General features: G+C 58.6%; 64 protein-coding genes (2 of these 64 running past the window's edge). 15 read left to right on the top strand and 49 right to left on the bottom strand.

Annotation, left to right across the window (positions count from 1 at the left end):
• The 6 genes in view from ACZZ0Q_RS20775 to ACZZ0Q_RS20800 are tightly spaced (each overlapping or abutting the next) and all read left to right on the top strand, a layout consistent with a single transcriptional unit that may run on beyond the window.
• Positions 1-30 carry the end of a beta-hydroxyacyl-ACP dehydratase gene (locus ACZZ0Q_RS20775; RefSeq protein ID WP_463540939.1) on the top strand. Its footprint begins 378 nt before the window's first position, so the window shows 30 of its 408 coding nt (coding positions 379-408); its start codon lies off the left edge, out of view; its stop codon occupies positions 28-30.
• On the top strand, positions 23-907 hold the full coding sequence (locus tag ACZZ0Q_RS20780) for an ABC transporter ATP-binding protein (RefSeq protein ID WP_463540938.1): 885 nt from the start codon (positions 23-25) through the stop codon (positions 905-907). The genes ACZZ0Q_RS20775 and ACZZ0Q_RS20780 overlap by 8 nt, the downstream gene beginning before the upstream one ends.
• Entirely contained in the window at positions 904-2,091 is a 1,188-nt protein-coding gene (locus ACZZ0Q_RS20785) for an ABC transporter permease (protein ID WP_463540937.1), read from the top strand. The genes ACZZ0Q_RS20780 and ACZZ0Q_RS20785 overlap by 4 nt, the downstream gene beginning before the upstream one ends.
• On the top strand, positions 2,073-2,339 hold the full coding sequence (locus ACZZ0Q_RS20790) for an acyl carrier protein (RefSeq protein ID WP_122453878.1): 267 nt from the start codon (positions 2,073-2,075) through the stop codon (positions 2,337-2,339). Before ACZZ0Q_RS20785 ends, ACZZ0Q_RS20790 begins: the two co-directional genes overlap by 19 nt.
• Entirely contained in the window at positions 2,336-3,454 is a 1,119-nt protein-coding gene (locus ACZZ0Q_RS20795; protein ID WP_463540936.1) for a beta-ketoacyl synthase N-terminal-like domain-containing protein, read from the top strand. The genes ACZZ0Q_RS20790 and ACZZ0Q_RS20795 overlap by 4 nt, the downstream gene beginning before the upstream one ends.
• Positions 3,451-4,014 carry a hypothetical protein gene (locus tag ACZZ0Q_RS20800; protein WP_463540935.1) on the top strand — a complete coding sequence of 188 codons (564 nt, stop codon included), beginning with the start codon at positions 3,451-3,453 and terminating at the stop codon, positions 4,012-4,014. Before ACZZ0Q_RS20795 ends, ACZZ0Q_RS20800 begins: the two co-directional genes overlap by 4 nt.
• Before the next feature lie 70 nt (positions 4,015-4,084).
• Here the strand turns inward: ACZZ0Q_RS20800 and darH are convergent, their stop codons facing one another.
• From darH to ACZZ0Q_RS20820, 4 genes are all read right to left on the bottom strand, one after another.
• Entirely contained in the window at positions 4,085-5,083 is a 999-nt protein-coding gene (gene darH / locus ACZZ0Q_RS20805; RefSeq protein WP_463560897.1) for a BtrH-related acyltransferase DarH, read from the bottom strand.
• Positions 5,080-5,523 carry a DarG family dialkylresorcinol biosynthesis protein gene (locus tag ACZZ0Q_RS20810; RefSeq protein WP_463540933.1) on the bottom strand — a complete coding sequence of 148 codons (444 nt, stop codon included), beginning with the start codon at positions 5,521-5,523 and terminating at the stop codon, positions 5,080-5,082. The genes darH and ACZZ0Q_RS20810 overlap by 4 nt, the downstream gene beginning before the upstream one ends.
• Positions 5,513-6,670 (bottom strand): beta-ketoacyl-ACP synthase III, encoded by a 1,158-nt coding sequence (locus ACZZ0Q_RS20815; RefSeq protein WP_463540932.1) that lies wholly within the window; start codon positions 6,668-6,670, stop codon positions 5,513-5,515. Before ACZZ0Q_RS20815 ends, ACZZ0Q_RS20810 begins: the two co-directional genes overlap by 11 nt.
• 63 nt (positions 6,671-6,733) lie before the next feature.
• Complete coding sequence (locus tag ACZZ0Q_RS20820) at positions 6,734-7,651, bottom strand: dialkylrecorsinol condensing enzyme (protein ID WP_463560899.1); 918 nt, start codon at positions 7,649-7,651, stop codon at positions 6,734-6,736.
• A gap of 86 nt (positions 7,652-7,737) precedes the next feature.
• On the opposite strand from ACZZ0Q_RS20820, the gene ACZZ0Q_RS20825 reads away from it, so the two are divergent.
• Positions 7,738-8,133: a DUF2141 domain-containing protein gene (locus tag ACZZ0Q_RS20825; RefSeq protein ID WP_463540930.1), complete on the top strand. Its 396-nt coding sequence runs from the start codon at positions 7,738-7,740 to the stop codon at positions 8,131-8,133.
• Positions 8,134-8,218: 85 nt separating this feature from the next.
• Here the strand turns inward: ACZZ0Q_RS20825 and ACZZ0Q_RS20830 are convergent, their stop codons facing one another.
• The 7 genes from ACZZ0Q_RS20830 to ACZZ0Q_RS20860 form a co-directional block, all read right to left on the bottom strand.
• A complete protein-coding gene (locus ACZZ0Q_RS20830; protein WP_122493519.1) occupies positions 8,219-8,776 on the bottom strand; it encodes a lipocalin family protein in 558 nt (185 codons plus the stop codon).
• Positions 8,777-8,787: 11 nt separating this feature from the next.
• Entirely contained in the window at positions 8,788-9,042 is a 255-nt protein-coding gene (bamE, locus tag ACZZ0Q_RS20835) for an outer membrane protein assembly factor BamE domain-containing protein (RefSeq protein WP_122493520.1), read from the bottom strand.
• 59 nt (positions 9,043-9,101) lie between these two features.
• Complete coding sequence (locus ACZZ0Q_RS20840; RefSeq protein ID WP_463540929.1) at positions 9,102-9,704, bottom strand: DUF924 family protein; 603 nt, start codon at positions 9,702-9,704, stop codon at positions 9,102-9,104.
• A 3-nt stretch (positions 9,705-9,707) separates the two neighbouring features.
• Positions 9,708-10,718, bottom strand: coding sequence for a class 1 fructose-bisphosphatase (locus ACZZ0Q_RS20845; protein WP_122453869.1), 1,011 nt, complete (start codon positions 10,716-10,718; stop codon positions 9,708-9,710).
• Positions 10,719-10,831: 113 nt separating this feature from the next.
• The gene (locus tag ACZZ0Q_RS20850) at positions 10,832-12,487 is read right to left on the bottom strand and encodes a histidine kinase N-terminal 7TM domain-containing diguanylate cyclase (protein WP_463540928.1); all 1,656 of its coding nucleotides are present in this window, start codon (positions 12,485-12,487) and stop codon (positions 10,832-10,834) included.
• Positions 12,488-12,670: 183 nt separating this feature from the next.
• Positions 12,671-14,059, bottom strand: a complete 1,389-nt coding sequence (locus ACZZ0Q_RS20855; RefSeq protein WP_463540927.1) for a DUF3999 domain-containing protein — start codon at positions 14,057-14,059, stop codon at positions 12,671-12,673.
• Complete coding sequence (locus tag ACZZ0Q_RS20860; RefSeq protein ID WP_463542278.1) at positions 14,056-17,712, bottom strand: DUF2339 domain-containing protein; 3,657 nt, start codon at positions 17,710-17,712, stop codon at positions 14,056-14,058. The genes ACZZ0Q_RS20855 and ACZZ0Q_RS20860 overlap by 4 nt, the downstream gene beginning before the upstream one ends.
• A 298-nt stretch (positions 17,713-18,010) precedes the next feature.
• Here ACZZ0Q_RS20860 and ACZZ0Q_RS20865 point away from each other — a divergent pair, with 298 nt between their 5' ends.
• A complete protein-coding gene (locus ACZZ0Q_RS20865) occupies positions 18,011-18,418 on the top strand; it encodes a YkgJ family cysteine cluster protein (RefSeq protein WP_463540926.1) in 408 nt (135 codons plus the stop codon).
• Positions 18,419-18,609: 191 nt separating this feature from the next.
• Here the strand turns inward: ACZZ0Q_RS20865 and typA are convergent, their stop codons facing one another.
• Together typA and thiI are read right to left on the bottom strand one after the other, a co-directional pair.
• Positions 18,610-20,430, bottom strand: coding sequence for a translational GTPase TypA (gene typA / locus ACZZ0Q_RS20870; protein WP_463540925.1), 1,821 nt, complete (start codon positions 20,428-20,430; stop codon positions 18,610-18,612).
• Positions 20,431-20,559: 129 nt separating this feature from the next.
• A complete protein-coding gene (thiI, locus tag ACZZ0Q_RS20875) occupies positions 20,560-22,014 on the bottom strand; it encodes a tRNA uracil 4-sulfurtransferase ThiI (RefSeq protein WP_463540924.1) in 1,455 nt (484 codons plus the stop codon).
• Positions 22,015-22,345: 331 nt separating this feature from the next.
• Here thiI and glnA point away from each other — a divergent pair, with 331 nt between their 5' ends.
• From glnA to ntrC, 6 genes are all read left to right on the top strand, one after another.
• Entirely contained in the window at positions 22,346-23,752 is a 1,407-nt protein-coding gene (gene glnA / locus ACZZ0Q_RS20880) for a glutamate--ammonia ligase (RefSeq protein ID WP_122493526.1), read from the top strand.
• A gap of 194 nt (positions 23,753-23,946) precedes the next feature.
• A complete protein-coding gene (locus ACZZ0Q_RS20885; protein ID WP_463540923.1) occupies positions 23,947-24,372 on the top strand; it encodes a cupin domain-containing protein in 426 nt (141 codons plus the stop codon).
• Between the two features lie 176 nt (positions 24,373-24,548).
• Entirely contained in the window at positions 24,549-25,106 is a 558-nt protein-coding gene (locus tag ACZZ0Q_RS20890; protein ID WP_463540922.1) for a DUF4124 domain-containing protein, read from the top strand.
• 3 nt (positions 25,107-25,109) lie between these two features.
• Positions 25,110-25,730: a DUF4124 domain-containing protein gene (locus ACZZ0Q_RS20895; RefSeq protein ID WP_463540921.1), complete on the top strand. Its 621-nt coding sequence runs from the start codon at positions 25,110-25,112 to the stop codon at positions 25,728-25,730.
• Between the two features lie 191 nt (positions 25,731-25,921).
• Positions 25,922-27,007 (top strand): nitrogen regulation protein NR(II), encoded by a 1,086-nt coding sequence (gene glnL / locus ACZZ0Q_RS20900; RefSeq protein WP_463540920.1) that lies wholly within the window; start codon positions 25,922-25,924, stop codon positions 27,005-27,007.
• Entirely contained in the window at positions 27,004-28,437 is a 1,434-nt protein-coding gene (ntrC, locus tag ACZZ0Q_RS20905) for a nitrogen regulation protein NR(I) (RefSeq protein WP_463540919.1), read from the top strand. Before glnL ends, ntrC begins: the two co-directional genes overlap by 4 nt.
• Before the next feature lie 195 nt (positions 28,438-28,632).
• Here the strand turns inward: ntrC and ACZZ0Q_RS20910 are convergent, their stop codons facing one another.
• Positions 28,633-29,082, bottom strand: coding sequence for a hypothetical protein (locus tag ACZZ0Q_RS20910; RefSeq protein ID WP_463542277.1), 450 nt, complete (start codon positions 29,080-29,082; stop codon positions 28,633-28,635).
• On the opposite strand from ACZZ0Q_RS20910, the gene ACZZ0Q_RS20915 reads away from it, so the two are divergent.
• Entirely contained in the window at positions 29,074-29,535 is a 462-nt protein-coding gene (locus tag ACZZ0Q_RS20915) for a tRNA (cytidine(34)-2'-O)-methyltransferase (RefSeq protein ID WP_463560902.1), read from the top strand. The genes ACZZ0Q_RS20910 and ACZZ0Q_RS20915 overlap by 9 nt on opposite strands.
• 57 nt (positions 29,536-29,592) lie before the next feature.
• Here the strand turns inward: ACZZ0Q_RS20915 and ACZZ0Q_RS20920 are convergent, their stop codons facing one another.
• From ACZZ0Q_RS20920 to rpoB, 35 genes are all read right to left on the bottom strand, one after another.
• On the bottom strand, positions 29,593-31,041 hold the full coding sequence (locus tag ACZZ0Q_RS20920; RefSeq protein WP_463540918.1) for a catalase: 1,449 nt from the start codon (positions 31,039-31,041) through the stop codon (positions 29,593-29,595).
• 192 nt (positions 31,042-31,233) lie between these two features.
• Positions 31,234-31,620 (bottom strand): 50S ribosomal protein L17, encoded by a 387-nt coding sequence (gene rplQ, locus ACZZ0Q_RS20925; protein ID WP_108096517.1) that lies wholly within the window; start codon positions 31,618-31,620, stop codon positions 31,234-31,236.
• A gap of 42 nt (positions 31,621-31,662) precedes the next feature.
• Entirely contained in the window at positions 31,663-32,664 is a 1,002-nt protein-coding gene (locus ACZZ0Q_RS20930; protein WP_108096518.1) for a DNA-directed RNA polymerase subunit alpha, read from the bottom strand.
• 22 nt (positions 32,665-32,686) lie between these two features.
• Complete coding sequence (gene rpsD, locus ACZZ0Q_RS20935; protein ID WP_110618216.1) at positions 32,687-33,307, bottom strand: 30S ribosomal protein S4; 621 nt, start codon at positions 33,305-33,307, stop codon at positions 32,687-32,689.
• Between the two features lie 17 nt (positions 33,308-33,324).
• Positions 33,325-33,714 (bottom strand): 30S ribosomal protein S11, encoded by a 390-nt coding sequence (gene rpsK / locus ACZZ0Q_RS20940; RefSeq protein ID WP_002555466.1) that lies wholly within the window; start codon positions 33,712-33,714, stop codon positions 33,325-33,327.
• A 30-nt stretch (positions 33,715-33,744) separates the two neighbouring features.
• The gene (gene rpsM, locus ACZZ0Q_RS20945) at positions 33,745-34,101 is read right to left on the bottom strand and encodes a 30S ribosomal protein S13 (RefSeq protein WP_108096520.1); all 357 of its coding nucleotides are present in this window, start codon (positions 34,099-34,101) and stop codon (positions 33,745-33,747) included.
• Between the two features lie 131 nt (positions 34,102-34,232).
• The gene (rpmJ, locus tag ACZZ0Q_RS20950) at positions 34,233-34,349 is read right to left on the bottom strand and encodes a 50S ribosomal protein L36 (RefSeq protein ID WP_002555468.1); all 117 of its coding nucleotides are present in this window, start codon (positions 34,347-34,349) and stop codon (positions 34,233-34,235) included.
• A gap of 28 nt (positions 34,350-34,377) precedes the next feature.
• On the bottom strand, positions 34,378-35,706 hold the full coding sequence (gene secY, locus ACZZ0Q_RS20955) for a preprotein translocase subunit SecY (RefSeq protein WP_463540917.1): 1,329 nt from the start codon (positions 35,704-35,706) through the stop codon (positions 34,378-34,380).
• Positions 35,707-36,141 (bottom strand): 50S ribosomal protein L15, encoded by a 435-nt coding sequence (gene rplO, locus ACZZ0Q_RS20960; protein WP_108096522.1) that lies wholly within the window; start codon positions 36,139-36,141, stop codon positions 35,707-35,709.
• Between the two features lie 3 nt (positions 36,142-36,144).
• Positions 36,145-36,321, bottom strand: coding sequence for a 50S ribosomal protein L30 (gene rpmD / locus ACZZ0Q_RS20965; RefSeq protein ID WP_108096523.1), 177 nt, complete (start codon positions 36,319-36,321; stop codon positions 36,145-36,147).
• A 2-nt stretch (positions 36,322-36,323) separates the two neighbouring features.
• Positions 36,324-36,845, bottom strand: a complete 522-nt coding sequence (gene rpsE / locus ACZZ0Q_RS20970; RefSeq protein ID WP_108096524.1) for a 30S ribosomal protein S5 — start codon at positions 36,843-36,845, stop codon at positions 36,324-36,326.
• 3 nt (positions 36,846-36,848) lie between these two features.
• Positions 36,849-37,199 (bottom strand): 50S ribosomal protein L18, encoded by a 351-nt coding sequence (gene rplR, locus ACZZ0Q_RS20975; protein WP_110618212.1) that lies wholly within the window; start codon positions 37,197-37,199, stop codon positions 36,849-36,851.
• 10 nt (positions 37,200-37,209) lie between these two features.
• Positions 37,210-37,743 carry a 50S ribosomal protein L6 gene (gene rplF / locus ACZZ0Q_RS20980; RefSeq protein WP_108096526.1) on the bottom strand — a complete coding sequence of 178 codons (534 nt, stop codon included), beginning with the start codon at positions 37,741-37,743 and terminating at the stop codon, positions 37,210-37,212.
• 12 nt (positions 37,744-37,755) lie between these two features.
• On the bottom strand, positions 37,756-38,148 hold the full coding sequence (rpsH, locus tag ACZZ0Q_RS20985; protein ID WP_108096527.1) for a 30S ribosomal protein S8: 393 nt from the start codon (positions 38,146-38,148) through the stop codon (positions 37,756-37,758).
• 214 nt (positions 38,149-38,362) lie between these two features.
• Positions 38,363-38,668 carry a 30S ribosomal protein S14 gene (gene rpsN / locus ACZZ0Q_RS20990; RefSeq protein ID WP_122453853.1) on the bottom strand — a complete coding sequence of 102 codons (306 nt, stop codon included), beginning with the start codon at positions 38,666-38,668 and terminating at the stop codon, positions 38,363-38,365.
• A 13-nt stretch (positions 38,669-38,681) separates the two neighbouring features.
• Positions 38,682-39,221 (bottom strand): 50S ribosomal protein L5, encoded by a 540-nt coding sequence (gene rplE, locus ACZZ0Q_RS20995; protein WP_271196081.1) that lies wholly within the window; start codon positions 39,219-39,221, stop codon positions 38,682-38,684.
• 20 nt (positions 39,222-39,241) lie between these two features.
• Positions 39,242-39,556 carry a 50S ribosomal protein L24 gene (rplX, locus tag ACZZ0Q_RS21000; protein WP_056836274.1) on the bottom strand — a complete coding sequence of 105 codons (315 nt, stop codon included), beginning with the start codon at positions 39,554-39,556 and terminating at the stop codon, positions 39,242-39,244.
• Between the two features lie 11 nt (positions 39,557-39,567).
• Positions 39,568-39,936 (bottom strand): 50S ribosomal protein L14, encoded by a 369-nt coding sequence (gene rplN / locus ACZZ0Q_RS21005; protein ID WP_003289207.1) that lies wholly within the window; start codon positions 39,934-39,936, stop codon positions 39,568-39,570.
• Positions 39,937-39,959: 23 nt separating this feature from the next.
• Complete coding sequence (gene rpsQ, locus ACZZ0Q_RS21010) at positions 39,960-40,226, bottom strand: 30S ribosomal protein S17 (RefSeq protein WP_108096530.1); 267 nt, start codon at positions 40,224-40,226, stop codon at positions 39,960-39,962.
• A gap of 2 nt (positions 40,227-40,228) precedes the next feature.
• Positions 40,229-40,420 carry a 50S ribosomal protein L29 gene (gene rpmC, locus ACZZ0Q_RS21015; RefSeq protein WP_002555481.1) on the bottom strand — a complete coding sequence of 64 codons (192 nt, stop codon included), beginning with the start codon at positions 40,418-40,420 and terminating at the stop codon, positions 40,229-40,231.
• Positions 40,420-40,833 (bottom strand): 50S ribosomal protein L16, encoded by a 414-nt coding sequence (gene rplP / locus ACZZ0Q_RS21020; protein WP_110618209.1) that lies wholly within the window; start codon positions 40,831-40,833, stop codon positions 40,420-40,422. Before rplP ends, rpmC begins: the two co-directional genes overlap by 1 nt.
• Before the next feature lie 12 nt (positions 40,834-40,845).
• The gene (rpsC, locus tag ACZZ0Q_RS21025; protein ID WP_027982006.1) at positions 40,846-41,532 is read right to left on the bottom strand and encodes a 30S ribosomal protein S3; all 687 of its coding nucleotides are present in this window, start codon (positions 41,530-41,532) and stop codon (positions 40,846-40,848) included.
• A gap of 13 nt (positions 41,533-41,545) precedes the next feature.
• A complete protein-coding gene (rplV, locus tag ACZZ0Q_RS21030) occupies positions 41,546-41,878 on the bottom strand; it encodes a 50S ribosomal protein L22 (protein WP_003103908.1) in 333 nt (110 codons plus the stop codon).
• A gap of 11 nt (positions 41,879-41,889) precedes the next feature.
• On the bottom strand, positions 41,890-42,165 hold the full coding sequence (gene rpsS / locus ACZZ0Q_RS21035) for a 30S ribosomal protein S19 (RefSeq protein WP_003255482.1): 276 nt from the start codon (positions 42,163-42,165) through the stop codon (positions 41,890-41,892).
• Positions 42,166-42,181: 16 nt separating this feature from the next.
• Positions 42,182-43,006: a 50S ribosomal protein L2 gene (rplB, locus tag ACZZ0Q_RS21040; RefSeq protein ID WP_463540916.1), complete on the bottom strand. Its 825-nt coding sequence runs from the start codon at positions 43,004-43,006 to the stop codon at positions 42,182-42,184.
• A gap of 14 nt (positions 43,007-43,020) precedes the next feature.
• Positions 43,021-43,320, bottom strand: a complete 300-nt coding sequence (gene rplW / locus ACZZ0Q_RS21045) for a 50S ribosomal protein L23 (RefSeq protein WP_002555488.1) — start codon at positions 43,318-43,320, stop codon at positions 43,021-43,023.
• Positions 43,317-43,919, bottom strand: a complete 603-nt coding sequence (gene rplD / locus ACZZ0Q_RS21050) for a 50S ribosomal protein L4 (protein WP_110618208.1) — start codon at positions 43,917-43,919, stop codon at positions 43,317-43,319. The genes rplW and rplD overlap by 4 nt, the downstream gene beginning before the upstream one ends.
• 12 nt (positions 43,920-43,931) lie before the next feature.
• Positions 43,932-44,567 carry a 50S ribosomal protein L3 gene (gene rplC, locus ACZZ0Q_RS21055; protein WP_122453851.1) on the bottom strand — a complete coding sequence of 212 codons (636 nt, stop codon included), beginning with the start codon at positions 44,565-44,567 and terminating at the stop codon, positions 43,932-43,934.
• Positions 44,568-44,650: 83 nt separating this feature from the next.
• Positions 44,651-44,962 carry a 30S ribosomal protein S10 gene (rpsJ, locus tag ACZZ0Q_RS21060; protein ID WP_003186070.1) on the bottom strand — a complete coding sequence of 104 codons (312 nt, stop codon included), beginning with the start codon at positions 44,960-44,962 and terminating at the stop codon, positions 44,651-44,653.
• A gap of 141 nt (positions 44,963-45,103) precedes the next feature.
• On the bottom strand, positions 45,104-46,297 hold the full coding sequence (gene tuf, locus ACZZ0Q_RS21065; RefSeq protein WP_463540911.1) for an elongation factor Tu: 1,194 nt from the start codon (positions 46,295-46,297) through the stop codon (positions 45,104-45,106).
• Between the two features lie 32 nt (positions 46,298-46,329).
• On the bottom strand, positions 46,330-48,435 hold the full coding sequence (gene fusA / locus ACZZ0Q_RS21070) for an elongation factor G (protein ID WP_463540915.1): 2,106 nt from the start codon (positions 48,433-48,435) through the stop codon (positions 46,330-46,332).
• A gap of 30 nt (positions 48,436-48,465) precedes the next feature.
• On the bottom strand, positions 48,466-48,936 hold the full coding sequence (gene rpsG / locus ACZZ0Q_RS21075; protein ID WP_002555493.1) for a 30S ribosomal protein S7: 471 nt from the start codon (positions 48,934-48,936) through the stop codon (positions 48,466-48,468).
• 150 nt (positions 48,937-49,086) lie between these two features.
• A complete protein-coding gene (gene rpsL / locus ACZZ0Q_RS21080) occupies positions 49,087-49,458 on the bottom strand; it encodes a 30S ribosomal protein S12 (RefSeq protein ID WP_003186084.1) in 372 nt (123 codons plus the stop codon).
• 182 nt (positions 49,459-49,640) lie between these two features.
• A complete protein-coding gene (gene rpoC, locus ACZZ0Q_RS21085) occupies positions 49,641-53,834 on the bottom strand; it encodes a DNA-directed RNA polymerase subunit beta' (protein WP_463540914.1) in 4,194 nt (1,397 codons plus the stop codon).
• A 62-nt stretch (positions 53,835-53,896) separates the two neighbouring features.
• A protein-coding gene (gene rpoB, locus ACZZ0Q_RS21090; protein ID WP_463560905.1) for a DNA-directed RNA polymerase subunit beta crosses the window boundary here: on the bottom strand, positions 53,897-55,331 show its 3' portion. 2,639 nt of this gene lie beyond the right edge of the window; the window shows 1,435 of its 4,074 coding nt (coding positions 2,640-4,074); the start codon falls outside the window, past its right edge — the gene reads right to left on this strand; the stop codon is at positions 53,897-53,899.

Consider the following 55,331-nt stretch of genomic DNA (forward strand, 5'->3'; position numbering starts at 1 on the left):
AAGCTGCTGCTGGTGCTCGTTCGTGCTTGAACTGCGCTCCCTCAGTTATAGCTACCCCGGCGCCAGCCGTGCGGCATTGTCGGACATCGACCTGCAACTGGCGGCAGGCCAATGCCTGGGCCTGCTGGGCAGCAACGGCGCGGGCAAAACCACCCTGCTCTCGCTGCTCAGTAACGTGCTCGCCACGCAGCAGGGCGAGATCATTTGGGAAGGCCCGCGCAGCCTGGCGCTGGTGCCGCAACAACTGGCTTTTTATGCGGGGCTGAAAGTCGGCGAAAACCTCAACCTGTTTGCCGACCTGTACCGCCTACGCGGCAGCGAGCGCCGTGAGCGATTGGCCTGGTGCGTCGAGTGCACGGGCCTTGCGGACAAGCTTAACCGCCGCGCCGACAGCCTCTCCGGCGGCGAACAACGGCGCCTGAATTTCGCCATCGGCTTGCTGCAACCGGCCCAGGTGTATCTGTTCGACGAAGCCACGGTGGGCGTCGATGCCCAGAGCCGGCAGCTGCTGTTGGCCGCCGTGGAGCAACTGACCGCCAGCGGCAAAGCGGTGATTTACACCAGCCACTACCTCGAAGAAGTCGAGCGCGTGGCGCAGCGTATTTTGCTGCTGCACGAAGGCGAAGTTCGCCTGGACCTCGACACCTCCACGCTGCTCGGCGCGGACCACGGCCTGCTCGTCGAATGGCCGCAGCACATTCCCGACGGCTTCGAAGCACTGCTGATCGCGCTGCACCTGCGCGCTGAAATGCTGCCCCATGGCGTGCGCATCGCGGCATTGAATGCCGAGCAGTTTGCTGCCATCAGCCAGTTCGTCAGCGGCCAGGTTCCGCTGCCGACCGTGATGCGTTTCGGTCGGCCCTCGCTGGAGCAGCTGTACCTTCGGCTGAACGGGGGCCAGCTATGAGACTGCTCGCGCTGATCCGCAAAGAAGCCCTGTTGCTGGCTCGCGACCCTCACGCACTGGCCGTGCTGTTCATCATGCCGGCGCTGTTTCTGCTGCTGATGGCCGGCGCCATGTCGAGCTATATGCAAGACCGCCTGCCGCCGCTGCACCTGAGCCTGGACGCCCCGCAAGCCAGCGAGGCCAGCGCCTTCTTTCGCACTGCCTTGCAGGCGCAATTGCCTGATAGCCAGATCGAATCCGGCGCGGCGGTGGGCGTTGCGACCGTGCGCCTGGCGGGCGACTTTTCCGACACGCTGCTGACCGCGCCGCATCACGGCCCGAGCCTGACCTTCCCGGCGCAGTTCGATCGCCTCTCGCGCCAGCGTTTGCACAGCGCCGTGAGCATCGCGCTCGCGCAAACCCGCCTGCTCGCTTACCTGCAAGACAGCGGCGCCATCGACCCGCAACTGAGCGCCGCCGAACGCCTGGCGTTGGTGCAACAGCGCACGCAAAGCCAGATCAACGAGCAGCAGCAGTTAGCCAACGGCGACCTCAGCGCCCAGGCCAACGCCACCCAGATGAGCGTGCCGGCCTGGCTGATCTTCGGCATGTTCTTCGTCGTGCTGCCGATGGCTGGAGGCTTTCAGCGCGAACAACAAAGCGGCACGCTGCTGCGCTTGCGCTGTCTAGGGTTAAGCCTGAGCACGTTGGTGCTGAGCAAAGTGCTGCCGTATATGGCGCTGAACCTGCTGCAATTCGCGGCGCTGTTGGCGCTGGGCGTGTACGGCTTGCCGCTGCTAGGCCTGGAGCCGCTGAGTTTGCCGGGCAACGGCGTGGCGTACGGCGTGCTCGCGCTAAGCATTGCGCTGACCACCAGTTGCCTCGGCCTGCTGCTGGCGGCGTTGGCCCGCAGTGCCGAACAAGCGCTGTTGCTGGGCGGCGGGATCAATATTTTGTTAGCGGCCGTCGGCGGCATCATGGTGCCCAAAAGCGTGATGCCGGCGGCCATGGCCCAAGTGGCCAACGTTTCACCCATGAGCTGGGCGCTGGACGCCTTTCTCACGTTGCTGGTGGGCCACGGCTCACTGGCCGACATCGCGCCTTACTGCCTTCGCCTGCTGCTGCTTGCTGCAGTGCTGGGAACGGTGGGGCTGTATCTGTTCAAGCAGCGAGTGCAGCACACGCAATGGACCACACACTACTAGAACAACAGCTCAAGCAATTGCTGATCCGTGAATGCGACAAGGAAGACGATATCGACTGGCAAAGCATTGCCGACGATGAACCCCTGTTCGGCCCCAAGAGCCGCATTCAGATGGACAGCCTCGATGCGCTGCAAGTGTCGCTTGCCCTGCAACAGCACTACGGCGTGCGCATTGAAGGGGCCAAAGACGGCCGGCGCATTCTCAACACCATCGCCACCATTGCCGCCTACATCAGGCAAGCACAGTGACGCCGGTTTACCTGCAACGCGGTGCGCTGCACTGCGCGCTCGGCGACAACTTGGCCGGCGCCAGCCAGGCCCTGAGCCAAGGCGTGCACCCGCAAGGCCAGGCGTTTTTGCTGCATGAGTTGCAGCAACCGCGCACCTACCTGCACGTAGCCGGCACTGCTGAAGATTTCGACGCCCGCATGGATCGCCTGCTGAGCGAAACCCTTGGCCACGGCCACGGCGCGCTGCACGATTGCTTGCTGATCGTCGCCAGCACCAGCCTCGACATCACCGAGCTCGAAGCGCAAGCCAGCGCCCAAGGGCACTTCCTGCCAGATAACTCCACCTCGCTCGACCGCGTCGCCGAGCAGCTGCGTGAGCGCTGGGGTTTTGCCGACGCCTTCACCCTCAACACCGCCTGCACCAGCGCCGCCAATGGCATGCTGTACGGCGCACGGTTGTTGGCAGGCGGGCAGTTCTCCCGCGCAGTCGTTATCGCCTTCGAAACTCCCAGCGCCCTGGCTATGCAAGGTTTTGGCGCCCTCGATTTGCTCAGCCCGAGCGGCGACTACCGCCCGTTTCATCCGCAACGCGATGGCCTGGTACTCGGCGAAACCTACGCCGCCGCCCTGCTCGCCTTGCAGCCGGGTGATGCCCCGCTGGCTCGCCTGCTCGGGGGCTTCAGCGCCTGCGACACCACCAGCCTGACCACCACCCGCGAAGATGGCAGCCACATCGACTGGGTGATGCAGCAAGCCTTGCGCAGCGCCCACCGCCGCGCCAGCGAGGTGGCCCTGGTGAAACTGCACGGCACCGCCACCCAAGCCAACGACCACGCCGAAGGCAACGGCATGCTCAGCCTGTATGGCGAAAACATGCCGGCGCTGTGCGTGCTCAAACCGTGGCTCGGCCACACCCTCGGCGCCTGCGGCGTGAGCGAAACCCTGCTGCTGATGCACGCATTGCAACACGCGGCATTGCCCGGCCTGGACTACGCCGACGCGGCGAGCCTGCCCCTGAGCGGCGAGCCGATTGCCTTGGCAAAAGACGCCATTGTGCTGGCCAATTTCTTTGGCTTCGGCGGCAACAACGCCACCCTCGTTATGCAGTGCTGCGCCGCTGGAGAACCGCAATGAACGTAATTGCAGCCAGTGAAATTCGAGGCTCGTCGGGCGTCACTGACAAAGACCTGAAAGCCGCGCTAAGCCAATGGCTAAGCACCCCACCGCGACGCATCGACCGCCTGATCTTCCAGGCCCTGCTCGCCGCCGCCGCGATCAAGCAACACGTGCGCCGCGATTGCGGCCTGTACCTGGCCTCTCGCCACCCGGCGCGCCCGACCATGATCGCGTTGCTGGAAGCGGTGTGCGCCCATCACAAACAACCCAAACCCTTCGAGTTCGTTAACAGCGTGAGCAACGCCGCCGGTTTTCACGTAGCGCAGCAACTGGGGCTGGACGGCCCCAACCTGTTTATCGGCGCCGGGCCGCGGGTGTGGTCACAACTGCTTGGGCTCGCCCGCACCGATCTGGCCGACGGCGTGGTGAGCCAGGCGCTGTTGATTGTGGTGGACGAACAAGGGGAGTTTTGTGTGCAAGGGGTGTTGATGGAAGGGGATGGCACGGCGGCTGGCGGGTTTGATGAGCTGGTGAGTGGGGTTGCGGTGGAGCGGCTGGACCTGGGCGTAACGCCGTAAAGCGCTGCCCTCTCCCCAACCCTCTCCCGCAGGCGGGAGAGGGGCCGGGGGAGAGGGCCAGGACAGACGCCTATTTACGATTGGCCCAAGCCCCCAACTCCTTCATCAACCCCCTTTCCTGCACCGCAATCGCCCGCAACGAATCGGCAATCGGCGCGAAGTTCGGTGCCTCGGTTTTGCTCCGGCAGGCGCGCACACAGGCCGAGGCAAATTGCCGCCAGTTGTCGCCAATGGCAGTCAGTTGCACAGAGGCTTCCTGCAAGCTGGCATCGCCCAACTTCTCCCCCGCTTCCTGCAAAAAGCTCGCGTACATAAAGCGAAAACCCGCGCCGCCGGTGCCGATTTCTTCTTGCATACGCACGATATGGGTGAGGTACAGCCGGTTGTATTTCACCTGCGCCGGGTCGAGCTGTTCGACTTTGCTGGCCAGGTGCTGAATGCCGCGCACGCCAATCCAGGGCAGCGGCATGCCGTCGAGAATGCGCGTAGTCGACAGAACGCTCTGGCGAATCAGGCGGTTCCAGTCTTGCTCCAGCGGCACGTCATCCAGCCAGTACATCAGCCCTTTGGCAGCCAGTGCACCTTTGGCGAAGCGGGCTTTTTGCAGGTCTTCGGCGGCGCAGCGCACTGGCTCTTCGAACACCGGGTCGCTGATCAGGTACTCGTTGCCTTCACGCCCATAGGCCAGCAGGTTGTGGGCGTTGAAGTGAAAGCGCATTTCTGGCGGAAAGTACGGCAGCCAGAACACCGAGCTTTGCAGACCGGCCAGGCGGCCGCCGTCCAACGCAGCGTCGAGGGCCAGGCGGCCCTGTTCAGGCTTGCTGAAGGTTTGCGTATGCAGCTTGGCGCCGAGGCGTTTGCTCAAGGTTTTGATCAGGTACTTGGGCGGCATCCGATAGGCAATCAGCGGCATACCGCTGAGCTTGACGATGGGCAGGTAGGCGAACGCCAGGCCCGAGGCCAAGCCAAAGGCCATCGGCTCGCTCATGGGTAGGCCGGCATGGGTGAGCAAGCTGGCCATTACGCCGCTTTCACAGTGGGCGCTCTGGCGGTGTTGGAAGCTGCTCATACCGGGTCCTTGGTGTGCTGATTGTTGGGGTGCTGACTCTTGGATTGCTGATAGTGGGTCAAGTCGGCCAGCGGCAAACCGAACGCTTCGGCGTAACGGGCCAGAACGGCGGCAGACAGCCCTTTGTAAACAGCCGGGCGAAAGTGCCGGCGAATGCGCCATTGCCACAGCCCGGTAATTTGCGCGAGCGCCGGCTCATCAAGGCGGTAGCGGTACATCAGAAATTTCAGAGCCGACAACTCTCCGCGTTGCCAGGCGGCGTGGGCCTCGGCTTCCAGACCTTCAAGCTCCTCCACGGCCAATTGCGTGGCGAAGGCTTCGGGCTCCCAGCCATCGCTCTGCAAGCCTTGGTAATGGCCGTCGGCATCCACGGCATAAACCAACTTGCTGTGCCCGCCGTAGGTGGAGCTGTGGTCTTGCGGCACTTCATCAAGCTTCATGGCCAACCACCGTCAGGTGCATAAATGCACTGGAGAAACGGCCGCTTTCCGGCACGTAGCAGAGCAAGCGCTGGCCGCTGTGCAGGCGGCCGCCGTTAAAGAGTTCTTCGAGCATGATGAAAATCGACGCGGCGCCGGTGTTGCCCTTGGTGGTGAGATTGGTGAACCAACGCTCTTGGGGAATCGGCAGGTCGGCGTTGGCCAGGCCAACCGCCAGGCGGTCACGGAAGAAGGCCGAGGAATAGTGCGGCAGGAACAGGTCGATGTCGTCGGCATGCAAGGCGCGCTTGGACATGATTCGCTGCAGCGCCTGCTCCACCGTGTATTTGACGATGTTGTCGTTGAGCAGTTTGACGTTCTGCTTGATCGCCATTACCGAGCGGCGGCCACGCTCGTCGGCGTCGTAGCGGCTCCAGCCTGTAAGTTGGCCGTCTTGCATGTCGGCGCCGGCGTACATGCAGGCCGGCATCTGGTCGGCGAACGAGTAGATGTCCAACCAATCGATGCGCAGGCTCAAGCCTTTGGCATTGGGCTGTTGCTGCACCAGCACGGCGCCGGCGCCATCGGAGAGCATCCAGCGCAGAAAGTCTTTTTCGAAGGCGATTTCCGGGTGGCTTTCCAGCTCTTCAACGCGGCTCTCGTATTCCGCGTTGAAGTTTTTCGCCTGCATCAATACCGAGGCCACTTCCGAGCCACAGGCCACCGCGTTGCGGCTTTCACCGCTGGCGACGCTCAGCCAGGCGTATTTCAGGGCCGTCATGCCGCACAGGCAGATGCCGGCGGTAGAGACCACTTCGCACGGCGGATTGCCCAGCTCGCCATGCACCATGACGGCATGGTTGGGCATCACTTGGTCCGGCGATGAGCTGCTTGCCACCAGGCAGTCGAGCTGGTCGAGCTCAAAGCCATTGCCGGCCAAACCGCGAATGGCGGCGGCGCTGACTTGGGCGTTGGTCATGCTCGGCTCGCCGGTGGCGGGGTCGATCACGTAGTGGCGCTGCTGAATACCGTTGCTGCGCAGCACCAGCTTGCGCGCTCGCGAGGGGCGCGGACCGACCATGCCCAGGCGCGCTTCCATGGTGTCGTTGTCGACAGCGTCATGGGGCAGGTAGGCGCTGATGCGGTTGATGAATACGGGTTGAACCACGGGACGTCCTCGAGTCACTTCAGGGCGCGCGGCACGGTGCAATAAACACCAGCGATGCGCTCTTCACTCACCGGATGGGCCGGCAAAATAAGCTTTCTGTCGTTGGGTGCGGGTTTTGAATACCGGCGCCAGGAGTTTTTTCAGCACGGCGCCCAAGGGCACCACGGTCACGATCAGGCACAGCAAAAACACCACGTACACCACCAAGCCCAGGCCGCGACGCAGGCTTTGCTGCGGGCCGATGGCGGCGAGCAGGCGGCTCCACAGTTGGAAGCTGCGGTTGCCCACGGTTTCGCTGCCGATCAGTTTTTCGTCCACGCGCACCGCGCCCAGCCCTTGCAGCATCGGTTCGCGCAGGGGCTGGTCATCGGCGGCCAAGCGACGGGCAATGGCATCGCCAAAGCGGCTGGAGGCGGCAATTTCTGCCTCATCGATACCGGCGCGCGGCACCCAGCTGTAGGGCTTCTGCCGGCCGGTGAACATCCACAACGGCGTCGATAGAAAGCTCGCGGCAGTGCCGCAGGCGTCGGTCAGCGCCACGTTGTCGAGCAGGCGGGCGCCCAGTTCGGTAAGTCGCGCTTTGAGTTTTTCCTGCGCCATCAGCCACATGTTGCGGCAGCCAATTACCGTGACCACCGGCGTGTCGCGCAGCAACTGCGCCGCTTGCGGCGTGGCGAGAAAACTGGTGATGGGCAGCGAGGGCGTGAGGAACCACACCTGATAGGCGAGGATGACTAAGTCGTAACGTTTTGCGGCATCGACGGTCAGTGGTTTTAAGGGCTGGGCGCGCATCAGCACGGTTTCCGGGAAGATTCGGAAAAAGCTGAGAAAGGGCCAGGGAAACGGGTAAGGTTGCGCCGGCTCGATGGCCAGAAAGTCCACCTGAACGTCGTCGCGCTGCAACAGAGGTCCGCACACGGCATTAACCAGCCGGCTCAACTGCCCTGTTTGCGAATAGTGAACCACCAACACCTGACGCATAGCGCGCGCAATCCTTGCAACAAAGTGTCGGAATTATGCCACAGAGAATTCATACGCCCGTAGCCACGCTCGCCAGAACTGCCTGCTTGTTCCTGTTACTCGTCGGGGCGCAGGCCTGGGCTGGCGACATTGTGGTCAGCATTGACGGCGTTAAGGCCGATGGCGAACTGGGTGTCGCCCTGGTATTCGCCGATCAGAAAGAGTGGCCGCAAACGGTGCTGCGCGAAGTGCACAGCCACGACTCGACGGTACGACTGCGCAAATTGCCGCCGGGACGTTATGCGCTGCAGGTGTTTCAGGACACCAACGGCAACGGCCAGCTCGACCTCAGCCCACGCGGTATTCCGCTGGAGCCGGTGGGCTTTTCTACCAACCCCTCGTTACTGCTCGGCAAGCCGACGCCGCTCAAGTGCGGGTTTGAACATGGGGCTGGGGATACGCAGGTACAGATCACGCTTAAGGCGAAAGAGCCCAAGCACTAAGGTGGCTCCCTGTAGGAGAGGCTTTAGCCTCGAGCTTTTAGGATCAAAAGCATCGCGGCTAAAGCCGCTCCTACAGGTTCCCTTGCTACTTCTTGATCGACCCATCCGGCGTGCGCCAGATCAGTTTGCCAGTTTCATAGCCTTGGCCTTTAGCGACTTCGAGCAGCTTGTCGCGCATGCCGGGTTTCAGCTCCGGTGTGCGCGACAGCAGCCACAGGTATTCATGGTCCGGGCTACCGACCATGGCGGTCTCGTAGTCGTCGTCCAGGTAAAGCACCCAATACTGGCCTTTGGTCACGCCGGGCAGCACATCACTTACCCAGTTATCGAACGTCACCCAGAGCTTGTCGGTTTTGCCTTCAACCTGCGGCACCGCCTCGCCTTTGGCTTCCTGCCACTCGCCTTCCAGCGTGCGGCAGCGGTTGAGCACGCCGACTTTGCCGTCGGCTTGCAGGGTGTAGTGGGCTTCGGATTGGGCGCAGTCACGCTGGAAGAACATCGGCAAACGCGCCGCTTCATACCAGGTGCCTTGGTAGCGTTCGAGGTCTACCTTTTCCACGGTTTTCGGCGGCACCGGGCCGGTGCCGGAGTTGGCGCAGCCGCTGAGCAGCAGCGCGGCCAGTAATGTCAGACGCAAACGCATAAGCGAGCTCCTTATTTCAGACCATGGCCTGCGAACACCACCACTTTTTCGCCGGCGTATTGAATGCTGATGTAGCGTTTTTCATCGCCCCAGGTGCAGCTGGTAAGGCCCAGCGCGCCAGAGCAGTCGGCCGGCGAACCGAGTAGGCTTTCAACCTCGGCTTTGCTCATGCCGACCTGAATTTTTGAGTAGTTGTCTTGGTTGATCTTGCTGCACGCGGTGATCAGCACGCAGGCTGACAAGAGCAAGAAACGACGCAGGGTCATGGAAGAACTCCAAGGCAGGAAAAGTAGGGGCAGGCGACAAGCAACTGCCTGCTTGGACGTCAGAAGCCGGAACCCGGTTCCTTGAGATAGGAAATTTCCTCGGCCGTACTGTCACGACCAAGTGCCTGATTTCGATGAGGAAAACGACCGAACCGAGCGATCACCTGTTGATGCCGGCGGGCGTGATCAAGGGTGTTCTCGAAGTACGCACGCTCATCCGCGTCCACTTGCTCAAGCAAGGCAGCGAAGCATTCGACAGACAAGTCTTGGGCGGCGGGGTTTTCGGTGTGCTCGAGCACCAAGAACACGAAGAGTTGTTCCACGGGCGCCAGCGCTTGATCCCAACCAGCGGCCAAACCACGGGCCACCAATTGCTGAGCACGCGCATCGCCTGAATAGGCGAATGGGCTATCGCGGTAAATCATACGGGGCAGCTGATCGAGCAGCAGAATCAGCGCAAGCCAGCCCTCGGCGGTTTCCGTCCAGTCTTCCAATTCACCCGCCAGTGCTTGGCGCACCAGCGGGGAAAACTGTTCGCGGGCGTATTCGTCTTGGGCGGTGTGCTTGCCGAACCACAGACCATTCTGCAACTCGGCGACCTCGGCCGCCGTTTCACCGGAACCAAACCACCAGTCCAGCAACGGCTGCCAAGGGGCGCTCACGGCTTAACCCTGATGGTAAGCAGTGACGCGCTCGACTTCTTCTTTCGAGCCCAGGTACACCGCGACGCGCTGGTGCAGGGAAGTCGGCTGAATGTCGAGGATGCGTTCCAGGCCGTTAGTCGAAACGCCACCGGCCTGCTCCACGATAAAGGACATCGGGTTGGCTTCGTACATCAGGCGCAGCTTGCCGGGCTTGCTCGGCTCGCGCGAATCACGCGGGTACATGAACAGACCGCCGCGCGTGAGGATGCGGTGGACATCGGCAACCATCGCCGCGACCCAGCGCATGTTGTAGTTCTTGCCCAGCGGGCCTTCTTCACCGGCCAACAGTTCGCCCACGTAGCGGCTGACTGGCGCTTCCCAGTGACGGGAGTTGGACATGTTGATGGCGAATTCAGCGGTGGTTTCCGGAATGCGGATGTCGTCGTGGGTGAGCACGAAGCTGCCCAGTTCGCGGTCCAGGGTGAAGCCTTTTACGCCGTTGCCCAGAGTCAGCACCAGCATGGTTTGCGGGCCGTAAATGGCGTACCCGGCGCACACTTGTTTGGTGCCGGGTTGCAGGAAGGCCTGCTCGTCGAGGCTGTCGTTCTGGCTCAGGTATTGGTCCGGGCAACGCAGTACCGAGAAGATGGTGCCAACCGAGACGTTGACGTCGATGTTGGAGGAGCCATCCAACGGGTCGAACACCAACAGGTAGGCGCCTTTGGGGTATTTGCCGGGGATCTGGTAGGCGTTGTCCATTTCTTCGGACGCCATGCCGGCCAGGTGACCGCCCCATTCGTTGGCTTCGAGCAGAATCTCGTTGGAGATGACGTCGAGTTTCTTCTGCACTTCACCCTGCACGTTTTCGGTGCCCATGCTGCCCAGTACGCCACCCAGGGCGCCTTTGGATACCGCGTGGCTGATCTCTTTGCAGGCACGCGCGACCACTTCGATCAGGAAGCGCAGATCGGCGGGAGTGTTGTTACTTCGGGTCTGCTCGATCAAGTAGCGGCTGAGGGTAACGCGGGACATGGAAGGCTCCAGAGGGTTTGAAATCCCGCGCAGTTTAGCGCGAGTCTGTCAGCAATTCCTCCTGTCAGACCCAGGGGCTGTCAGGAGAGTTCAGTACATGCCTAGGACAACGCCTAGAGCGACGCACTATCCATGCCACAAACTCTGTTACGACCGCTACGTTTGGCTTGGTAGAGCGCTTTGTCAGCGATTTGCAGCAGGTCATCGAGGAACTCGCCCTGGGCTGGCCAGAACGCCATACCGGCGGACAACGTAACGGCCTGCGGACCATTGCGCGTAGCCACTTGGGTGGTCGCCAACTGCATGCAAATGGCCTCGACGCGCTGGCGCGCTTCTTCCGGCGCGACGCCCGGCAGAATCAGCAAGAACTCCTCGCCGCCGATGCGAAATACCGCATCGGTACTGCGCAAGGCATCGGTGAGCAGTTGCGACACCAGCACCAGCACGTCATCGCCAACCAGGTGGCCATGGGCGTCGTTGAGCGCTTTGAAATGGTCGAGGTCGATCAGCGCCAGCGCCAACGGTCTCTGCTCGCGCTGGGCGCGGGCCAGTTCACGGTCGAAGAATTCTTCGAGGTAGCGGCGGTTATACAGGCCGGTCAGCGGATCGCGCAGGGCCTGTTCCTGCAAGCGTTCGTGCAGGCTGGAAATGGTGCGCAAGCGGTCTTCGCTCACGGCCAGCGCTTCGGCCAACTTTCGCTCGCTGATGTGCCGCTGGGTGACGTCGCGCAGGTAGAGCATTTGCCCCAGCACCGAGGAACTGCTGCGCGTGGCACGCTCGATGGCGCGGCACGATACTTCGAAATAGCGAGCAGGATTGTCCAGCGTCAGCAGCCGGTCACCATTGGCGCTCAGCGGTTGGCTCAGTACGGCTTCCAGCGCGGCGCCATAAACCGGCCACTCGGCCAGGGGCACGCCCTGCCAGGTGTCGCTTTGGTCGGCCAGGCGGCACGCCGCCGGGTTGGCTTCGAGCACGCGCTGTTGGGTGTCGACCACCAGGACCGGATCGAGCAATTCCTCCAGCAACAAATGCCGCGCCACAGGCAGCAGATCAAACAGCCGAACGCCGACAATCAGCCAGGAAAACGCCAGCAAGGTGAAGGCAAAACAGAACGGCGTCGGGTCGAAGCCAAACAGCTGAACGTCCCAAAAAACATAGGAGAGGTTGGCGCCCCACGGCAGCAGCGTGACCAGCCCGAACGCCAGGTAATGACGGCGATGCACACCGGTGCTGAGCACAGCCGCTTTGATCACCACGGCCAGGCAGAACAGCACAAAGGCGTATTCGTAGATGGCCGTGGCGTAGAACAAGGGACCGTGCCGGTACAGAATCGGCGCGCCGGGCAGTTCGGAGGCAGGGCCGGTGTCCGGCGTATAGAACAAGCCATGCCACGGGTTGCTCAACGCTAACGCCCAAACCACCAAGGGCACCACGGCGAACACCGCGACCTGACTCAACGGCAGCGGCTGCCGCTCGCTGTTGACGTATTGCCAGAGAAACACCGCCCAGAAGGTGGGCAAACCGACGATGCCCGGCCACGCCATGCTGGCCCAGAACTGCTTGCATTCACCGCCCTGCGCGGCCAGCTCCAGGCTGGCGGCGAGCAACCACCAGAGGCTGGCCATATGCAGGAGAAAGAAACTATCCCGACCGGGAAAGCTGCGTTGGCGGGTAACCCAATGGGCAAGCATGACCACGCCCAGGCATACCACAAGGGTAAACACCACCGGCATGCTCAACGCCCAACCTGAATTACTGCAAAGGCTCATGACCCTACACCTACAGCCAAACGGCCCGTCGCCCGGAACCGGGGAGCCATCTGCGGGTAAATGGTAGAAAGGTGCACCGGCCCAGCCAGAAGGCTCAATGCCAGTATCGAAGCGAACGCGCAACGATACGCCATCTAGGCGGAAAAACGTAGGTGGGCCAGGTAGGGTTGAGCGAGTCCCACCCTACTCCTGAGGCTTTTGCGCCTTTAACAAGCTCAGCGCCATGCCTACCAGCAGCGCCACACCCACGAGCAACACGGCCCACAAGCCGTAACGCTGCCAATCCACACTGGCGGCCGGGCTTGCCGTCTGCGTTGCTGGCGATGCGGCCACGGGTGTGCCGGCCTTGGCGATGCCGAGGGAGGCCAAGCGTTTATCGTCGTAGCCTGGAATCAATGTGGTCAGCGGCAGGTTGTTGGCCGTACCGGTCGCGTTACCCAGCGCCAGCACATACGGCGCGCTGCCCCGGGCGAGGAACACCAGTTGCGTTGAGCGCAGACCGATGCGCACCGTCGGCGCGGCCTGGCCCAGCCCGCCGCCGCGCGGGTCGACCTGCAAGCGCAGGTGTTGCACCCACTGGCCGGGGAGTTGCAGCTCATCGTGGATCACGTCCTTGCCATTTTCCGGCAGGCGATACAGCAGGCCGCGCGTAAGCGACTGCCAACTGTCCTTGCTGTCACGCCGGGTGCTGACAGTAACCGGGGCCAGCGTGTTGGCTTGCGTCAGCTCCACGCGCAGCAGCTCAAGGGGCAACGGCACGGGCAAGTCGAGGGTGTATTCGCCGTCTTTCACCTGGGTGGTTGGCAAAGCGTCAGACCACGACACCGGCGCCGCCACACTGCTGTGGGTGGTGCTGCTCAGCTCGGCACTGACCAGCACCGGCGCTTTTTGCGGCGCCAGCCAGAGCAAGCGCAAGTACCGGGCGCGTTGGCCGGGCAAGGTGGTGTCGCGCTGTTCGATGCGTTCATCGGCGAAGGCCAGGCGGGCGATCTGGCCGTCTTCCCACGGGGTCCAGGTTTGCAGGTCGTCACTGGCTTCGATGGAGAAGCGCTGGAAGCCGTCCTGCTCGGAGGTCCAGTCCAGGCTCAGTTTGTTCAGCGGCGCGTCAATGGCGCTGGCATCAAGCAGCCAGCCGCGCAGCACCTGATTGGGTTTGTCGGTGGACGTCACCGCTTCCGGGCCAACTTCAACAATGGTGCCCGTGGTGGTGCGCTGTACCCGCACGCTCGGTGCGCCGGCCGGGGCGTCGGCGGAGGCGTACAGCGGGAACCATTTCACCGCGGTGGCGGTGTTGGTTTCGCTGCGTTCGGCGCTGCCGGCGGTCAAGGCATAGGCCTGCGCCTGGCCTTCGGCGTTGAATACGCGCACGTCACGCAAGTCGCCAAAGCGCGCGGCCAGGCGCAAGGCCATAGGCACTTCGAGCCGATACCACGGCCCCTCGCCACTCAGGGTCAAGGGAACCTGGGTTGTGTAGTCCGCTGGCTGCTCGGCAAACGCGCCGGCGCAGGCCAGCGTGATCGCACCACCCACTATCACGCGGCGCATGGCCGCCAAAGAAAACAACGCACTCATGAACTGACCTGCTCTTCTTCAGTTTCAGTCGCCGCATGCCGGGGCGGCAGCGGCGCGAAATAGCCGACCACCAGCAACAGCACGCCGACACCAATAAACGACACGATGCGCTCCAGCCCGCCGCGGTTGCCCAGCTCGACAAAGAACAGCTTGGCGACCACCACGGCAATTAACGCGGCGCCCACCAGCCACACTTCGCGACGGCTGCGCAGATGGCCGAAAATCATCAGCGCCAGGGCGATCAGCGTCCACACAATCGACAAGCCCGCCTGCACCAGCATCGATTCCAGCAGCAAATCCAACTGGTACGGCACGCCGCCCCAGTGGTGCGCCGCGCGGAAAACCAAAGCGGTGAACAAGGCAAACAACGAGGCGCCCGCCACCACCTGCGGCAGCCAGCCCAGGCGTTCGCCGTTGGGCAGGTGCGGCAAGGCGGTATGCAGCCAACGGCACACGCCGAACAGGGCGAACAACAAGCCCAGCTCCAGCGGGTTGATCAGCGGCACGTACGGCAGCGGGTCAGCATTGCCGTCGCTGGCGATATTGGCCAGCCAGAACCAGCCGAGCATCAGCACCGCCAACGGCAGCGCGGCCAAGTGACGGTACTCGCGTTCGTAAGCGCGCACCGGCCACGGCCAATTACGCGGCGAGGCCATGGCCAGCAGGTAGATGCTCGGCAGCACCGCCCAACCCAACCAGCGCCAGGCGTTGTAATGGTCGGACAGCACGTACAGCAAATAACGCAGCTCCAGCGCCAGCACGCCGAGAATCAGCCAGCAGCCGAGCACATGCGCAGCGCTCAACGCGTTCGCGGGCAACAAGCCGGTGAGGCGGCGCAACGACGACAGGTGCACGGCAACTACCAAGCCCCACGCCAGCCAACCGAAGTGGGCGGCCGGGTGATATTCGTCGTGCCAGATGTACAACAGCACAACGCCGGCAGCCGGCACCAGCATCGGACACAGCAAGGCCAGCGCCTGCCATTTTTCCCGCCCAGCCAGCCAACTCCATAGCGCCACACTGGCGGCCGCGACCACCAGCAACAGCGGCGCCTGCAACGCCGGCTCGGCAAAACGCAGCACTTCGCTGACGGTCGCCAGCACCCACCAACCGGCGCCCCACACCAGCAACAATTGCGACAGCCGCTCCAGGCTCAGCGAGCCCATCACATCGGCATCGTTGCGGGCGGCGCGCATCAGGCGCCACGCGCCGACCATGGCAGCCAGCGCCAGGGTCGCTGGCGTCCAGAAGCCGGCATGGGCCAATGGTCGCAAGCCTTCGCTGCTCAGCGGCCCCAGCAACAGCGGACTGGCTGCCAGAAATGCCACACCGCCCACTGCTTGCAGCAGCAACCCGAACACAAAACTCGCGCGCTGTTGCAAATGCAGGCTCAGCCACACGATCAGCAAACCACTTCCGGCCCACACCGCGCTCGCGGTTTGCCAAGGCAGCACGAACAACACAGCCAGGTTGATAAACACCAGGCCCACCAGCAACACCAGCGACAGCCCGCGCATCAGGCCGGCGTCGTTGCGCACTTCTTTATCCCGCGCGGCCACCAGCATGCCACCGACCAGCGCCAAGCCAATCAACGAGGCCACCACCAAGCCACGCCAGCCGGCGCTGAACACGCCGCTGTCGTCCCCGGTTGCGCCCCGCAGTTGCAGCAGGAACAAGGCACCGCCCACCAACTGCACGGCGAACGAGGAAAACAGGAAGCTACGCGCCCGGATGCGCAAGCCGACAAACAATGTCGCCAAGCCCGCCAACGCCCAGACGATGGCCGTGGCTTCGGCACGCAGGTTCAGCGGCGCCAACAGATAAAGGAACGTCAGGCCCAGCACTGCCAGCATCGGCAGAAAGCGGCGCTCCAGCTCGGTGGTGTGATCATCCGGGGCTTTGCGCAACTGGTAATGACTGAACAGCAGCGCCAGGCCGAGCATCAAGGCGCCCAGCCACGAGCCGTAGAGCAGCGAGGTGACGCCGATGTGCAGGTCCACCAGAAACGCCAGCGCCGCGCCCACTTGCAACAGCAGGGCAAAGGCGCGCGCCAATGGCCGCTGCTGACGCAGGCCGAGCCAATAAATGCCGGCGCCTTCGACGGCCCAGGCGGCGGAGGTCCAGCTGGCGTCCAGCCCCAACGGAATGGCCAGCGAGCCGAAAATCACGCCCAGCGCCATGCAGGTTTCCACCAGCAGCAACGCACGGCCCGGTGCGCGACCGACCAGAACGCGGGCGATGAGCATGTATAACAAGCCCATGGCCAATGCGCTGAACGCGGCGGCGAACTCAATGTGGTGCACCAGTGCGAACTGCAAGCCAAAGCCCACCAGCGGCGGGCCGAACAGCAGGGTGCCGTCGACGTAATCGCCCTGGCGGCGCGACCAATTCAACAGCGCGTCACGGCTGTCGTCCGCCGGCCCGATGCTGTGCTCGCGCAGTTTGCGGCGGGCGAACAGCAGGCCGATGGCGACGTACATCAGGAAGAACACAATCAGGAACGGCTCGGTGCTCCACAGCAGTTCCGGCGTGTAGGAGCGCATACCCCAGGCGAAGCCGATGCCGAAGGTGCCGACAAAACCGATCAGGTTGAGCATGCGCCACGCCTTGAACCAGGCGATGGCGAAGATGCCGCTGTTGAGCAGGATGAAGTACGAGAACAGGGCGACGTGATTGCCGCTGCCGGTGGAGGTCAGAATCGGCGCCGCAAAACCGCCCAAGGCGGCGACGGCGGCCAGCGCCATGGCGTTCTGGGTAACGGCGAGAATGGCCGAGCAAATGGTGACGATCACCAGCAGGCCCAAGGCCATTTTCGGGTCGAGCAGCGGATGCAGACGGAACGCCGCAAACACCGTCAGGTACAGCACGGCGATGCCCGTGCCCTGCAACATCAGGGCGTAGTTCGGATTGCGTAGACGCAGCCACCAACCCAGCGCCAGCAACGCCACCGCACTCGCGGCCACGCCGGCATAACGCACCTGCACCGGCACCACCATGCCTTCGGTGGCGTAACGCAGCAAAAAGGCCAGGCCGAGAAACAGCAGCACTACGCCGATGCGCAGTACGGTGTTGCCCCCGAACAGCCAATTCTTCGCCGCGCTGAAACCGCGCTCGAACAGATTCGGTTCGCGAGGAGTCGGCGGGGCCGGCGGTTGGCGAGGCGGCGCGGCAGGCGCCACGGGCTCGCGGGCCCAACCGCTGACGGGCATTTGGTCGACAACGCCGGTCACCGGCTTGGGCGGTGCGGCCAGCAATTCCGGCGGCAGCTCGAACACCAAACCCGGCTCGCTGGTGGGAACGGCAATCGGCTCGGGCTGCGGGTCGAATTCGAAGGTGAAATCCAGGTCGTCGACAGCGCCGCTGGAGGTGGGCGCTTCGGCTGCGGTGGCCGGCGCGGGTGGCGGCTCGGCGATGGGAGCGCTGCCGCCGGTGGCGAGGCGCTCTTCAAGATGCGTTAGGCGTGTGGTGACGGCGAGGGTGCCGCGCTCGAAGCGCTCGGCGAAACCGCTCAGCTTGGTCTGCAACTCGTCGTTGCGCTGCTGCAGGTTGCGCAGTTGCAACCAGAGACCGATGGCAAAACCCAGCGAAGCGCCGAGTAACCCTTCCGTGATCGACTCATCCAGCGAAACGCCGATGAGCAGACCGACCAGCATGAAAATCCATTGCATGCAGCGCTTCCTAGTCAGGCGAGGTGCCAGCCAGAGACTGCCGCCGTTATAGCGGCGTCACATCCCGCCACCGGGCATCCCTGTCCAGCACGCGCAGGCCGTGGCCCGCAACGGCGGCAGTATATCCGCCCTACCCCACCGCACCGCTACTACCAGCGCACGCTTTGCGCGTGATTCGGCGGATGGTTGTTCACAATTTCACCAATATCGCTATGATGCCGCCCCCACCGCTTCGCGCCCTGCCCACTAGCCGGGCGCAGCGTTTTCCACAGGTATGCACGTCATGACAAAGTTATTGGTAGTTGGCGCTGAGCTGGATCGCACCGACACCTGGATCAAATACGAACGCACCATGTGCAGCAGCTGCGTATCGAGCTGCTGCACCATGCCGGTGGAAGTGAAGTTCAACGACCTGCTGCGCATCGGCCTGGTGCAAGAGTTTGAGCGCAGCGAACCGGCCAAGCAGATCGCCAAACGCCTGATGAAAGAAGGTGTGGTTGAACGCTACAACCAGAAGTACGGCATCTACACGCTGACGCGCATGGGCAATAACGATTGCCTGTACCTGGACCGCAAAAGCCGGCTGTGCACGATTTACGAACAACGCCCGGATACCTGCCGCAACCACCCCAAGATTGGGCCTCGGCCGGGGTATTGCGCGTATAAACCGAAGGCGGTTGGGAAGGTTTGATCGAGTAACAGCCCCTCTCCCCCGGCCCCTCTCCCGCAAGCGGGCGAGGGGAGAGACGCAGGACCGCGATAAAACTCCCTCTCCCGCCTGCGGGAGAGGGCTGGGGAGAGGGGCCTTGATCTTGCTGGCGCACAAAAAAAACGCCCCCGGTCTCGCGACCGGGGGCGTTTTTATTTAGCCGAAGCTAAACCTTACTTGGCAGCCTTTTTAGCAGCGCGGGTGCGCTCGCCTTCGTCCAGGATCTTCTTACGAAGACGGATGGATTTCGGCGTCACTTCGCACAGCTCGTCGTCCTGGATGAATTCCAGAGCTTGTTCCAGGGTGAAACGAACCGGCGGAACCAGAGCGATGGTTTCGTCTTTGCCCGAAGCACGCATGTTGTCGAGCTTCTTGCCTTTGGTTGGGTTCACGCCCAGGTCGTTGTCGCGGCTGTTAAGACCAACGATTTGACCGTTGTAGATGTCCTGACCGTGCTCAACGAACAGCTTGCCGCGCGCTTGCAGGGTTTCCAGGGAGTAGGTCAGTGCCTTGCCGGTTTCAACCGAAACCAGTACGCCGTTCTGACGGCCAGACATGTGGCCCGACTTCATCACGTCGTAACGGTCGAAGATTGAGGTCAGGATGCCGGCGCCGTTGGTGAGGGTCAGGAACTGGTTACGGAAACCGATCAGACCACGGGCTGGAATGTTGTATTCCAGACGTACACGGCCTTTGCCATCCGGGGACATGTTGGTCAGGTCGCCTTTACGCAGACCCATCTCTTCCATGACCTTGCCCTGCGATTCTTCAGGGATGTCGATGGTGACGTTTTCGAACGGTTCGTTCTTCACGCCATCAACCACACGGATGATTACTTCTGGACGGCCTACGCCCATTTCAAAACCTTCGCGACGCATGGTTTCGATCAGTACGGACAAGTGCAGCTCGCCACGGCCCGATACTTTGAAACGGTCAGCCGAGTCGCCTTCTTCAACGCGCAGTGCCACGTTGTACAGCAGCTCTTTGTCCAGACGCTCTTTGATGTTGCGGCTCGTCACGAACTTGCCTTCTTTACCGCAGAACGGCGAGTCGTTTACCTGAAAGGTCATCGAAACGGTCGGCTCGTCAACGGTCAGCGGCTTCATGGCTTCGACGTTGTTGATGTCGCACAGGGTGTCGGAGATGAACAGCTGGTCCATACCGCTGATGCAGACGATGTCGCCAGCGGCGGCTTCTTCTACGTCTACGCGGTGCAGGCCGTGGTGACCCATCAGCTTGAGGATACGACCGTTGCGGCGCTTGCCGTCAGCGTCGATGGCCACAACCGGGGTGTTCGGCTTGACGCGACCACGGGCGATACGGCCAACGCCGATAATGCCGAGGAAGCTGTTGTAGTCCAGGGCCGAGATTTGCATCTGGAACGGACCGTCGCGGTCAACGGCCGGAGCCGGAACGTTGTCGACGATGGACTGGTACAGCGGGGTCATGTCTTCAGCCATGTCGGTGTGGTCAAGACCAGCAATACCGTTCAGGGCGGAGGCGTAAACCACTTTGAAGTCGAGCTGTTCTTCGGTAGCACCGAGGTTGTCGAACAGGTCGAAGATCTGGTCCAGAACCCAATCCGGACGCGCGCCTGGACGGTCAACTTTGTTGATCACAACAATAGGACGCAGGCCGGCTTCGAAGGCTTTCTTGGTGACGAAGCGGGTTTGTGGCATCGGGCCGTCTTGGGCGTCGACCAGCAGCAGAACCGAGTCAACCATCGACATTACGCGCTCAACTTCGCCGCCGAAGTCGGCGTGGCCGGGAGTGTCGACGATGTTGATGTGGTAGCCGTTCCAGTTGATCGCGGTGTTCTTGGCAAGAATGGTAATGCCGCGCTCTTTTTCCTGGTCGTTGGAGTCCATCACGCGCTCGTCGTTGAGCTCGTTGCGCTCCAGGGTGCCGGACTGACGCAGGAGTTTATCAACCAGGGTGGTCTTACCATGGTCAACGTGGGCGATGATGGCGATGTTGCGTAGATTTTCGATCACTTTTGCATCTCGATCAGAGGATTCGGTTCGCCGCTAAGTCTAGGCGGCCAGTATGAAGAATGAGTGGCTCAACTGCCCCGTCGGTCGGGGGGGCGGTGGCGGATACTGCCGCCATTCAGACCCGGCGTTTTATGCCGGACGATAAACGCGCACATTGGCATGCCCCTCGCTAAGCAAGTGGTGGGCATGCAGGCGGCTCATCACGCCTTTGTCGCAATACAACAGGTACTGACGGGTAGGGTCCAGTTCCTTGTAGCGACTGTTGAGCGCGAAGAACGGCACCGCTCTTACTTCGATGCCGTCCAACTCCAGCGGCAAATCTTCCTGGGCGTCCGGGTGACGGATGTCCAGCACGATTTGCCCAGGCAAGGCTTCACTCAATTCCTCGACCTGGATGTCTTGCCCCAACTCCTCGATTACCCGATCAATCGTCACCGAACGGGCGCGCTCCAAGGCACGCTCGAATACGGTCATGTCGATCTGGGCTTCTTCGTAAACAACGCGGTCGGGTTTGGCGCGGGTGGTCGGGTTTACCGAAATCACGCCGCAGTATTCAGGCATGTGCTTGGCGAATTCGGCGGTGCCGATGGCCTCTGCCATGTTGATGATGTCTTGCTTGTGGCTGGCAATCAGCGGGCGAATCACCAGCTTGTCGGTGGCGCGGTCGATTACCGAGAGGTTCGGCAGCGTCTGGCTGGAAACCTGGGAAATGGCCTCGCCGGTGACCAGCGCGTCGATATCCAGGCCGGCGGCAATGCGGGTTGCGGCGCGCAGCATCATGCGCTTGAGCACCACACCCATGTGCGCGTTGTCGACCTTGCCGAGAATTTCACCGAGCACTTCTTCAAACGGCACGCTAATAAACAGCACGCGGTGCGAACTGGCGTATTGGCTCCACAGATAGTGGGCCACTTCCATCACGCCCAGCTCGTGGGCACGACCGCCGAGGTTAAAGAAGCAAAAGTGGCTGATCATGCCGCGACGAATCATTTGATACGCGGCCACGGTGGAGTCGAAGCCCCCGGACATCAGCACCAGCGTCTGCTCGATGGCGCCGAGCGGGTAGCCGCCCAGACCTTCGTGCTGGCTGTGGATGATATAGAGAAGCTGATTGCGGATTTCCATACGCACCAGCAGCTCGGGATCTTTCAGCGAGATACCGGCAGCGCCGCACTGGCGACGCAATTGGCTGCCGACATAACGCTCGACGTCCATCGAACTGAAGCTGTGCTTGCCGGCGCGCTTGCAGCGCACGGCGAATACTTTGCCGGCCAGCTGATCGCCGAAGTGGGCTTTGCATTTTTCGACCATGTCGTCGAAATCGCCCAGCGGGTATTCGTTCACTTCCAGAAACTGACCGATGCCGGAGATGCGCCCGAGGCGCTGTTTCAGCTCGGACAGCACTTTGGGCTCGGTGAGCGTGGTCTCGACGTCAATGTTGTCCCACACGCCGTCCACCACGAGATTCGGATCCAGGTCACGCATCACCGCACGAATATTCTTCGTGAGCTGGCGGATGAAGCGCGTACGCACCGGCCGGCTTTTAATGGTGATCTCGGGGAAGACTTTGACGATAAGTTTCATGAAAACAGTGCGCGCGAGCCTGGCCTAAATTAGGGGGCGCGGATTATAGCGGAAATTGCTCAAGGTTTAACCAGGCAATGCGTAGAAAGATCCGGCGCGCACCAAAATGCATCACCGCATTTAGCGAGAGATTCATTTTGGTGCGCAGCGCCTCGTTCTTTTAACGCGCAGCCCCCGCAGCGCCTGACTTTCGGGCAGCAAACCCACTTCGGGGCACTGGCATGCAATTTGCTCCCTTGTGAGGCAGGTTGCCCTGGCGGACTATGCCGCCCGGCTTCACCGTTTTATTTGGGGCTAAAAAATCACAACGCCCCACCATCTGGAGGACACCATGTCGAAGGCGCTTCAACTAATCAAAGATCACGACGTGAAGTGGGTTGACCTGCGCTTCACCGATACCAAAGGCAAGCAGCACCACGTGACCATGCCGGCCCGTGACGCCCTTGACGACGAATTCTTCGAAGTCGGCAAAATGTTCGACGGTTCCTCGATCCATGGCTGGAAAGGTATTGAAGCCTCCGACATGATCCTGCTGCCAGTAGACAGCACTGCCGTTCTCGACCCGTTCACCGAAGAGCCGACCCTGATTCTGGTCTGCAACATCATCGAACCGTCGACCATGCAAGGCTACGACCGTGACCCGCGCTCCATCGCTGCTCGCGCTGAGGAATACCTCAAGTCGACCGGCATCGGTGACACCGTATTCGTAGGCCCGGAGCCTGAGTTCTTCGTATTCGACGAAGTTAAATTCAAGTCCGACATTTCCGGCTCGATGTTCAAAATCATCTCTGAACAAGCGTCCTGGAACACCGACAGCGACTTCGAAACCGGCAACAAAGGCCACCGCCCAGGCGTCAAAGGGGGCTACTTCCCGGTTCCTCCAGTCGACCACGACCACGAAATCCGTACTGCCATGTGTAATGCCATGGAAGAAATGGGCCTGGTCATCGAAGTTCACCACCACGAAGTGGCGACTGCCGGCCAGAACGAAATCGGCGTGAAGTTCAACACCCTGGTTGCCAAGGCTGACGAAGTTCAAACCCTGAAGTACTGCGTACACAACGTGGCCGATGCCTACGGCAAAACCGCGACCTTCATGCCTAAGCCTCTGTACGGCGACAACGGCTCGGGTATGCACGTACACATGTCCATCTCCAAAGATGGCAAGAACACCTTCTCCGGCGAAGGCTATGCCGGCCTGTCCGATACCGCTCTGTACTTCATCGGCGGCATCATCAAGCACGGTAAGGCACTGAACGGCTTCACCAACCCGTCGACCAACTCCTACAAGCGTCTGGTCCCAGGTTTCGAAGCACCGGTAATGCTGGCCTACTCGGCTCGCAACCGCTCCGCCTCTATCCGTATTCCTTACGTGTCGAGCCCGAAAGCCCGCCGTATCGAAGCACGTTTCCCGGACCCGGCTGCTAACCCGTACCTGGCATTCGCTGCCCTGTTGATGGCTGGCCTGGACGGCATCCAGAACAAGATCCACCCCGGCGATGCTGCTGACAAAAACCTGTACGACCTGCCACCAGAAGAAGGCAAGCTGATCCCACAAGTGTGCGGCAGCCTGAAAGAAGCCCTAGAAGAACTGGACAAGGGCCGTGCGTTCTTGACCAAAGGCGGCGTGTTCAGCGACGACTTCATCGATGCCTACATCGAGCTGAAGAGCGAAGAAGAAATCAAAGTGCGCACCTTCGTGCACCCTCTGGAATACGACCTCTACTACAGCGTTTAAGCAGCAGCGTCCAAGCCAGACATGCCGCTTGCTTAGCGGCGTGATTGAGAAGGCCTCCCTCGGGAGGCCTTTTTTATGGGCGTTTTCCGAGGCTGCGCAAGCGTTAAGCCAGGCCCGATAGAGCACGAGCTGACAGTCATGGATATCGCGCGCTGGCAATGCTCCTACTGCAATCCATCAGTCGGAGCGTCACCATGAAAACGCTATGCCTTGCTGCATTAGCCCTCACCTGCCTGTGGCTCGCAGGCTGCAGCCATACGGTCACCAAGAGCACCATCGAGTCCGAGATCCTGCTGAAAACCACCAACTCCTGGGACGGTACGCCATACACGTCTTACCCGCGCGGGCAACCGGAACTCACCCTCGTGAAAATACACATTCCCGCCCACACCGTATTGAACTGGCACACCCATCCAGTCCCCAACGCTGCCTACATGCTCAGCGGCGAGCTCACCATAGAAACCAGAAAACCTGACCAGAAGCGCCTGCTCAAACAGGGCGATACCGTGGCTGAAACGGTTGGCATTATTCACCGGGGCACAACAGGGGCAAAGGCGGCCGACCTGCTGGTTTTCTACGCGGGTGTGCCCATGCTGCCGCTATCGGAGACCGCCAAATAAGCCAAGCCCGCCATGGGGCTCTACTGTGGGCCCCATCATTAGACGCCTCTGCTTCATCCACAGCAGAGACGTTTAATTCGCCAAATCCTTGTTCCCGTGCACAGCGATAACCGTACAAACTTGCCAGCGCAGCGTTGCAGTGCAAGGCTTAGCACACACCCCACGAGACCCCAGCCATGCGCCTGATCGTGACTTGCCTGCTAGCCGCCCTCGCCCTGCCAGCCAGCGCCGAGATTTACAAATACACCGACGCCAACGGCAACACCGTATTCACCAATCAGCCGCCGCAAGGCACAAAAGCGGAGGAAGTTTCTCTGCCGCCCGTGAACACGGTTCAATCGCCCCCACCGCCCACCATGCCGGGCAACACCCAGGGCAGTGCCGCCGCCGAGCAGGTGTATAGCGTGGTGGAAATTACTAACTTGCCAACCGAAGAAGCGCTGCGCAGCAACAACGGTAGCTTCACCGTTGGTGTTCGTCTGGAACCCCAACTGCGCATCGGCGACAGTGTCCAACTGGTGCTCGACGGTCAGCCCTATGGCGGCCTGACCAATAGCCTGCAATTCCCACTGAACAATATTGAGCGCGGCGACCATACCCTGGCAGCGCTAGTGTTCAGCGGCGACCGGCTGATTCAGCAGAGCGCCGTCGTTCCCTTCACGGTGCAGCGCACCAGCACCAACAGCCCAACACGCGTAACGCCGCCCAAACCGACTCCAAGGCCAGCCAACTAAACCATGCGATTCGCTCTGTTCTGCCTGCTGTTGCTGGGCTTGCCAGCCATGGCCGATGTGTACACCTACATCGACAGCGAAGGTAACCGGGTATTTACCGACCAACCGCGCGCCAACGCCAAGAAGCTGGACATCGCGCCCACCAACGGCATGAACCAAACCAACCCACCGAGCGTGCGCACGGTCACTCCGGTGGAGCCTGTCGCCGAACTGCCGGCGTACCAGTTGTTGCGCATTCTGGTGCCGGAACCGGACGCCACCATTCGCGAGGGCTCGTCCGGCGATTTGATCGTGACCCTTACAAGCGATCCAGGCCTGATGGGCGATCACAGCTACCGTCTTTTAGTGGACGGCAACGTCGTAGCGGCGCCGAGCCGCAGCCCGGTGTTTCCCCTGACCAATCTGGACCGAGGCACCCATCAACTGGCGGCCGAAATCATCGATGGCCAAGGGCGCATCATCGAGCGCACGCCCAGCCAACCCGTGCACATTGTGCGCACCTCGCTGGACAGCAAACGCCGGGCAAACCCGTGTAAAAAAGATGACTACGGCGTGCGTCCGGAATGCCCGATTGGCGACAAGCCCGAAGAAGACGACGACGTCTCCATCCTGCCGTTTTTCTAACGGCTGCAGCAAAGCACCAATATGGTGCTTTGTCGCGCACCAAATTCTATGCTCTCCCTGTTTTGGTTCGTACATGACAGCGGCTGGTGCAGCAAAACGACCCAATTTCCCTGTTCGGGCGCCTATCGCGCGTCTTTTCGGGGCTTTGGTTTGCTTTTTGCATTTTCAGTCCCATTCTCGGGATCCCATAGATGACCATAAACGACGCCCTGCACCGCCTGCTGCTGGACAACCTGACCACTGCGACTTTATTGCTCAATGCGGAACTGCGCCTTGAGTACATGAACCCCGCAGCGGAAATGCTGCTGGCCGTCAGCGGCCAACGCAGCCACGGCCAATTCATCAGCGAATTGTTCACCGAGTCGCCCGAAGCGCTGGCCTCTCTGCGCCAGGCCGTCGAAGAAGCCCACCCCTTCAATAAACGCGAAGCCGTGCTAATTGCCCTCACCGGTCAAACATTGACCGTGGACTACGCGGTGACGCCGATCCTCAACCGGGGTGCGACGCTGTTGTTGCTCGAAGTGCACCCGCGTGATCGGCTGCTGCGCATCACCAAGGAAGAGGCCCAGCTGTCCAAGCAAGAAACCACCAAGATGCTGGTGCGCGGCCTGGCCCACGAAATAAAGAACCCGCTAGGCGGCATTCGCGGCGCCGCGCAACTGCTGGCCCGTGAGCTGCCGGACGAGAACCTCAAGGATTACACCAACGTCATCATCGAAGAGGCCGACCGCCTGCGTAACCTGGTCGACCGCATGTTGGGCTCGAACAAGTTGCCATCGTTGGCGCTGACCAACGTGCACGAAGTGCTGGAACGTGTCAGCAGTCTGGTCGAAGCGGAAAGCCAAGGCGGCATCACCTTGGTGCGCGATTACGACCCGAGCATCCCCGACGTGTTGATCGACCGCGAGCAGATGATTCAGGCGGTGCTCAATATTGTGCGCAACGCCATGCAAGCCATCGGCGGCCAGAACGAATTCCGCCAAGGCCGCATCCTGTTGCGCACACGCACCTTGCGGCAGTTCACCATCGCCCACACCCGACATCGTCTGGTGGCCAAAGTGGAAATCATCGACAACGGCCCCGGCATTCCCGCTGAACTACAAGAAACCATCTTCTATCCCATGGTCAGTGGTCGTCCGGACGGTACCGGACTGGGCTTGGCTATTACCCAGAACATCATCAGTCAGCATCAGGGACTGATCGAATGCGAGAGCCACCCTGGCCATACCGTGTTTTCGATCTTTCTGCCGCTGGAACAAGGAGCTACTTCGTCATGAGCCGCAGCGAAACCGTCTGGATTGTCGACGACGACCGTTCCATCCGTTGGGTACTGGAAAAAGCCCTGCAGCAAGAAGGCATGACCACCACCAGCTTTGACAGCGCCGACGGTGTGCTCACCCGCCTGACCCGCCAACAGCCGGACGTGATCATCTCGGACATTCGCATGCCCGGCGCCAGCGGTTTGGATTTGCTCGCCCGCATACGCGAGCTGTACCCGCGCCTGCCCGTGATCATCATGACCGCCCACTCCGACCTGGAGAGCGCGGTTGCCTCTTATCAGGGCGGCGCCTTCGAATACCTGCCCAAGCCGTTTGACGTGGACGAGGCTGTTTCGCTGGTCAAGCGCGCGTTCCAGCATGCTCAGGAGCAGCAAGGCCTGCACGTGCCAGTGGAGCAAACCCGCACGCCGGAAATCATCGGCGAAGCGCCGGCGATGCAAGAAGTGTTTCGCGCCATCGGCCGCCTGAGCCACTCCAATATCACCGTACTTATTAATGGTGAGTCCGGCACCGGTAAGGAATTGGTAGCGCACGCGCTACACCGCCACAGTCCGCGTGCGGCCTCGCCATTTATTGCGCTGAACATGGCCGCGATTCCGAAAGATTTAATGGAATCCGAACTGTTCGGCCATGAAAAAGGCGCGTTCACCGGCGCCGCGAACCAGCGTCGGGGCCGCTTCGAACAAGCCGATGGCGGCACCCTGTTTCTCGACGAAATTGGCGACATGCCGGCCGATACGCAAACCCGCTTATTGCGCGTGCTGGCTGATGGCGAGTTCTATCGCGTTGGCGGACACACGCCAGTGAAAGTGGACGTGCGCATCATCGCCGCCACGCACCAGAACCTGGAAAACTTGGTGCAGGCCGGCAAGTTTCGCGAAGACTTGTTCCACCGCCTGAACGTCATCCGCATTCACATTCCGCGTATGTCGGATCGTCGCGAAGACATCCCGACCTTGGCGCGCCACTTCCTCGCACGGGCAGCGCAAGAGTTGGCTGTTGAGCCGAAGCTGCTGAAAAGCGAAACCGAGGATTACCTGAAAAACCTGCCGTGGCCCGGCAACGTGCGTCAGCTGGAAAACACCTGCCGCTGGATTACGGTGATGGCGTCGGGTCGCGAAGTGCACATCGACGACCTGCCCCCAGAATTGCTCACGCAGCCCCAAGACAGTGCTCCGGCGACCAATTGGGAGCAGGCATTGCGCCAATGGGCCGATCAGGCGCTCGCGCGCGGGCAGTCCAGCTTACTTGATACAGCCGTTCCGACATTCGAGCGGATCATGATCGAGACCGCGTTGAAACACACCGCAGGGCGCCGCCGCGACGCTGCGGTTCTGCTGGGCTGGGGCCGTAACACCTTGACTCGTAAGATAAAAGAGCTGGGCATGAAGATCGACGGCGGCGACGATGAGGAAGATGAAGGCTAGCCCTTCACGTTAACCGCCCACAAAAAAAGCGAGCCCTGAGCTCGCTTTTTTGTGGGAAAGATCCGGCCTGCAATAAAACTGGCACACGCCCTGCATAGTGTAAGTACGCAACAAGAAACACCCCAGTTTTCGGGGACCTTGGTACAGGCAGGCCGGGGATTCCCCTTTTTTATTCTGCGGCTCACCCCGCAACAGCTACTGCGCAACCAGGCTGATTACCAGCCGCCACCGTCCACCCTCCGCTGCACCGTGCCATTGAGCATGCAGCGGGCGGGCAGCGACCAGATTCAGCAACAACCCTCCATTACTCCGCAAAAGCCGCCAGTTAACGTTCTTACCGTCGAGCTGCAGCTGTCCTTGGCGTGAACTGCCTTCAGCATCAAAGCGCATCACCAGCGCACCATGCACGTGCTCGGCGGTCACTTTTGGTTCGGAATCGAACTCCAACTGCAAACCGCCCTCCAGGACTTCAACGCTTTCCAGCATCACCGGCTGCGGGTCGCCAAGCCGGCCAATCATCATTCCTACAAGAAAACCGAACAGCGCGAGCGAGGCGATTACCCGGGGCAATAATTTCGGCCGCGGATCGGGCTCGACAGGGGTAAAATCCTCGACGCCCTCAAGTCGGAGTCGTGCATGTTTCACGTGATTTTGTTTCAACCGGAAATCCCCCCCAATACCGGCAACATTATCAGGCTCTGCGCCAATAGCGGATGCAGTCTGCACCTGATCGAACCGATTGGTTTCGAGCTGGACGACAAGCGTCTGCGTCGTGCGGGCTTGGACTATCACGAATACGCGACGCTCACGCGCCACGCCGATCTGAACAGCTGCCTGGAAAGCTTGGGCAACCCGAGGCTGTTCGCGTACACCACCAAAGCATCGCGACCTTTCCACGAGGCCACCTATGCCAAGGGCGACGCGCTGTTGTTTGGCCCGGAAAGTCGCGGCTTGCCCGCTGATGTACTGGAAGCGCTGCCCGCCGAGCAACGACTGCGCCTGCCGATGCGACCGGGCTGCCGAAGTCTGAATCTCTCGAACACGGTGGCGGTGGCTGTTTATGAAGGTTGGCGTCAGCTGGGGTTCGGTCTGGACTGACAGACTCTTTTAAGCGAAAAAAAGGCGCCCTAGAGGCGCCTTTTTAGTCCGTTGCGGTTATTCCAGATTTAAGCCAAGGGCCGTCGCCACACCGCGCCCATAGGCTGGGTCCGCCTTGCTGAAGTGCTGGAGCTGGCGCACTTGCACGTCTCGGGTAACGCTTTGCATGGCACCTGCGATATTGCTGATAAGCAACGCTTGTTGATCGCTAGTCATCAAGCGGAACAACGCCCCTGCCTGGCTGTAGTAATCACTATCGGTGCGGTGGTCGTAACGGTCAGCGGCACCTTCCAACGCCAACGCCGGCTCACGATACTGCGGGGCTTGTTTCGGCGCGCTGGCGTAGCTGTTCGGCTCGTAGTGCGTAGCAGCCCCACCATTGCCATCGAAACGCATGGCGCCGTCACGCTGGTAGTTATTCACCGGCGATTTAGGCGCGTTCACTGGCAGCTGCTGGTGGTTGGTGCCGATGCGATAGCGATGCGCGTCGGCGTAAGCGAATACGCGGCCTTGCAGCATGCGGTCGGGCGATAACCCCAAACCTGGCACCACGTTGCTTGGCGCAAACGCTGCCTGCTCAACCTCGGCAAAATAGTTCTGCGGGTTACGGTTCAGCTCGATCACGCCAACCTCGATCAGCGGAAACTCCTTCTGCGACCAGGTTTTGGTCACGTCGAACGGATTCTCGCGATGGGCAGCTGCTTGCGTCTCGGACATCACCTGAATGCATACGGTCCACTTCGGAAACTCGCCGCGCTCGATGGCGCCGAACAGGTCGCGCTGGGCGTAGTCGGGGTCGGTGCCGGCCAAGCGAGCAGCATCAGCGGGCATCAGATTCTTGATGCCTTGCTGACTTTTGTAGTGCCATTTCACCCAGTGACGCTCGCCGTTAGCGTTGATCAGGCTGAACGTGTGGCTGCCAAAGCCGTGCATAAACCGATAACCGTCGGGGATGCCGCGGTCTGAGAAGAGAATAGTGACCTGGTGCAGCGATTCGGGCGAGTGCGACCAGAAGTCCCACATCATCTGCGGGCTTTTCAGGTTGCTTTGCGGCAGGCGTTTTTGCGTGTGGATGAAGTCAGGAAACTTCAGCGGATCCCGAATAAAGAACACCGGGGTATTGTTGCCGACGATGTCCCAATTGCCCTCTTCAGTATAAAACTTCAAGGCAAAACCGCGCGGATCGCGTTCGGTGTCAGCAGAGCCGCGCTCGCCGCCCACCGTCGAAAAACGCAGGAAAATGGGAGTTTGCTTGCCGACCGCATTGAAGAGGTTGGCGTAGCTGTACTGCGTAATGTCGCGGGTGACGGTAAAGGTGCCGTATGCACCGGAGCCCTTGGCGTGCACGCGACGCTCAGGAATGACCTCACGGTTGAAGTGGGCGAGTTTCTCGACGAGATGGAAATCGTCCAACAACAGCGGGCCGCGTGCGCCAGCGCTACGAGAATTCTGGTTATCAGCAACCGGCGCGCCGCTTGCGGTTGTAAGGATAGGGGACTCGCTCATTGTGCTCTCCTGGTCATTCATCCGGTGTCGCCCGGCGTCGATGCAAAGATTAAAGAGCACTATCAAAACGAGCCAATTCATTAACCAAAGGCTATCGATAGGAAAATACTTTCGGAGCGAGCCGTTATAGAACCAATTTTTCGAGGCACAAAAAAACCGGGCTAGGCCCGGTTTTTTCTTACAACCTACGACTTACTCAGCGTCTACAGCTGCGCCGCCGACCGGACGGTCAACCAGCTCAACATAAGCCATTGGAGCATTGTCGCCAGCGCGGAAACCGCACTTGAGGATACGCAGGTAACCGCCCTGACGGGTGGCGTAGCGCTTGCCCAGATCGTTGAACAGCTTACCAACGATGGCTTTCGAACGAGTACGGTCGAAGGCCAAACGGCGGTTTGCCAAACTATCTTCTTTAGCCAGGGTAATCAGCGGCTCGGCTACCCGACGCAGTTCCTTGGCCTTAGGCAGGGTCGTTTTGATCAGCTCGTGCTCAAACAGCGACACCGCCATGTTTTGAAACATGGCCTTGCGGTGAGCGCTAGTGCGGCTCAGGTGACGACCACTCTTACGATGACGCATGGTTCTATTCCTTACCAAACTTACGTTCGGTGATTACGACGATCAGGCAGTCGCCTTGTCGTCCTTCTTAAGACTTGCCGGTGGCCAGTTGTCCAGGCGCATACCGAGAGAAAGACCACGAGAGGCCAGCACGTCCTTGATTTCAGTCAGGGACTTTTTGCCCAAGTTCGGAGTTTTCAACAACTCTACTTCGGTGCGCTGAATCAGGTCGCCGATGTAGTAGATGTTCTCCGCCTTGAGGCAGTTGGCCGAACGAACGGTCAATTCCAGGTCATCAACCGGACGCAGCAGGATCGGATCGATCTCGTCTTCCTGCTCGATTACCACTGGCTCACTGTCACCTTTGAGGTCGACGAACGCAGCCAACTGCTGTTGCAGAATGGTTGCAGCGCGGCGGATAGCCTCTTCAGGATCCAAAGTACCGTTGGTCTCCAGGTCAATAACCAGCTTGTCAAGGTTAGTACGCTGCTCAACACGGGCGTTTTCAACTACGTACGCAACGCGGCGTACGGGGCTGAAAGAGGAGTCCAACTGCAAGCGACCGATGCTGCGGCTTTCGTCTTCGTCACTCTGACGCGAATCAGCTGGCTCATAGCCGCGACCACGAGCCACAGTGAGCTTCATGTTCAGTGCGCCGTTAGAAGCCAAGTTGGCAATAACGTGATCACCGTTGACGATCTCGACATCATGATCCAGCTGAATATCGGCAGCGGTAACAACGCCCGAGCCCTTCTTCGCCAGTGTCAGAGTCACTTCGTCACGACCGTGCAACTTAATAGCCAGACCTTTCAGGTTGAGCAGGATTTCAATTACGTCTTCCTGTACACCTTCGATGGCGCTGTACTCGTGGAGCACACCGTCAATCTCGGCCTCGACTACTGCACAGCCAGGCATTGAGGACAACAAAATACGACGCAGCGCGTTGCCCAAAGTGTGGCCAAAACCACGCTCGAGAGGCTCGAGAGTAATTTTAGCGCGGGTCGGACTGACCACCTGCACATCAATATGGCGGGGGGTCAGGAACTCATTTACCGAAATCTGCATGGATGCACCTATTTTCTAGCCCTTACTTGGAGTAGAGCTCGACAATCAGGCTTTCGTTGATGTCAGCCGAGAGATCACTGCGAGCTGGAACGCTTTTGAAAACGCCCGATTTCTTCTCAGTGTCAACATCGACCCACTCAACGCGGCCACGCTGGGCACACAGCTCAAGAGCTTGAACAATGCGCAGCTGATTCTTCGATTTCTCGCGAACTGCAACCACGTCACCAGCACGAACCTGGTAGGACGGGATGTTTACAGTCTTACCGTTGATGCTGATCGCTTTATGCGAAACCAGCTGACGGGATTCGGCACGGGTAGCGCCAAAGCCCATACGGTATACAACGTTATCCAGACGACATTCGAGCAGCTGCAGCAGGTTCTCACCAGTAGCGCCTTTCTTGCCGGCAGCTTCTTTGTAGTAACCGCTGAATTGACGCTCGAGCACGCCATAGATACGACGGACCTTCTGCTTTTCACGCAGTTGGGTGCCGTAGTCGGATTGGCGACCGCGGCGCTGACCGTGGATACCAGGGGCAGCTTCAATGTTGCACTTCGATTCCAGGGCGCGAACGCCGCTTTTCAGGAACAGGTCAGTGCCTTCACGACGCGCCAGTTTGCATTTCGGACCAATGTAACGAGCCATTATCTATCGTCTCCTGATTACACGCGGCGCTTCTTCGGCGGACGGCACCCGTTATGCGGGATTGGCGTCACGTCGGTGATGCTGGCGATCTTGTAACCGCAGCCGTTCAAAGCACGGACAGCGGACTCACGACCTGGACCTGGGCCCTTGACGTTAACGTCGAGGTTTTTCAGGCCATATTCCAGCGCAGCTTGACCAGCACGTTCAGCAGCTACTTGAGCAGCGAACGGGGTGGACTTGCGTGAACCGCGGAAACCCGAACCACCAGAGGTAGCCCAGGATAGGGCGTTACCTTGACGATCGGTAATGGTCACAATGGTGTTGTTGAAAGACGCATGGATGTGGGCGATGCCATCAACCACTGTCTTTTTGACTTTTTTACGAGGACGAGCAGCAGGTTTTGCCATGACTAGATTCCTGTCGATTCGCGGGCGCGATTACTTGCGGATCGGCTTACGCGGACCCTTACGGGTACGTGCGTTGGTCTTGGTACGCTGGCCACGGACCGGAAGGCCGCGACGGTGACGCAGGCCGCGGTAGCAACCCAGGTCCATCAAGCGCTTGATTTTCATGTTGACTTCACGGCGCAGGTCACCCTCGGTGTTTACCTTCGCCACTTCGCCACGCAGAAGCTCAATCTGCTCATCGCTCAGATCTTTGATCTTTGCCGCCGGGTTAACCCCGGTGGTTGCGCAAATTTTCTGCGCAGTTGTGCGACCAACACCGAAGATGTAGGTCAGCGAGATAACAGTATGCTTGTTATCTGGAATGTTGACGCCTGCAATACGGGCCATTCAATGAAACTCCAATTGACAGCTACCTACGCCCCGGAAGCCAAGAAAAGGGCGCAAGATATTAACGCTGTAATAACAAATAAGCAACCCGACAGCGCACTAGCTGCCGGGCTTATAGCTTTTGATCACACTCAGCCTTGGCGCTGCTTGTGACGCGGTTCTGCACTGCAGATAACTCGCACGACACCTTCACGGCGAATAATCTTGCAGTTGCGGCACAGCTTTTTCACCGATGCACGAACTTTCATCACCAACTCCTCGAACCTTATGGACACATTAACGGAGCATGCCGTTGCCGTAGCCCTTCAGGTTGGCTTTCTTCATCAGGGATTCGTACTGGTGCGAAACGAGGTGCGATTGTACTTGGGACATAAAGTCCATCACAACCACTACCACAATCAGCAACGAGGTCCCGCCAAGGTAGAACGGCACATTTGCGGCAACCACCAGGAACTGGGGCAACAAGCAAACAGCCATCATGTACAAAGCACCGAACATGGTTAAGCGAGTCAACACGCCATCGATATAGCGAGCCGATTGCTCACCTGGACGGATGCCAGGAATAAAGGCACCAGACTTCTTCAGGTTTTCCGCTACGTCTTTCGGGTTGAACATCAACGCTGTATAGAAGAAGCAGAAAAAAACAATCCCTGCACTAAACAGCAAGATATTCAGCGGCTGACCAGGAGCGATAGCCTGCGACACATCCTGAAGCCAGCCCAAACCAGCGGACTGGCCGAACCAGGCACCCAGCGAAGCCGGGAACAACAGAAGGCTACTGGCGAAAATAGCCGGAATAACACCAGCCATGTTCACCTTCAACGGCAAGTGGCTTGTCTGCGCAGCAAAGACCTTGCGGCCCTGTTGACGCTTGGCGTAGTGCACAGCGATACGACGCTGGCCACGCTCAATGAACACCACGAAACCGATGATCGCTACCGCGAGCAGGCCGATTGCAACCAGGGCGAAGATATTGATATCACCCTGACGCGCAGACTCGAAAGACTGCCCAATTGCACGCGGCAAACCAGCGACAATACCTGAGAAGATCAACATCGAGATGCCGTTACCGACACCGCGCTCAGTGATCTGCTCACCCAGCCACATCATGAACATGGCACCAGCAACAAATGTGCTGACTGCCACGAAGTGAAAGCCGAAATCGCCCGAGAACGCTACACCCTGACCGGCCAGGCCAACGGACATGCCGGTTGCCTGTACAAATGCCAGCACCAGGGTGCCGTAGCGGGTGTACTGGCTGATCTTGCGACGGCCAGATTCACCTTCCTTCTTCAACTGCTCCAGTTGCGGGCTGACAGCGGTCATGAGCTGCATGATGATCGACGCCGAAATGTACGGCATGATCCCCAATGCAAAAATACTCATGCGCTCCAGCGCGCCACCGGAAAACATGTTGAACAAGCTAAGAATGGTCCCCTCGTTCTGCCGAAACAGATCCGCCAACCGGTCCGGGTTGATGCCAGGAACTGGGATGTGAGCACCTACTCGATAGACGATGATCGCCATAAGGAGAAAGCGCAGACGAGCCCAGAGCTCGGATAACCCGCCATTGCTGAGCGCTGAGAGAGCACCTTGCTTAGCCATTTATTCCTCGAATTTGCCGCCAGCTGCTTCGATAGCCGCGCGCGCACCTTTGGTGGCCGCGATACCTTTGAGGGTCACCGCACGAGTAATCTCACCGGACAGCATTACTTTCACGCGCTGTACGTTTTGATTAATCAGGTTGGCATCCTTCAGGGACTGCAGAGTCACAACATCGCCTTCCACTTTATTCAGCTCGGAGGTGCGAACTTCTGCACGATCCATAGCTTTCAGGGAGACGAAGCCGAACTTCGGCAGACGACGATGCAGCGGCTGTTGACCGCCTTCAAAACCCGGAGCGATGGTGCCACCGGAGCGGGAGGTCTGACCTTTGTGGCCGCGGCCACCAGTCTTGCCCAAACCGCTACCGATACCACGGCCCGGACGGTGCTTCTCGCGACGGGAACCCGGCGCAGGACTCAGATCGTTCAGGTACATGTGTTAACCCTCAACTCGCAGCATGTAGTAAGCCTTGTTGATCATCCCGCGGTTAGCCGGAGTATCCAGGACTTCTACAGTGTGACCGATGCGGCGCAGACCCAGACCCTTAACGCACAGAATGTGGTTAGGGATGCGGCCGGCGGTGCTCTTGATCAGCGTTACTTTTACGGTAGCCATGATCAGCGGATCTCCTCAACGCTCTTGCCGCGCTTGGCAGCAATAGAACCTGGGGATTGCATAGCTTTCAAACCTTTGAAAGTGGCGTGAACCACGTTTACCGGGTTAGTCGAGCCGTAGCACTTGGCCAACACGTTCTGCACGCCAGCAACTTCGAGGACAGCACGCATAGCGCCGCCAGCGATGATACCGGTACCTTCAGAAGCAGGCTGCATGTACACCTTGGAGGCGCCATGAGCAGACTTCATTGCGTACTGCAGAGTGGTGCCGTTCAGGTCCACTTGAATCATGTTGCGACGAGCAGCTTCCATAGCTTTCTGGATAGCGGCTGGCACTTCGCGGGATTTACCGCGACCGAAACCAACACGGCCCTTGCCATCACCTACCACCGTCAACGCGGTGAAAGTGAAGATACGGCCGCCTTTTACGGTTTTAGCTACACGATTAACCTGAACCAGTTTCTCGATGTAGCCTTCGTCGTTGCCGTTGTCGCGGCTGTCGCGTCTTTGATCGTTATTTGCCATAACTTAGAACTCCAGCCCGCCTTCACGAGCAGCATCAGCCAGCGCCTTGACGCGGCCGTGGTACTTGAAGCCAGAACGGTCGAATGCCACCTGAGTGACGCCAGCGGCTTTCGCGCGCTCAGCAACCAGTTGGCCAACTTTCGTGGCCGCGTCGATGTTGCCAGTGGCACCAGTACGCAGATCCTTGTCCAAAGTCGAAGCGCTTGCCAGGACTTTGCTGCCGTCGGCCGAGATGACCTGGGCGTAAATGTGCTGCGAAGAGCGGTACACGCAGAGACGCACGGCTTCTAGCTCGTGCATTTTCAGGCGTGCTTTGCGAGCGCGACGCAGTCGAGTAACTTTTTTGTCGGTCATTTGCTATGCCCTACTTCTTCTTCGCTTCTTTACGGCGGACGACTTCGTCTGCGTAACGCACACCTTTACCTTTGTAAGGTTCTGGCGGACGGAAGTCACGGATCTCAGCGGCCACTTGACCTACCAGCTGCTTGTCGATGCCCTTGATCAGGATATCGGTTTGGCTAGGAGTTTCTGCGGTTACGCCTTGTGGCAGTTCGTAATCCACCGGGTGCGAGAAGCCAAGTGCCAGGGAAAGGATTTCGCCTTTTGCCTGAGCCTTGTAACCAACACCAACCAGCTGCAGCTTGCGCTCGAAGCCTTGGCTGACGCCGATTACCATGTTGTTCACCAACGCACGGGTGGTACCGGCCATTGCACGAGTTTGTTGGTCGCCATTGCGAGCAGCAAAACGCAGCTCACCAGCTTCCTCAACAATTTCAACGGACGAATGAACGTTCAGTTCGAGAGCGCCTTTGGCACCCTTCACCGAGAGCTGTTGGCCGGCGAGTTTGATCTCGACACCAGCTGGCAGCTTAACGGGGTTTTTAGCAACGCGAGACATGCTTATCCCCCCTTAGAACACGGTGCAGAGCACTTCGCCACCGACACCGGCAGCGCGCGCAGCACGATCCGTCATCACACCTTTGTTGGTGGAGACGATGGAAACGCCGAGACCGCCGCGAACTTTTGGCAGGTCATCAACGGATTTGTACTGGCGCAGGCCTGGACGGCTGACGCGCTTAACTTCTTCGATGACCGGACGGCCTTCGAAGTATTTCAGCTCGATGGACAGCTGCGGTTTAACATCGCTGCTGATCTGAAAACCCGCGATGTAACCTTCGTCCTTCAGGACTTTGGCTACAGCCACCTTCAACGTGGAAGACGGCATGCTTACGACGGACTTTTCAGCCATCTGGGCATTACGGATACGAGTTAGCATGTCCGCTAACGGGTCCTGCATACTCATGGGCTAGGTGCTCCTGAAACAAAAGAATTAGCCATACGGCTACTGCATATCGCTAGAAAATATGCCGGGCATATAAAAGCCAGGCTCAGGCGAGCCGAGCATTCTAGAGACTGATTAAAAATGAATCAAGCCCCAAAAGGGGCTTGATTCATTTTTGCTCACTGCCAGGGCTGAACCGTTAAAGATTCAGCCCTTGGCATGTCGAGACTTTGGCTTACCAGCTGGCTTTCACCAGACCTGGTACATCACCGCGCATTGCAGCTTCGCGCAGCTTGTTACGGCCGAGGCCGAACTTGCGGTACACGCCGTGCGGACGACCGGTGATGCGGCAACGGTTACGCAGGCGCGAAGCGCTGGCGTCACGTGGTTGCTTTTGCAGGGCGATCTGCGCTTCCCAACGGGCTTCCGGACTGGTGTTCGGATTAACGATGGTAGCTTTCAGCTCAGCGCGCTTTTTGGCGTACTTGGCGACCGTTTGCTGACGCTTCAGCTCACGGTTTTTCATGCTTGTCTTGGCCATTTTCCTACTCCGATCAGTTGCGGAACGGGAAGTTGAAAGCGCGCAGCAAAGCGCGACCTTCATCATCCGTACGAGCAGTGGTGGTCAGGGTGATGTCCAGACCGCGCAGAGCATCGATCTTGTCGTAATCGATTTCCGGGAAAATGATCTGCTCTTTAACGCCCATGCTGTAGTTGCCACGACCGTCGAAGGACTTGGCATTCAGGCCGCGGAAGTCACGCACGCGCGGCAGGGAGATCGAAAGCAGACGATCCAGGAATTCGTACATACGATCGCGACGCAGAGTAACTTTAACGCCGATCGGCCAACCTTCACGGACTTTAAAGCCAGCGATGGATTTCCGAGCGTAAGTCACAACGACTTTCTGACCGGTGATTTTTTCCAAATCCGCTACCGCGTGCTCGATGATTTTCTTATCACCGATCGCTTCGCCGAGACCCATGTTCAGGGTGATTTTGGTAACGCGCGGAACTTCCATCACGTTCGAGAGCTTAAGTTCTTCCTTAAGCTTCGGAGCGATTTCTTTCCGATAAATCTCTTTTAGTCGTGCCATGGTCTTCTACCTAGCAGTGTTCAAGCATCAACCGCTTTTTGGGTCGACTTGAAGACACGAATTTTTTTGCCTTCTTCTACTTTGAAACCGACGCGATCAGCCTTGCTGGTTTCAGAGTTGAAAATGGCGACGTTGGAAGCGTGCAGAGGCGCTTCTTTCTCGACGATACCGCCTTGAACGCCCGACATCGGGTTCGGCTTGGTATGGCGCTTCACCAGGTTGATCCCACCAACGACCAAACGGTCGTCAGCGAGAACCTTGAGCACCTTGCCACGCTTACCTTTGTCTTTGCCGGCGATCACGATGATCTCGTCGTCACGACGAATCTTTTGCATGTCGGATCTCCTTACAGCACTTCAGGGGCGAGCGAGACGATCTTCATGAACTTCTCAGAGCGAAGTTCACGGGTCACGGGCCCAAAGATACGGGTGCCGATCGGCTCTTGCTTGTTGTTCAGCAGAACAGCAGCGTTGCCATCAAAGCGGATGATCGAGCCATCAGGGCGACGAACGCCGTGACGAGTGCGGACTACGACAGCAGTCATCACTTGGCCCTTTTTCACTTTACCGCGCGGAATTGCTTCCTTGACGGTAACTTTGATGATGTCGCCGATGCCGGCATAACGACGATGCGAACCGCCCAACACCTTGATGCACATAACACGACGAGCGCCGCTGTTATCAGCTACATCGAGCATGGATTGAGTCTGAATCATATAATTTCTCCGACCCCTAGTCCTTAGACTTCCACTGCGCGTTCAACGACTTCAACCAGTGCCCAATTTTTGGTCTTGGCCATCGGACGAGTTTCACGAATCGTGACTTTGTCGCCGATGTGGCACTGGTTGGTTTCGTCGTGGGCGTGCAATTTGGTCGAACGCTTCACGTATTTACCGTAGATCGGGTGCTTTACGCGACGCTCGATCAGTACGGTGATGGTCTTGTCCATCTTGTCGCTGACGACACGGCCAGTCAGCGTACGGACAGTTTTTTCAGCTTCAGCCATGATTACTTACCTGCCTGCTGGTTAAGCACAGTCTTCACGCGAGCGATGTCGCGCTTAACTTGCGAGAGCAGGTGAGACTGCCCCAACTGGCCAGTTGCTTTCTGCATACGCAGATTGAACTGGTCGCGCAGCAAGCCGAGCAGTTGCTCGTTCAGCTGCTGTGCTGATTTTTCACGAAGTTCATTCGCTTTCATCACATCACCGTCCGTTTAACAAAGGAGGTGGCGAGCGGCAGCTTTGCAGCAGCCAGGGCGAAAGCCTCACGCGCCAGCTCTTCGGAAACGCCTTCGATCTCGTACAGGACTTTGCCTGGCTGGATCTGGGCTACCCAATACTCAACGCTACCCTTCCCTTTACCCATCCGCACTTCCAGAGGCTTCTTGGTAACAGGCTTATCCGGGAACACGCGAATCCAGATTTTCCCGCCACGTTTAACGTGACGAGTCAGAGCACGACGAGCGGACTCAATCTGACGGGCGGTGAGACGACCGCGGGCAACAGACTTCAGCGCGAACTCGCCGAAGCTGACTTTGCTACCGCGCTGCGCCAGACCACGGTTGTGGCCTGTCATCTGCTTGCGGAACTTCGTACGCTTTGGTTGCAACATTTGGCGTACCCCTTACTTAGCAGCTTTTTTACGAGGCGCTGGTGCTTGTGGTTTCAGTTCTTCTTGGCGACCACCAATTACTTCGCCTTTGAAGATCCAAACCTTCACACCGATCACACCGTAAGTGGTGTGCGCTTCGTACGTGGCATAGTCGATATCGGCACGCAGGGTGTGCAATGGCACACGACCTTCGCGATACCACTCGGTACGGGCAATTTCTGCGCCGCCCAAACGACCGCTCACTTGGATTTTGATGCCTTTGGCACCAATACGCATGGCGTTCTGTACAGCGCGCTTCATAGCGCGACGGAACATCACACGACGCTCCAACTGCTGAGCTACGCTCTGCGCAACCAGCATACCGTCGAGTTCCGGCTTGCGGATCTCTTCGATATTGATGTGCACAGGCACACCCATTTGCTTGGTCAGGTCCTGACGCAGCTTCTCAACATCTTCACCTTTCTTCCCGATAACGATACCTGGACGAGCGGTGTGGATGGTGATGCGTGCAGTCTGAGCCGGACGATGGATGTCGATACGGCTTACGGACGCGCTTTTTAGTTTGTCTTGGAGGTATTCACGCACCTTCAGATCTGCGAACAAATAGTCCGCATAAGTCCGACCGTCGGCGTACCAGACGGAGGTGTGCTCCTTGACGATTCCCAGGCGAATGCCAATGGGATGTACTTTCTGACCCATCTCTTCGACTCCGTTACTTGTCAGCAACCTTGACAGTGATATGGCAAGACCGCTTGACGATGCGATCAGCGCGGCCTTTGGCACGCGGCATGATGCGCTTCAGCGAACGCCCTTCGTTAACGAAAACGGTGGAGACCTTAAGGTCATCAACGTCTGCGCCTTCGTTGTGCTCGGCGTTGGCCACAGCCGACTCCAGCACTTTCTTCATGATTTCCGCGGCTTTCTTACTGCTAAAAGCCAGCAGGTTGAGCGCTTCGCCCACCTTCTTCCCGCGGATTTGGTCGGCGACCAAGCGGGCTTTCTGGGCGGAGATTCGAGCGCCCGACAACTTAGCGGCTACTTCCATTTCCTTACCCCTTAACGCTTGGCTTTCTTGTCAGCCACGTGCCCGCGATATGTACGGGTACCGGCGAACTCGCCCAGTTTGTGACCGACCATGTCTTCGTTCACGAGAACTGGAACATGTTGACGACCGTTATGCACAGCGATGGTCAGACCGACCATTTGTGGCAGGATCATCGAACGGCGCGACCAGGTTTTCACCGGCTTGCGATCGTTCTTTTCCACCGCCACTTCGACCTTCTTCAGTAGGTGAAGATCAATAAAAGGACCTTTTTTCAGAGAACGTGGCACTGTCGTATCCCTCTATTTACTTGCGACGACGGACGATCATGTTATCGGTGCGTTTGTTACCACGAGTCTTCGCGCCCTTAGTCGGGAAGCCCCATGGAGACACCGGATGACGACCACCAGAGGTACGACCTTCACCACCACCATGTGGGTGGTCAACCGGGTTCATGGCAACACCACGAACGGTTGGGCGAACGCCACGCCAGCGCTTGGCACCAGCTTTACCCAGCGAACGCAGGCTGTGCTCGGAGTTCGAGACTTCGCCCAGCGTCGCACGGCATTCAGCCAGTACTTTACGCATTTCACCGGAACGCAGACGCAGGGTCACGTAAGCACCTTCACGAGCGATCAACTGAGCCGAAGCACCAGCGGAACGAGCGATCTGAGCACCTTTACCCGGCTTCAGCTCTACACCGTGCACAGTGCTACCAACTGGAATGTTACGCAGTTGGAGAGCGTTGCCCGGCTTGATTGGTGCCAGAGCACCTGCAATCAGCTGGTCGCCAGCACTCACGCCTTTAGGGGCAATGATGTAGCGGCGCTCGCCGTCTGCATACATCAGCAGAGCGATGTGTGCGGTACGGTTCGGGTCATATTCAATACGCTCGACAGTGGCTGGAATGCCATCTTTGTCGTTGCGACGGAAATCGACCAGACGGTAATGCTGCTTATGACCACCACCGATATGACGGGTAGTAATACGGCCATTGTTGTTACGACCACCAGTCTTCGACTTCTTCTCGAGCAGCGGTGCGTAAGGAGCGCCTTTGTGCAGCTCCTGGTTGACCACCTTGACCACAAAACGGCGGCCAGCGGAAGTCGGTTTGCATTTAACGATTGCCATGATGCACCCCTTCCTTACTCAGCACTGCTGCTGAAGTCGAGATCTTGGCCCGGCTGAAGGGAGATAACTGCCTTCTTCCAGTCGTTACGCTTGCCCAGACCGCGAGCAGTACGCTTGCTCTTACCCAGAACATTCAGGGTAGTAACACGCTCTACTTTCACGCTGAACAGGCTTTCGACGGCCTTTTTGATTTCCAGCTTGGTTGCGTCGGTAGCAACCTTGAAAACGAACTGGCCTTTTTTGTCAGCCAAAACCGTGGCTTTCTCAGAGACGTGCGGGCCAAGTAGCACTTTAAATACGCGTTCCTGGTTCATCCCAGCAGCTCCTCGAATTTCTTCACGGCCGACACAGTGATCAACACTTTGTCGTATGCGATCAGACTGACCGGATCGGAACCTTGTACATCACGAACATCGACGTGCGGCAGGTTACGAGCGGCCAGGTACAGATTCTGATCAACAGCATCAGACACGATCAGAACGTCAGTCAGACCCATGCCGTTGAGCTTGTTCAACAGAGTTTTGGTTTTTGGTGCGTCGACTGCGAAGTCTTCAACCACAACCAGACGATCACTACGTACCAGCTCAGCAAGGATGGAGCGCAGAGCTGCGCGATACATCTTCTTGTTCAGCTTTTGGCTGTGATCCTGAGGACGAGCTGCGAAAGTGGTACCGCCGCCACGCCAGATTGGGCTACGGATAGTACCTGCACGAGCGCGGCCAGTACCCTTTTGACGCCACGGGCGCTTACCGCCGCCGGATACGTCAGAACGGGTCTTTTGCTGCTTGCTGCCCTGACGACCGCCAGCCATGTAGGCCACGACTGCCTGGTGCACCAGTGTCTCGTTGAATTCGCCGCCGAAGGTCAGTTCGGAAACTTCGATCGCCTGAGCGCCATTTACATTTAATTGCATGTCAGCTTCCCCTTAACCGCGAGCCTTGGCTGCCGGACGCACAACCAGGTTGCCACCGGTAGCGCCAGGAACAGCGCCCTTTACCAGCAGCAGATTGCGTTCAGCGTCGACGCGCACTACTTCGAGGGACTGCACGGTCACGCGCTCAGCGCCCATATGACCGGACATTTTCTTGCCCTTGAATACACGACCAGGAGTCTGGCACTGGCCGATAGAGCCAGGGACGCGGTGGGAGACGGAGTTACCGTGGGTGTTATCTTGACCGCGGAAGTTCCAGCGCTTGATGGTACCGGCGAAGCCTTTACCCTTGGACTGACCGGTGACATCCACCAGCTGACCTGCTTGGAAAATTTCTGCATTGATCAGATCGCCAGCCTGGTACTCGCCTTCTTCAAGACGGAATTCCCAGACGCCGCGACCGGCAGCTACGTTTGCCTTAGCGAAGTGACCAGCTTGAGCAGCAGTCACGCGCGAAGCACGACGCTCACCGACAGTGACTTGCACTGCACGATAACCATCACTTTCTTCAGTTTTGAACTGGGTGACGCGATTCGGCTCGATCTCAATGACCGTAACCGGAATGGAGACACCTTCTTCGGTGAAAATACGGGTCATACCGCATTTACGACCGACTACACCAATAGTCATGTTGTAAACCTCATGAGTGTACGGGGCTTTCACCCGCTATGGCCGCCCATTTCAGAGCGTTACACGACTAAAACCAGACGGTTTTAGCCGAGGCTGATCTGAACTTCTACGCCAGCTGCAAGATCAAGCTTCATAAGAGCGTCAACGGTTTTATCCGTAGGCTGGACGATGTCCAGAACGCGCTTGTGAGTGCGAATCTCGTACTGGTCACGCGCGTCTTTGTTGACGTGCGGGGAAACCAGAACAGTGAAACGCTCTTTGCGAGTGGGCAGAGGAATCGGACCACGCACTTGAGCACCAGTACGTTTCGCGGTTTCCACGATTTCCTGGGTGGACTGGTCAATAAGGCGATGATCAAAAGCCTTCAACCGAATCCGGATTTGTTGATTTTGCATTGTCCACAGACTCCCAGTTGCTATTCCCAACGCGCGCAATACGCCCGTTAAAAGGAGGCGCAATTCTATAGATGCCCCCCACAGGTGTCAACTCAATAAAAAAACCCCCGCAAGCGGGGGTTTCTTCTAGCAAATCAACGATTACTCGATGATTTTGGCAACTACGCCAGCACCAACGGTACGGCCGCCTTCGCGAATCGCGAAACGCAGACCATCTTCCATGGCGATCGACTTGATCAAGGTAACGACCATCTTGATGTTGTCGCCTGGCATTACCATCTCAACGCCTTCCGGCAATTCGCAGCTACCAGTAACGTCGGTAGTACGGAAGTAGAACTGAGGACGGTAGCCTTTGAAGAACGGAGTGTGACGACCACCTTCGTCTTTGCTCAGGATGTAAACCTCAGCTTCGAACTTGGTGTGCGGTTTAACCGAACCTGGCTTGGCCAGTACTTGACCACGCTCAACGTCTTCACGCTTGGTACCGCGCAGCAGAACGCCGCAGTTCTCGCCAGCACGACCTTCGTCGAGCAGTTTGCGGAACATTTCAACGCCGGTGCAGGTAGTCTGGGTGGTGTCACGCAGACCAACGATCTCCAGAGCCTCTTGAACCTTGACGATACCGCGCTCGATACGACCGGTAACTACAGTACCGCGACCCGAGATCGAGAATACGTCTTCGATTGGCATCAGGAACGGCTTGTCGATAACGCGGACCGGCTCAGGAATGTAGCTGTCCAGAGTCTCAACCAGCTTCTTAACAGCACTGGTGCCCATTTCGTTGTCGTCTTGGCCGTTCAAAGCCATCAGAGCCGAACCGATGATGATCGGAGTGTCGTCGCCTGGGAACTCGTAAGTGCTCAGCAGATCGCGAACTTCCATCTCAACCAGTTCCAGCAGCTCAGCGTCGTCCACCATGTCAGCCTTGTTCAGGAAGACAACGATGTAAGGAACGCCTACCTGACGGGACAGCAGGATGTGCTCACGGGTTTGCGGCATCGGACCATCAGCGGCCGAGCAAACCAGGATAGCGCCGTCCATCTGAGCAGCACCGGTGATCATGTTTTTTACGTAGTCAGCGTGACCTGGGCAGTCAACGTGCGCGTAGTGACGCACGGCCGAATCGTATTCAACGTGAGCGGTGTTGATGGTGATACCACGAGCTTTTTCTTCTGGAGCACTGTCGATCTTGTCGAAGTCAACGCGAGCCGAACCGAAAACTTCGGAGCAAACACGGGTCAGAGCAGCGGTCAGAGTGGTTTTACCGTGGTCAACGTGACCGATGGTGCCAACGTTGACGTGCGGTTTGTTACGTTCAAATTTTTCTTTAGCCACGACAATAAACTCCTTGCCTAAAGGGGCTGAGATCAGCCTTGTTTTTTAACCAGAGCTTCGACGATGTTCGACGGAGCCTCGGAGTATTTAGAGAATTCCATGGAGTAGCTCGCGCGACCCTGAGACATGGAACGGACGTCGGTCGCATAACCGAACATCTCACCCAACGGCACTTCGGCACGGATAACCTTGCCGGAAACCGTATCTTCCATACCCTGAATCAAACCACGACGACGGTTCAGGTCACCCATCACGTCACCCATGTAATCTTCCGGGGTTACCACTTCAACTTTCATGATCGGCTCAAGCACAACACCGCCACCCTTCTGGGCCAGCTGCTTAGTCGCCATGGAAGCTGCGATTTTGAACGCCATCTCGTTGGAGTCGACGTCGTGGTAGGAACCGTCAAATACGGTAGCCTTCAGGCCGATCAGCGGATAGCCGGCAACAACGCCGTTCTTCATCTGCTCTTCGATACCCTTCTGGATTGCCGGGATGTATTCCTTCGGAACCACACCACCAACAACTTCGTTAACGAACTCCAGACCTTCCTGACCTTCGTCAGCCGGTGCGAAGCGAATCCAGCAGTGACCAAACTGGCCACGACCGCCGGACTGGCGAACGAACTTGCCTTCGATCTCACAGCTCTTGGAGATCTTCTCGCGGTACGAAACCTGCGGCTTACCGATGTTGGCTTCTACACCGAACTCGCGCTTCATGCGGTCGACGAGAATATCCAGGTGCAACTCGCCCATACCGGAGATGATGGTCTGGCCAGTCTCTTCGTCGGTCTTGACGCGGAACGACGGGTCTTCCTGAGCAAGTTTGCCCAGAGCGATACCCATTTTTTCCTGGTCATCCTTGGTCTTAGGCTCAACGGCAACCGAAATAACCGGCTCCGGGAAGTCCATACGAACCAGGATGATTGGCTTTTCAGCGGAGCACAGGGTGTCACCGGTGGTGACGTCCTTCATGCCGATCAGAGCAGCGATGTCGCCAGCGCGTACTTCTTTGATCTCTTCGCGGGTGTTTGCGTGCATTTGCACCATACGACCCACGCGCTCTTTCTTGCCTTTAACCGAGTTGATCACGCCGTCGCCGGAGCTCAACACGCCCGAATAAACACGAGCAAAGGTCAAAGTACCCACGAATGGGTCCGTGGCGATTTTGAACGCCAGAGCGGAGAACGGCTCGCTATCGTCTGCATGACGCTCCATTTCAACAGTCTCGTCATCTGGGTCGGAACCCTTGATGGCAGGAATGTCGACCGGCGCCGGCAGGTAATCGATAACAGCGTCCAGAACCAAAGGCACGCCCTTGTTCTTGAATGAGGAACCGCAAACAGCCAAGACGATTTCGCCAGCGATAGTACGCTGACGCAGAGCCGCCTTGATTTCCTCGTTGGTGAGTTCTTCACCCTCAAGGTACTTGTTCATCAGCTCTTCGTTAGCTTCAGCGGCAGCTTCAACCATGTTGCTGCGCCACTCGTTAGCCAACTCTTGCAGCTCAGCCGGGATCGGCTCGCGACGAGGGGCCATGCCCTTGTCTGCGTCATCCCAGTAAACAGCTTCCATGGACATCAGATCGATCTGACCCTGGAAGTTGTCTTCAGCACCGATAGCCAATTGGATTGGCACCGGAGTGTGACCCAGACGCTGCTTGATCTGACCGACTACGCGCAGGAAGTTTGCGCCAGCACGGTCCATCTTGTTCACGTACACAAGACGCGGAACGCCGTATTTGTTGGCTTGACGCCATACGGTTTCCGACTGCGGTTCAACGCCCGAAGTACCACAGAACACAACGACAGCGCCGTCGAGTACGCGCAGCGAGCGCTCTACTTCGATGGTGAAGTCAACGTGCCCGGGGGTATCGATGATGTTGAAGCGGTAGCTGTCTTTGTGCTGCTTGACGGAGCCAGACCAGAACGCAGTAGTAGCAGCGGAGGTAATGGTAATACCGCGCTCCTGCTCCTGAACCATCCAGTCCATGGTCGCGGCGCCATCATGCACCTCGCCCATTTTGTGGTTCACGCCTGTGTAAAAAAGCACGCGCTCAGTGGTAGTGGTTTTGCCAGCATCCACGTGCGCGACGATACCGATGTTACGGTAGCGGGAAATCGGTGTAAGACGAGCCATAAAGCCCTCGCAATATTAGAAGCGCTGAATTTAGAAGCGGTAGTGCGAAAACGCTTTGTTGGCTTCAGCCATACGGTGCACGTCTTCACGCTTCTTAACTGCAGCACCTTTGCCTTCAGCAGCATCCAACAGCTCACCAGCTAAACGCAGAGCCATGGATTTTTCGCCGCGCTTACGGGCGAAGTCCACCAGCCAGCGCATGGCCAGAGCGTTACGACGGGACGGACGAACTTCGACCGGAACCTGATAAGTAGCACCGCCGACACGGCGCGACTTCACTTCGACCAGCGGAGCGATGGCGTCGAGAGCTTTCTCGAAGATTTCCAGGGGATCGCTGTTCTTACGCTCTTTAACCTTTTCCAGGGCGCCATAAACGATACGCTCGGCAACGGCTTTCTTGCCGCTTTCCATCACGTGGTTCATGAACTTGGCCAGGATCTGGCTACCGTATTTTGGATCGTCAAGCACTTCGCGCTTGGCTGCTACACGTCTTCTTGGCATGGATAAGCCCTCAAACGGTCTTCAGGTTAGCCCGGGAACAATAAAACCTCTGGATGACAATCCTGGGTTAAACGCCCGACCTTACTCTTATCGACTCAGAAAAATGAAAATCTAGTTTGGGTGAAACGACCGATCACTCGGAAGCCGCACTTACTTCGGACGCTTGGTACCGTATTTCGAACGGCCTTGGTTACGACCTTTAACACCGGAAGTATCCAAAGAACCGCGAACGGTGTGGTAACGAACACCTGGCAAGTCTTTTACACGACCGCCGCGGATCAGTACCACGCTGTGCTCTTGCAGGTTGTGGCCTTCACCGCCGATGTACGAGGAAACCTCGAAACCGTTGGTCAGACGCACACGGCATACTTTACGCAGTGCCGAGTTAGGTTTTTTCGGCGTGGTGGTATACACACGGGTGCATACACCACGACGTTGCGGGCAGTTCTGCAGCGCAGGAACGTCGGATTTCTCGACGATACGCTTACGCGGCTGACGTACCAGCTGGTTGATAGTTGCCATCTACTAGCTCCACTGTTGTCTTTCGACGCTATTGTCTTACAAGAAAAACAAAATGGCAGGACAAGAGTCCCGCCAAATTTAGGGGTACAAGAGTCTAAAGAGCTTCTAACACCCCGTCAAGACAAGGCCCGGTGACGCTTAGCGCTTCACCGGGCCTCGACCTGATTAGCAACCCGTATTAATTACAGGTTGTTCAACGCTTCCGACAGTTGAGCTTCAGCTTCGCTGGCGCTCACTTGAACCGGCTTGCCGGCATCACGACGACGCTTGCGCTCGCTGTGATAGGCCAGACCAGTACCGGCCGGAATCAGACGACCCACTACCACGTTCTCTTTCAGGCCGCGCAGGAAGTCACGCTTGCCAGTAACCGCTGCCTCAGTGAGGACGCGGGTGGTTTCCTGGAAGGAAGCCGCAGAGATGAACGATTCGGTGGACAGCGACGCCTTGGTGATACCCAACAGAACGCGGTCGAACTTGGAGATAAATTTATCGTCCGAGCTCAGACGTTCGTTCTCGCCCAATACGTGAGTCAGTTCCATCTGGTCGCCCTTGATGAAGCTGGAATCGCCGGATTCGGTGATCTCAACTTTACGCAGCATCTGACGCAGGATGGTCTCGATGTGCTTGTCGTTGATCTTCACGCCTTGCAGGCGATAAACGTCCTGGATCTCGTTGACGATGTACTTGGCCAGCGCGCTCACACCCAGCAGACGCAGGATGTCGTGCGGATCGCTTGGGCCGTCGGAGATAACTTCACCGCGGTTCACTTGCTCGCCTTCGAAGACGTTCAGGTGACGCCACTTAGGAATCAGCTCCTCGTACGGATCGCTACCATCGTTAGGCGTAATAACCAGACGGCGTTTGCCTTTGGTTTCTTTACCGAACGCGATGGTTCCGCTGACTTCAGCCAGGATCGACGCTTCTTTCGGACGACGTGCTTCGAACAAGTCGGCAACACGCGGCAGACCACCGGTGATGTCGCGAGTTTTCGAAGTTTCCTGCGGGATACGAGCGATTACATCACCCACGCCCACTTGCACACCATCCGCCACACCGACCAGAGCATTCGCTGGCAGGAAGTACTGAGCCGGTACGTCTGTGCCTGGCAGCAGCAAGTCTTTGCCATCTACGCCCACCATCTTCACGGCAGGACGGATGTCTTTGCCGGCAGCTGGACGATCTTTCGGATCCAGCACTTCGATGTTGGTCAAACCCGTCAATTCGTCTGTTTGACGCTTGATGGTGATGCCTTCTTCCATGCCCACATACGTCACGGTACCTTTCATTTCGGTAACGATCGGGTGGGTGTGCGGATCCCATTTGGCCACGATTGCGCCGGCATCCACTTTGTCGCCTTCCTTGACGGAAATAACAGCACCGTAAGGCAGCTTGTAACGCTCGCGCTCGCGACCGAACTCGTCAGCTACAGCCAGCTCACCGGAACGCGAAACCGCAACCAGGTTGCCGTCAGCACGCTCAACGTGCTTCAGGTTGTGCAGGCGGATTGTGCCGCCGTTCTTGACCTGAACACTGTCAGCAGCAGACGTCCGGCTCGCCGCACCACCGATGTGGAACGTACGCATGGTCAGCTGGGTACCTGGCTCACCAATCGACTGCGCAGCGATAACGCCGACAGCTTCACCGATATTCACCTGGTGACCACGGGCCAGATCGCGGCCGTAGCACTTGGCGCAGATGCCGTAGCGGGTTTCACAGCTGATTGGCGAGCGAACGATCACTTCGTCAATGCTGTTCAGTTCGATGAACTCAACCCACTGCTCGTCTACCAAGGTACCGGCAGGCACGATGACTTCTTCGGTGCCAGGCTTGAACACGTCGCGGGCAATAACTCGACCCAGAACACGTTCACCCAGCGGCTCAACCACGTCACCGCCTTCAATGTGCGGCGTCATCAACAGGCCGTGTTCGGTGCCGCAATCGACCTCGGTAACTACCAAGTCTTGCGCCACGTCTACCAGACGGCGAGTCAGGTAACCGGAGTTCGCAGTTTTCAACGCGGTATCCGCGAGACCTTTACGAGCACCGTGAGTGGAGATGAAGTACTGCAGTACGCTGAGGCCTTCACGGAAGTTCGCGGTGATCGGCGTCTCGATGATCGAGCCGTCCGGCTTGGCCATGAGGCCACGCATACCGGCCAACTGACGAATCTGAGCTGCCGAACCCCGAGCACCGGAGTCAGCCATCATGTACATGGAGTTGAAGGACTCTTGGTCGACTTCTTTGCCATGACGGTCGATAACCTTCTCTTTCGAGAGGTTCGCCATCATCGCCTTCGACACTTCGTCGTTGGCCTTGGACCAGAGGTCGATCACCTTGTTGTACTTCTCGCCCTGGGTTACCAGGCCGGAGGCGTACTGGCTTTCGATTTCCTTAACTTCTTCGGTGGCCGCATCGATGATGCGAGCTTTTTCATCGGGGATGACGAAGTCATTCACGCCGATGGAAACGCCGGAGATAGTCGAGTAAGCGAAACCGGTGTACATGAGTTGATCAGCGAAGATCACGGTGTCTTTCAAGCCAACGGTGCGGTAGCACTGGTTGATCAGTTTGGAGATCGCTTTCTTCTTCATCGGCTGGTTGACCACGTCATACGACAGGCCGGCCGGAACAACCTGGAACAGCAGCGCGCGGCCGACAGTGGTGTCGACGATGCGAGTGTTCTTGGTGATGCTGCCATCGCGGTCTTTGATGACCTCGTTGATACGCACCTTAACTTTGGCGTGCAGCGCTGCTTCGCCGGCGCGGAAAACGCGGTCGACTTCCTGCAGATCGGCAAACACACGACCTTCGCCCTTGGCGTTGATCGCTTCACGGGTCATGTAATACAGACCCAGTACAACGTCCTGCGAAGGAACGATGATTGGCTCACCGTTGGCTGGCGACAGAATGTTGTTGGTCGACATCATCAGAGCGCGCGCTTCCAACTGGGCTTCCAGTGTCAGCGGCACGTGCACGGCCATTTGGTCGCCGTCGAAGTCGGCGTTGTACGCGGCGCAAACCAGCGGGTGCAGCTGAATCGCTTTACCTTCGATCAGAACCGGTTCAAACGCCTGGATACCCAGACGGTGAAGGGTCGGTGCACGGTTGAGCAGTACGGGGTGTTCGCGAATCACTTCAGCGAGAACGTCCCAAACCTCTGGCAACTCACGCTCAACCATTTTCTTCGCGGCTTTGATGGTGGTGGCCAGACCACGCATTTCCAACTTGCCGAAAATGAACGGTTTGAACAGCTCGAGAGCCATCTTCTTCGGCAGACCGCACTGATGCAGACGCAGAGTCGGGCCCACGGTAATGACCGAACGCCCGGAGTAGTCCACGCGTTTACCGAGCAAGTTCTGACGGAAACGACCTTGCTTACCCTTGATCATGTCGGCCAGGGATTTCAACGGACGCTTGTTCGAGCCAGTGATGGCGCGACCGCGACGACCATTATCGAGCAAGGCGTCGACCGCTTCCTGCAGCATGCGCTTTTCGTTGCGCACGATGATGTCAGGCGCGGACAGATCGAGCAGGCGCTTGAGACGGTTGTTACGGTTGATCACTCGACGATACAGATCGTTGAGGTCGGAAGTCGCGAAACGACCACCATCCAACGGAACCAACGGACGCAGATCTGGCGGCAGCACCGGCAGAACGGTCAAAACCATCCACTCTGGGTGGTTGCCGGAACCCTGGAAGGCTTCCATCAACTTCAGACGCTTGGACAGCTTCTTGATTTTGGTTTCGGAGTTAGTCTGCGGAATCTCTTCGCGCAGGCGGCCGATTTCGTGCTCCAGATCGATAGCAGTCAGCAGCTCGCGAACAGCCTCGGCGCCCATGCGAGCGTCGAAGTCGTCACCGAACTCTTCGATGGCTTCGAAATATTGCTCGTCGTTCAGCAGCTGACCCTTTTCCAGGGTGGTCATGCCTGGATCGATAACGACATAGCTCTCGAAGTAGAGAACGCGTTCGATATCACGCAGGGTCATGTCCAGCAGCAGACCGATACGGGACGGCAGCGATTTCAGGAACCAGATGTGGGCAACCGGCGAAGCCAGCTCGATGTGGGCCATGCGCTCACGACGAACTTTGGCCAGCGCGACTTCAACGCCGCACTTCTCGCAGATCACACCGCGGTGCTTCAGGCGCTTGTACTTACCGCACAGGCATTCATAGTCTTTTACTGGGCCAAAGATCTTGGCGCAGAAAAGGCCGTCACGCTCGGGTTTGAACGTACGGTAGTTGATGGTTTCCGGCTTTTTAACTTCACCGAAGGACCACGAACGGATCATCTCTGGCGAGGCCAATCCAATACGGATGGCATCGAACTCTTCGACTTGACCCTGGTTTTTCAGCAAATTCAGTAGGTCTTTCAAGGCCTTTCCTCCTGGCGGAGCAAGGAGCGGGCTCTACAGCCCCGCTCCCATTGCGCTTCGTGTTATTCGGTTTCCAGATCGATATCGATACCGAGCGAACGGATTTCTTTGATCAACACGTTGAAGGACTCGGGCATGCCCGGCTCCATGCGGTGATCACCGTCCACGATGTTTTTGTACATCTTGGTACGGCCGTTCACGTCATCCGACTTAACGGTCAGCATTTCCTGCAGGGTGTACGCGGCGCCATAAGCTTCCAACGCCCAAACTTCCATCTCCCCGAAGCGCTGACCACCGAACTGCGCCTTACCACCCAGCGGCTGCTGGGTAACCAGGCTGTAGGAACCGGTAGAACGAGCGTGCATCTTGTCGTCCACCAGGTGGTTCAGTTTCAGCATGTACATGTAGCCAACGGTCACACGGCGCTCGAACTGGTTGCCGGTACGGCCGTCGAACAGCTGCATCTGGCCGCTTTCTGGCAAATCAGCCAATTTCAGCATGGCCTTGATTTCGCTTTCCTTGGCACCGTCGAACACCGGAGTTGCCATCGGCACGCCGCCACGCAGGTTCTTCGCCAAGTCCAGAATTTCTTGGTCAGACAGGTCTGCCAGAGTTTCTTGACGGCCACCGATCTCGTTGTAGATCTGGTGCAGGAACTTACGCAGTTCAGCAACCTTGCGCTGCTCTTCGAGCATGCGGTTGATCTTCTCGCCCAGACCTTTGGCCGCGAGGCCCAGGTGAGTCTCGAGGATCTGACCGACGTTCATACGCGAAGGTACGCCCAGCGGGTTGAGAACGATATCGACCGGGGTGCCATAGGCATCGTGCGGCATGTCTTCAACCGGCATGATCACGGAGACCACACCCTTGTTACCGTGACGACCGGCCATCTTGTCGCCCGGCTGGATGCGACGACGGATTGCCAGGTAAACCTTGACGATTTTCAGCACGCCCGGAGCCAGGTCATCGCCTTGCTGCAGCTTGCGCTTCTTGTCTTCAAACTTGTCATCAAGCAGCTGGCGGCGATCAACGATGTAAGCCTGCGCTTTCTCAAGCTGCTCGTTCAGAGCATCTTCAGCCATACGCAGCTTGAACCACTGACCACGCTCGAGGCCGTCGAGGAACTCGTCGGTGATCTCGGCGCCTTTCTTCAGACCGGCACCACCTTCAGCTTTCTTGCCAACCAGAGCGGAGCGCAGACGTTCGAAAGTAGCACCTTCAACGATACGGAACTCTTCGTTGAGGTCTTTGCGGATTTCGTCGAGCTGCATCTTCTCGATCGACAGTGCACGAGCGTCACGCTCTACACCGTCACGGGTGAAGACCTGAACGTCGATAACAGTGCCTTTGGTACCGGTCGGTACGCGCAGGGACGTGTCTTTAACGTCGGAAGCCTTCTCACCGAAGATCGCGCGCAGCAGCTTCTCTTCCGGGGTCAGTTGGGTCTCGCCTTTCGGAGTGACCTTGCCCACTAGAATGTCGCCAGCGCCAACTTCA

It is taken from the genome of Pseudomonas sp. AC070, assembly GCF_979258635.1.

Bases quoted from the DNA above. Each gene is read 5' to 3' on its own strand.
- ACZZ0Q_RS20785 (WP_463540937.1), top strand. From the start codon at position 904: ATGAGACTGCTCGCGCTGATCCGCAAAGAAGCCCTGTTGCTGGCTCGC.
- ACZZ0Q_RS20790 (WP_122453878.1), top strand. From the start codon at position 2,073: ATGGACCACACACTACTAGAACAACAGCTCAAGCAATTGCTGATCCGT.
- ACZZ0Q_RS20800 (WP_463540935.1), top strand. From the start codon at position 3,451: ATGAACGTAATTGCAGCCAGTGAAATTCGAGGCTCGTCGGGCGTCACT.
- darH (WP_463560897.1), bottom strand. From the start codon at position 5,083: ATGAGCAGCTTCCAACACCGCCAGAGCGCCCACTGTGAAAGCGGCGTA.
- ACZZ0Q_RS20810 (WP_463540933.1), bottom strand. From the start codon at position 5,523: ATGAAGCTTGATGAAGTGCCGCAAGACCACAGCTCCACCTACGGCGGG.
- ACZZ0Q_RS20820 (WP_463560899.1), bottom strand. From the start codon at position 7,651: ATGCGTCAGGTGTTGGTGGTTCACTATTCGCAAACAGGGCAGTTGAGC.
- ACZZ0Q_RS20830 (WP_122493519.1), bottom strand. From the start codon at position 8,776: ATGCGTTTGCGTCTGACATTACTGGCCGCGCTGCTGCTCAGCGGCTGC.
- bamE (WP_122493520.1), bottom strand. From the start codon at position 9,042: ATGACCCTGCGTCGTTTCTTGCTCTTGTCAGCCTGCGTGCTGATCACC.
- ACZZ0Q_RS20845 (WP_122453869.1), bottom strand. From the start codon at position 10,718: ATGTCCCGCGTTACCCTCAGCCGCTACTTGATCGAGCAGACCCGAAGT.
- ACZZ0Q_RS20850 (WP_463540928.1), bottom strand. From the start codon at position 12,487: ATGAGCCTTTGCAGTAATTCAGGTTGGGCGTTGAGCATGCCGGTGGTG.
- ACZZ0Q_RS20855 (WP_463540927.1), bottom strand. From the start codon at position 14,059: ATGAGTGCGTTGTTTTCTTTGGCGGCCATGCGCCGCGTGATAGTGGGT.
- ACZZ0Q_RS20860 (WP_463542278.1), bottom strand. From the start codon at position 17,712: ATGCTGGTCGGTCTGCTCATCGGCGTTTCGCTGGATGAGTCGATCACG.
- ACZZ0Q_RS20865 (WP_463540926.1), top strand. From the start codon at position 18,011: ATGACAAAGTTATTGGTAGTTGGCGCTGAGCTGGATCGCACCGACACC.
- thiI (WP_463540924.1), bottom strand. From the start codon at position 22,014: ATGAAACTTATCGTCAAAGTCTTCCCCGAGATCACCATTAAAAGCCGG.
- glnA (WP_122493526.1), top strand. From the start codon at position 22,346: ATGTCGAAGGCGCTTCAACTAATCAAAGATCACGACGTGAAGTGGGTT.
- ACZZ0Q_RS20885 (WP_463540923.1), top strand. From the start codon at position 23,947: ATGAAAACGCTATGCCTTGCTGCATTAGCCCTCACCTGCCTGTGGCTC.
- ACZZ0Q_RS20890 (WP_463540922.1), top strand. From the start codon at position 24,549: ATGCGCCTGATCGTGACTTGCCTGCTAGCCGCCCTCGCCCTGCCAGCC.
- ACZZ0Q_RS20895 (WP_463540921.1), top strand. From the start codon at position 25,110: ATGCGATTCGCTCTGTTCTGCCTGCTGTTGCTGGGCTTGCCAGCCATG.
- glnL (WP_463540920.1), top strand. From the start codon at position 25,922: ATGACCATAAACGACGCCCTGCACCGCCTGCTGCTGGACAACCTGACC.
- ntrC (WP_463540919.1), top strand. From the start codon at position 27,004: ATGAGCCGCAGCGAAACCGTCTGGATTGTCGACGACGACCGTTCCATC.
- ACZZ0Q_RS20915 (WP_463560902.1), top strand. From the start codon at position 29,074: ATGTTTCACGTGATTTTGTTTCAACCGGAAATCCCCCCCAATACCGGC.
- ACZZ0Q_RS20920 (WP_463540918.1), bottom strand. From the start codon at position 31,041: ATGAGCGAGTCCCCTATCCTTACAACCGCAAGCGGCGCGCCGGTTGCT.
- rplQ (WP_108096517.1), bottom strand. From the start codon at position 31,620: ATGCGTCATCGTAAGAGTGGTCGTCACCTGAGCCGCACTAGCGCTCAC.
- ACZZ0Q_RS20930 (WP_108096518.1), bottom strand. From the start codon at position 32,664: ATGCAGATTTCGGTAAATGAGTTCCTGACCCCCCGCCATATTGATGTG.
- rpsD (WP_110618216.1), bottom strand. From the start codon at position 33,307: ATGGCTCGTTACATTGGTCCGAAATGCAAACTGGCGCGTCGTGAAGGC.
- rpsK (WP_002555466.1), bottom strand. From the start codon at position 33,714: ATGGCAAAACCTGCTGCTCGTCCTCGTAAAAAAGTCAAAAAGACAGTG.
- rpsM (WP_108096520.1), bottom strand. From the start codon at position 34,101: ATGGCCCGTATTGCAGGCGTCAACATTCCAGATAACAAGCATACTGTT.
- rpmJ (WP_002555468.1), bottom strand. From the start codon at position 34,349: ATGAAAGTTCGTGCATCGGTGAAAAAGCTGTGCCGCAACTGCAAGATT.
- secY (WP_463540917.1), bottom strand. From the start codon at position 35,706: ATGGCTAAGCAAGGTGCTCTCTCAGCGCTCAGCAATGGCGGGTTATCC.
- rplO (WP_108096522.1), bottom strand. From the start codon at position 36,141: ATGTACCTGAACGATCTGAGTCCTGCGCCGGGTTCCCGTCGCGAGAAG.
- rpmD (WP_108096523.1), bottom strand. From the start codon at position 36,321: ATGGCTACCGTAAAAGTAACGCTGATCAAGAGCACCGCCGGCCGCATC.
- rpsE (WP_108096524.1), bottom strand. From the start codon at position 36,845: ATGGCAAATAACGATCAAAGACGCGACAGCCGCGACAACGGCAACGAC.
- rplR (WP_110618212.1), bottom strand. From the start codon at position 37,199: ATGACCGACAAAAAAGTTACTCGACTGCGTCGCGCTCGCAAAGCACGC.
- rplF (WP_108096526.1), bottom strand. From the start codon at position 37,743: ATGTCTCGCGTTGCTAAAAACCCCGTTAAGCTGCCAGCTGGTGTCGAG.
- rpsH (WP_108096527.1), bottom strand. From the start codon at position 38,148: ATGAGTATGCAGGACCCGTTAGCGGACATGCTAACTCGTATCCGTAAT.
- rpsN (WP_122453853.1), bottom strand. From the start codon at position 38,668: ATGGCCAAGACAAGCATGAAAAACCGTGAGCTGAAGCGTCAGCAAACG.
- rplE (WP_271196081.1), bottom strand. From the start codon at position 39,221: ATGGCACGACTAAAAGAGATTTATCGGAAAGAAATCGCTCCGAAGCTT.
- rplX (WP_056836274.1), bottom strand. From the start codon at position 39,556: ATGCAAAAGATTCGTCGTGACGACGAGATCATCGTGATCGCCGGCAAA.
- rplN (WP_003289207.1), bottom strand. From the start codon at position 39,936: ATGATTCAGACTCAATCCATGCTCGATGTAGCTGATAACAGCGGCGCT.
- rpsQ (WP_108096530.1), bottom strand. From the start codon at position 40,226: ATGGCTGAAGCTGAAAAAACTGTCCGTACGCTGACTGGCCGTGTCGTC.
- rpmC (WP_002555481.1), bottom strand. From the start codon at position 40,420: ATGAAAGCGAATGAACTTCGTGAAAAATCAGCACAGCAGCTGAACGAG.
- rplP (WP_110618209.1), bottom strand. From the start codon at position 40,833: ATGTTGCAACCAAAGCGTACGAAGTTCCGCAAGCAGATGACAGGCCAC.
- rpsC (WP_027982006.1), bottom strand. From the start codon at position 41,532: ATGGGTCAGAAAGTACATCCCATTGGCATTCGCCTGGGAATCGTCAAG.
- rplV (WP_003103908.1), bottom strand. From the start codon at position 41,878: ATGGAAGTAGCCGCTAAGTTGTCGGGCGCTCGAATCTCCGCCCAGAAA.
- rplB (WP_463540916.1), bottom strand. From the start codon at position 43,006: ATGGCAATCGTTAAATGCAAACCGACTTCCGCTGGCCGCCGTTTTGTG.
- rplW (WP_002555488.1), bottom strand. From the start codon at position 43,320: ATGAACCAGGAACGCGTATTTAAAGTGCTACTTGGCCCGCACGTCTCT.
- rplD (WP_110618208.1), bottom strand. From the start codon at position 43,919: ATGCAATTAAATGTAAATGGCGCTCAGGCGATCGAAGTTTCCGAACTG.
- rplC (WP_122453851.1), bottom strand. From the start codon at position 44,567: ATGACTATTGGTGTAGTCGGTCGTAAATGCGGTATGACCCGTATTTTC.
- rpsJ (WP_003186070.1), bottom strand. From the start codon at position 44,962: ATGCAAAATCAACAAATCCGGATTCGGTTGAAGGCTTTTGATCATCGC.
- fusA (WP_463540915.1), bottom strand. From the start codon at position 48,435: ATGGCTCGTCTTACACCGATTTCCCGCTACCGTAACATCGGTATCGTC.
- rpsG (WP_002555493.1), bottom strand. From the start codon at position 48,936: ATGCCAAGAAGACGTGTAGCAGCCAAGCGCGAAGTGCTTGACGATCCA.
- rpsL (WP_003186084.1), bottom strand. From the start codon at position 49,458: ATGGCAACTATCAACCAGCTGGTACGTCAGCCGCGTAAGCGTATCGTC.